Annotated in this window: 47 protein-coding genes, 1 tRNA gene and 1 pseudogene; 27 read left to right on the top strand and 22 right to left on the bottom strand. The window is 60.7% G+C overall.

Annotated features, from left to right (window positions below; translation table 11 throughout):
• Positions 1-358: 358 nt before the first annotated feature.
• Positions 359-434, bottom strand: a tRNA-Val gene (locus NI20_RS0112265).
• Positions 435-695: 261 nt separating this feature from the next.
• Between NI20_RS0112265 and NI20_RS0112270 the strand changes: the two genes are divergently transcribed.
• Together NI20_RS0112270 and NI20_RS0112275 are read left to right on the top strand one after the other, a co-directional pair.
• A complete protein-coding gene (locus tag NI20_RS0112270; RefSeq protein ID WP_033121683.1) occupies positions 696-2,180 on the top strand; it encodes a DUF1846 domain-containing protein in 1,485 nt (494 codons plus the stop codon).
• A gap of 18 nt (positions 2,181-2,198) precedes the next feature.
• Complete coding sequence (locus tag NI20_RS0112275) at positions 2,199-3,128, top strand: PfkB family carbohydrate kinase (RefSeq protein WP_052084684.1); 930 nt, start codon at positions 2,199-2,201, stop codon at positions 3,126-3,128.
• A gap of 48 nt (positions 3,129-3,176) precedes the next feature.
• On the opposite strand, the gene NI20_RS14335 is transcribed toward NI20_RS0112275, so the two are convergent.
• Positions 3,177-4,115: a xanthine dehydrogenase family protein subunit M gene (locus NI20_RS14335; protein ID WP_052084686.1), complete on the bottom strand. Its 939-nt coding sequence runs from the start codon at positions 4,113-4,115 to the stop codon at positions 3,177-3,179.
• A complete protein-coding gene (locus NI20_RS0112285) occupies positions 4,112-5,743 on the bottom strand; it encodes a xanthine dehydrogenase family protein molybdopterin-binding subunit (protein ID WP_033121684.1) in 1,632 nt (543 codons plus the stop codon). The genes NI20_RS14335 and NI20_RS0112285 overlap by 4 nt, the downstream gene beginning before the upstream one ends.
• Before the next feature lie 289 nt (positions 5,744-6,032).
• On the opposite strand from NI20_RS0112285, the gene NI20_RS0112290 reads away from it, so the two are divergent.
• Genes NI20_RS0112290 through NI20_RS0112305 form a run of 4 tightly spaced genes read left to right on the top strand, consistent with a single transcriptional unit; the run spans position 6,033 to position 10,670 of the window.
• Positions 6,033-8,312 carry a xanthine dehydrogenase family protein molybdopterin-binding subunit gene (locus NI20_RS0112290; protein ID WP_033121685.1) on the top strand — a complete coding sequence of 760 codons (2,280 nt, stop codon included), beginning with the start codon at positions 6,033-6,035 and terminating at the stop codon, positions 8,310-8,312.
• Positions 8,312-8,785: a (2Fe-2S)-binding protein gene (locus tag NI20_RS0112295; protein ID WP_033121686.1), complete on the top strand. Its 474-nt coding sequence runs from the start codon at positions 8,312-8,314 to the stop codon at positions 8,783-8,785. The genes NI20_RS0112290 and NI20_RS0112295 overlap by 1 nt, the downstream gene beginning before the upstream one ends.
• A complete protein-coding gene (locus tag NI20_RS0112300) occupies positions 8,782-9,645 on the top strand; it encodes a xanthine dehydrogenase family protein subunit M (RefSeq protein WP_033121687.1) in 864 nt (287 codons plus the stop codon). Before NI20_RS0112295 ends, NI20_RS0112300 begins: the two co-directional genes overlap by 4 nt.
• Positions 9,642-10,670 carry an Ldh family oxidoreductase gene (locus NI20_RS0112305; protein ID WP_033121688.1) on the top strand — a complete coding sequence of 343 codons (1,029 nt, stop codon included), beginning with the start codon at positions 9,642-9,644 and terminating at the stop codon, positions 10,668-10,670. The genes NI20_RS0112300 and NI20_RS0112305 overlap by 4 nt, the downstream gene beginning before the upstream one ends.
• A gap of 112 nt (positions 10,671-10,782) precedes the next feature.
• Here NI20_RS0112305 and NI20_RS0112310 read toward each other — a convergent pair whose 3' ends face one another.
• The 13 genes from NI20_RS0112310 to rsxC form a co-directional block, all read right to left on the bottom strand.
• The gene (locus tag NI20_RS0112310) at positions 10,783-11,847 is read right to left on the bottom strand and encodes a putative glycoside hydrolase (protein WP_033121689.1); all 1,065 of its coding nucleotides are present in this window, start codon (positions 11,845-11,847) and stop codon (positions 10,783-10,785) included.
• Positions 11,848-11,951: 104 nt separating this feature from the next.
• Positions 11,952-12,389 carry a ribose 5-phosphate isomerase B gene (gene rpiB / locus NI20_RS0112315; protein ID WP_033121690.1) on the bottom strand — a complete coding sequence of 146 codons (438 nt, stop codon included), beginning with the start codon at positions 12,387-12,389 and terminating at the stop codon, positions 11,952-11,954.
• Positions 12,390-12,409: 20 nt separating this feature from the next.
• Positions 12,410-13,216, bottom strand: coding sequence for a histidinol-phosphatase HisJ family protein (locus tag NI20_RS0112320; RefSeq protein ID WP_033121691.1), 807 nt, complete (start codon positions 13,214-13,216; stop codon positions 12,410-12,412).
• Between the two features lie 10 nt (positions 13,217-13,226).
• On the bottom strand, positions 13,227-14,366 hold the full coding sequence (dnaJ, locus tag NI20_RS0112325) for a molecular chaperone DnaJ (RefSeq protein WP_033121692.1): 1,140 nt from the start codon (positions 14,364-14,366) through the stop codon (positions 13,227-13,229).
• 71 nt (positions 14,367-14,437) lie between these two features.
• Positions 14,438-16,303: a molecular chaperone DnaK gene (gene dnaK, locus NI20_RS0112330; RefSeq protein WP_033121693.1), complete on the bottom strand. Its 1,866-nt coding sequence runs from the start codon at positions 16,301-16,303 to the stop codon at positions 14,438-14,440.
• 262 nt (positions 16,304-16,565) lie between these two features.
• Positions 16,566-17,174 carry a nucleotide exchange factor GrpE gene (gene grpE / locus NI20_RS0112335; RefSeq protein ID WP_033121694.1) on the bottom strand — a complete coding sequence of 203 codons (609 nt, stop codon included), beginning with the start codon at positions 17,172-17,174 and terminating at the stop codon, positions 16,566-16,568.
• Between the two features lie 3 nt (positions 17,175-17,177).
• Positions 17,178-18,227, bottom strand: a complete 1,050-nt coding sequence (gene hrcA, locus NI20_RS0112340) for a heat-inducible transcriptional repressor HrcA (RefSeq protein WP_033121695.1) — start codon at positions 18,225-18,227, stop codon at positions 17,178-17,180.
• 626 nt (positions 18,228-18,853) lie between these two features.
• Positions 18,854-19,780, bottom strand: coding sequence for an RnfABCDGE type electron transport complex subunit B (locus NI20_RS0112345; protein ID WP_242842997.1), 927 nt, complete (start codon positions 19,778-19,780; stop codon positions 18,854-18,856).
• 15 nt (positions 19,781-19,795) lie between these two features.
• The gene (rsxA, locus tag NI20_RS0112350; RefSeq protein WP_033121696.1) at positions 19,796-20,386 is read right to left on the bottom strand and encodes an electron transport complex subunit RsxA; all 591 of its coding nucleotides are present in this window, start codon (positions 20,384-20,386) and stop codon (positions 19,796-19,798) included.
• A gap of 2 nt (positions 20,387-20,388) precedes the next feature.
• Entirely contained in the window at positions 20,389-21,018 is a 630-nt protein-coding gene (rsxE, locus tag NI20_RS0112355; RefSeq protein WP_033121697.1) for an electron transport complex subunit RsxE, read from the bottom strand.
• A 17-nt stretch (positions 21,019-21,035) separates the two neighbouring features.
• Entirely contained in the window at positions 21,036-21,632 is a 597-nt protein-coding gene (locus NI20_RS0112360; protein ID WP_033121698.1) for an FMN-binding protein, read from the bottom strand.
• Positions 21,629-22,648: an RnfABCDGE type electron transport complex subunit D gene (locus NI20_RS0112365; RefSeq protein ID WP_081958505.1), complete on the bottom strand. Its 1,020-nt coding sequence runs from the start codon at positions 22,646-22,648 to the stop codon at positions 21,629-21,631. The genes NI20_RS0112360 and NI20_RS0112365 overlap by 4 nt, the downstream gene beginning before the upstream one ends.
• Positions 22,649-22,651: 3 nt before the next feature.
• Positions 22,652-24,019, bottom strand: a complete 1,368-nt coding sequence (rsxC, locus tag NI20_RS0112370; protein WP_033121699.1) for an electron transport complex subunit RsxC — start codon at positions 24,017-24,019, stop codon at positions 22,652-22,654.
• A 339-nt stretch (positions 24,020-24,358) separates the two neighbouring features.
• Here rsxC and NI20_RS0112375 point away from each other — a divergent pair, with 339 nt between their 5' ends.
• Entirely contained in the window at positions 24,359-24,988 is a 630-nt protein-coding gene (locus NI20_RS0112375) for a DUF975 family protein (protein WP_052084688.1), read from the top strand.
• Positions 24,973-25,128, top strand: a complete 156-nt coding sequence (locus tag NI20_RS15245; protein ID WP_156108649.1) for a hypothetical protein — start codon at positions 24,973-24,975, stop codon at positions 25,126-25,128. Before NI20_RS0112375 ends, NI20_RS15245 begins: the two co-directional genes overlap by 16 nt.
• Before the next feature lie 55 nt (positions 25,129-25,183).
• On the opposite strand, the gene NI20_RS0112380 is transcribed toward NI20_RS15245, so the two are convergent.
• Entirely contained in the window at positions 25,184-26,221 is a 1,038-nt protein-coding gene (locus tag NI20_RS0112380; protein ID WP_033121700.1) for an S-layer homology domain-containing protein, read from the bottom strand.
• A gap of 187 nt (positions 26,222-26,408) precedes the next feature.
• Between NI20_RS0112380 and recJ the strand changes: the two genes are divergently transcribed.
• From recJ to NI20_RS0112460, 17 genes and pseudogenes are all read left to right on the top strand, one after another.
• Complete coding sequence (recJ, locus tag NI20_RS0112385) at positions 26,409-28,481, top strand: single-stranded-DNA-specific exonuclease RecJ (RefSeq protein ID WP_033121701.1); 2,073 nt, start codon at positions 26,409-26,411, stop codon at positions 28,479-28,481.
• 131 nt (positions 28,482-28,612) lie between these two features.
• Complete coding sequence (locus tag NI20_RS0112390; protein WP_033121726.1) at positions 28,613-30,802, top strand: bifunctional (p)ppGpp synthetase/guanosine-3',5'-bis(diphosphate) 3'-pyrophosphohydrolase; 2,190 nt, start codon at positions 28,613-28,615, stop codon at positions 30,800-30,802.
• Positions 30,803-31,437: 635 nt separating this feature from the next.
• The gene (gene dtd, locus NI20_RS0112395) at positions 31,438-31,902 is read left to right on the top strand and encodes a D-aminoacyl-tRNA deacylase (RefSeq protein WP_033121702.1); all 465 of its coding nucleotides are present in this window, start codon (positions 31,438-31,440) and stop codon (positions 31,900-31,902) included.
• A gap of 19 nt (positions 31,903-31,921) precedes the next feature.
• Positions 31,922-32,533, top strand: a complete 612-nt coding sequence (locus NI20_RS0112400; protein WP_033121703.1) for an MBL fold metallo-hydrolase — start codon at positions 31,922-31,924, stop codon at positions 32,531-32,533.
• 15 nt (positions 32,534-32,548) lie between these two features.
• A complete protein-coding gene (hemZ, locus tag NI20_RS0112405; RefSeq protein WP_033121704.1) occupies positions 32,549-34,018 on the top strand; it encodes a coproporphyrinogen dehydrogenase HemZ in 1,470 nt (489 codons plus the stop codon).
• 2 nt (positions 34,019-34,020) lie between these two features.
• Positions 34,021-34,884, top strand: coding sequence for a purine-nucleoside phosphorylase (locus NI20_RS0112410; RefSeq protein WP_081958507.1), 864 nt, complete (start codon positions 34,021-34,023; stop codon positions 34,882-34,884).
• Positions 34,885-34,924: 40 nt separating this feature from the next.
• Positions 34,925-36,529, top strand: a complete 1,605-nt coding sequence (locus NI20_RS0112415) for a polysaccharide biosynthesis protein (RefSeq protein ID WP_033121705.1) — start codon at positions 34,925-34,927, stop codon at positions 36,527-36,529.
• Positions 36,530-36,585: 56 nt separating this feature from the next.
• Entirely contained in the window at positions 36,586-37,380 is a 795-nt protein-coding gene (mazG, locus tag NI20_RS0112420; protein ID WP_033121706.1) for a nucleoside triphosphate pyrophosphohydrolase, read from the top strand.
• Positions 37,381-37,438: 58 nt separating this feature from the next.
• Positions 37,439-37,732 (top strand): HU family DNA-binding protein, encoded by a 294-nt coding sequence (locus NI20_RS0112425; RefSeq protein WP_255358023.1) that lies wholly within the window; start codon positions 37,439-37,441, stop codon positions 37,730-37,732.
• Positions 37,733-37,839: 107 nt separating this feature from the next.
• A complete protein-coding gene (locus tag NI20_RS0112430; protein ID WP_033121708.1) occupies positions 37,840-38,088 on the top strand; it encodes an RNA-binding S4 domain-containing protein in 249 nt (82 codons plus the stop codon).
• A gap of 86 nt (positions 38,089-38,174) precedes the next feature.
• Positions 38,175-38,456, top strand: a complete 282-nt coding sequence (locus NI20_RS0112435) for a YabP/YqfC family sporulation protein (RefSeq protein ID WP_033121709.1) — start codon at positions 38,175-38,177, stop codon at positions 38,454-38,456.
• Positions 38,457-38,468: 12 nt separating this feature from the next.
• A pseudogene (yabQ, locus tag NI20_RS16060) lies at positions 38,469-38,723 on the top strand (spore cortex biosynthesis protein YabQ); the annotation flags it as partial.
• Positions 38,724-38,952: 229 nt separating this feature from the next.
• Positions 38,953-39,249, top strand: coding sequence for a septum formation initiator family protein (locus NI20_RS15460; protein ID WP_033121710.1), 297 nt, complete (start codon positions 38,953-38,955; stop codon positions 39,247-39,249).
• Between the two features lie 348 nt (positions 39,250-39,597).
• Positions 39,598-40,149, top strand: a complete 552-nt coding sequence (hpf, locus tag NI20_RS0112445; protein ID WP_033121711.1) for a ribosome hibernation-promoting factor, HPF/YfiA family — start codon at positions 39,598-39,600, stop codon at positions 40,147-40,149.
• Positions 40,150-40,254: 105 nt separating this feature from the next.
• Entirely contained in the window at positions 40,255-41,454 is a 1,200-nt protein-coding gene (locus NI20_RS0112450; protein WP_033121712.1) for an iron-containing alcohol dehydrogenase, read from the top strand.
• Between the two features lie 81 nt (positions 41,455-41,535).
• Positions 41,536-42,159 carry a phosphatidylcholine/phosphatidylserine synthase gene (locus NI20_RS0112455; RefSeq protein ID WP_033121713.1) on the top strand — a complete coding sequence of 208 codons (624 nt, stop codon included), beginning with the start codon at positions 41,536-41,538 and terminating at the stop codon, positions 42,157-42,159.
• A 150-nt stretch (positions 42,160-42,309) separates the two neighbouring features.
• Positions 42,310-43,191 (top strand): DMT family transporter, encoded by an 882-nt coding sequence (locus tag NI20_RS0112460; protein ID WP_033121714.1) that lies wholly within the window; start codon positions 42,310-42,312, stop codon positions 43,189-43,191.
• Between the two features lie 350 nt (positions 43,192-43,541).
• On the opposite strand, the gene NI20_RS0112465 is transcribed toward NI20_RS0112460, so the two are convergent.
• The 5 genes from NI20_RS0112465 to NI20_RS0112485 all read right to left on the bottom strand — a co-directional run bounded on the left by NI20_RS0112465 (position 43,542) and on the right by NI20_RS0112485 (position 48,583).
• Positions 43,542-44,273, bottom strand: coding sequence for a M23 family metallopeptidase (locus NI20_RS0112465; protein WP_052084690.1), 732 nt, complete (start codon positions 44,271-44,273; stop codon positions 43,542-43,544).
• Between the two features lie 109 nt (positions 44,274-44,382).
• Positions 44,383-45,897 (bottom strand): 2,3-bisphosphoglycerate-independent phosphoglycerate mutase, encoded by a 1,515-nt coding sequence (gene gpmI, locus NI20_RS0112470; RefSeq protein WP_033121715.1) that lies wholly within the window; start codon positions 45,895-45,897, stop codon positions 44,383-44,385.
• A 12-nt stretch (positions 45,898-45,909) separates the two neighbouring features.
• A complete protein-coding gene (tpiA, locus tag NI20_RS0112475; RefSeq protein ID WP_033121716.1) occupies positions 45,910-46,683 on the bottom strand; it encodes a triose-phosphate isomerase in 774 nt (257 codons plus the stop codon).
• Positions 46,684-46,756: 73 nt separating this feature from the next.
• Positions 46,757-48,025: a phosphoglycerate kinase gene (pgk, locus tag NI20_RS0112480; RefSeq protein WP_033121717.1), complete on the bottom strand. Its 1,269-nt coding sequence runs from the start codon at positions 48,023-48,025 to the stop codon at positions 46,757-46,759.
• A 63-nt stretch (positions 48,026-48,088) separates the two neighbouring features.
• The gene (locus NI20_RS0112485; protein ID WP_033121718.1) at positions 48,089-48,583 is read right to left on the bottom strand and encodes a tRNA (cytidine(34)-2'-O)-methyltransferase; all 495 of its coding nucleotides are present in this window, start codon (positions 48,581-48,583) and stop codon (positions 48,089-48,091) included.
• Positions 48,584-48,801: 218 nt separating this feature from the next.
• On the opposite strand from NI20_RS0112485, the gene NI20_RS0112490 reads away from it, so the two are divergent.
• Together NI20_RS0112490 and NI20_RS0112495 are read left to right on the top strand one after the other, a co-directional pair.
• On the top strand, positions 48,802-49,941 hold the full coding sequence (locus NI20_RS0112490) for a DapH/DapD/GlmU-related protein (RefSeq protein ID WP_033121719.1): 1,140 nt from the start codon (positions 48,802-48,804) through the stop codon (positions 49,939-49,941).
• 37 nt (positions 49,942-49,978) lie between these two features.
• Complete coding sequence (locus tag NI20_RS0112495; RefSeq protein ID WP_033121720.1) at positions 49,979-50,947, top strand: ribose-phosphate pyrophosphokinase; 969 nt, start codon at positions 49,979-49,981, stop codon at positions 50,945-50,947.
• Positions 50,948-51,489: the final 542 nt, after the last annotated feature.

The following is a 51,489-nucleotide window of genomic DNA, read 5'->3' on the forward strand; positions in this document are numbered from 1 at the left end:
CCCGCCCGCCGTTTCCGCTTCCCTATTATCCTGTGCCGCAGGACGCGGGAAAACAGGCCGGACCTGTGCCTTTTTGATGAATCATAGCACAATCAGCTCCCTACCGCAACGGTATGTTTGCGGTAAATATCCATCACCTTTCGCCCGCGTACACGGCAGTTATAGAGTTCGTGTCACCCAATAGATTGAATCGGCAATGAGAAAAAGATGGATTCCGGTTGCAATTCACAGATGGGAGGAATGCATATGGAAGGCTTCATTACAAATGTTCTCAATTTATAAAGGGTACGATAAAGGGTAAATGGCACCTCAAGGCAATAAAAAACCTTGAAGCCATTGAAGCTTCAAGGTTTTTCTCTGGTGCGCGGTACAGGACTCGAACCTGTGACCCCATGCACGTCAAGCATGTGCTCTACCAGCTGAGCTAACCGCGCGAATCGAACAGTGATATACTACTATATCCGCATTCTTTTGTCAACACCTTTTTTCAAAAAGTGCGGATTTTTTCTTCCCCCCGTGAAGAGACTGTTTATAGCATACGCTAAGAGCTCGCTGATGTAAAGAGGGGAAAATAGCAGAAATTCGCCGCCGTTTTTCATCTATTTTTCTGCGGGCACATTTCTTGTCAAGCCGCCGTACGTTCTATATAATAGGCATATATTATGTGTAAATTGAAAATGGGGTGCTTTTTTACGATGGGACAAATCGGTTTTGATAACGACAAATACCTTGCCATGCAGTCCGCGCACATCCGCGAGCGCATCAGCAAGTTCGGCGGCAAGCTGTACCTCGAGTTCGGCGGCAAGCTCTTTGACGATTTTCACGCCTCGCGCGTGCTGCCCGGCTTCCAGCCCGACAGCAAGATCCGCATGCTTCAGCAGTTGCGCGACGACGCGGAGATCGTCATCGCGGTCAACGCGAACGACATTGAAAAGAACAAGGTGCGCGGCGACCTCGGCATCACCTATGATGACGACTGCCTGCGCCTGATTGACGCGTTCCGCTCGCTGGGGCTTTATGTCGGCGGCGTGTGCATCACGCAGTACGCGGGGCAGAACGCAGCGGATGCCTTCATCAAGCGTCTCAACACGCTTGGCGTTCGCAACTACCGCCACTACCCCATCGCGGGCTATCCCTCCGACGTCGCTCACATCGTGAGCGACGAGGGCTTTGGCCGCAACGAGTATATCGAGACGACGCACTCGCTCATCGTCGTCACCGCGCCGGGCCCCGGCAGCGGCAAGATGGCGACGTGCCTCTCCCAGCTCTACCACGAGCACAAACACGGCGTGAGCGCGGGCTACGCCAAGTTTGAGACCTTCCCCATCTGGAACCTGCCACTCAAGCACCCCGTGAACCTCGCCTACGAGGCCGCGACCGCGGACCTTGACGACGTGAACATGATCGACCCGTTCCACCTCGAGGCCTACGGCGAGACGACCGTGAACTATAACCGCGACGTGGAGATCTTCCCCGTCCTGCGCGCGATCTTCGAGCGCATCTCCGGCAAGTGCCCCTACCAGTCCCCCACCGACATGGGCGTCAACATGGCGGGCAACTGCATCATCGACGATGAGGTCTGCCGTCAGGCCTCGCGCATGGAAATTCTGCGCCGCTACTACACCGCGCAGGTCGACGTCGCGCGCGGCATTGCTGACGCCTGCCAGCTCAGAAAGCTCGAGCTCGTCATGCAGCAGGCGGATGTGACGCCCGACCTCTGCCCCGCTGTGGCCGCGGCCAAGCAGAAGGCCGAGGAGACCGGCGCGCCCGCGGGCGCGATGGTGCTGCCCGACGGCCGCGTTGTCACGGGCAAGACCTCTTCCCTTCTCGGCGCTTCAGCGGCGCTGCTCTTAAACTCTCTCAAGGCCATGGCCGGTATCCGCAGCGACATGAACCTCATCTCGAATCAGGTCATTGAGCCGATCTCAGCGCTCAAGATCCAGTCGCTCGGCCACCACAACCCGCGCCTGCACTCTGACGAGGTGCTCATCGCGCTGGCGATCTCGGCGCTGACGAACCCCCTCGCCGACATGGCAAGAGCCCAGCTCGGCACGCTCCGCGGCTGCGATGCGCACTTCTCCGTCATCATCTCGGAGGAGGACATCAAGCTCTACAAACGCCTCGGCATTCACGTCAGCTGCGAGCCGAAGTATGAATCCAAGCGTCTTTATCACAAATAATTCGGAGAAAGCAACATCATGTCTAACGAAAAGAATCTTCCCTACGCCGTCGTCTGCGGCGGCGTGAATATCGACATCGGCGCGCACTCTTTCGCGCCGCTGCGCGCGAAGGACTCGAACCCCGGCAAGGTCGAGCTGAGCCTCGGCGGCGTGGGACGCAACATCGCGCACAACATGCGCCTGCTCGGCGTACCGACGTATCTTCTGACCGCCGTGGGCGGCGATTCGCGCGCAAGCCAGGTCGAAGAGAGCTGTAAAGAACTCGGCATCGACCTTTCGCACGCGCTGCGCGTGCCCGACGGCCGCACCTCGACCTACGTGTTCGTGGGCGACAGCGACGGCGACATGACCGTGGCCGTGGCCGACATGGAGATCTGCGAAAAGTTGACGCCGGACTACTTTGCCTCGCAGAAGGAGCTGCTCGACGGCGCCGCCGCGGTGGTCGTGGACGCGAACCTGCCGCGCGAGTCCATCGCGTACCTTGTCGAGCACTGCGCCGCGCCGCTCTTCGTCGATCCGGTATCCACCGTCAAGGCGGAAAAGCTCCAGGGCTTACTCAGTCACGTCCACACGCTCAAGCCCAACCGCATCGAAGCAGAGCTCCTCTCCGGCGTGAAGATCACGGATGACGCCACGCTCTATCAGGCCGCGCAGGCGCTGCTCGGTCAGGGCGTGCAGCGCGTATTCCTATCGCTCGGCGGCGACGGCGTGTTTGCCGCACAGCAGGGCGAGACGCATTTGGAGCCCATCTGCAAAGCCGAGATGCGCAACGCCACCGGCGCGGGCGACGCGATGATGGCGTCCCTCGTCTGGTCGTTCCTCGCGGGCCGCGACCTTGCCGAAAGCTGCGCCGCCGGTACGGCTGCCGCGGCCATCGCGGTCGAGAGCGAAGAGACCATCAATCCCGCCATGAGCGCCGAGGCCGTTCTGGCCCGCGCCGCGAAGTAAATTTCTACGACAAAAAAGAACCGTCCGATCGGACGGTTCTTTTTTTGCTTATTTTCTCAGATTCAGCAGCATCGCGACGTGGCGATAGAGGCTTCTCTTGACCGCGGGGGTCATGCAGGCCTCCTTGATGGGCATGGCGAGCTTTCTGAGCTCGTCCTCGGCCTGCGCGATGACCTCGTCATCCGTGGCGTCGGAGTCGATCTTCGCCGCCGTCTCGGCCATCACGACCGGATGGGGCGCGAGCGCGCCCGCAGCCAGACGCGCGGGGCGATTGCCGCCGCAGCGGAGCGCAAAGTTGATGATCGGGAAGTCGATCGTCGTGCGCATCGCGTACTTATAAAAGCCGCTGCGCTCGCCCTCTTCCGCCGCGGGGACGAAAAAGCGCGTGACGAGGATGGGCAAATGCTCGTGGCAGGCAAGGCCGTTGGCCACGCTGTGGCGCTCGATGAGGGACTTGAGGTCGGTGCGGTGCGTCTCGCCGTCTTCGATGTACTCGACCTCCGCCTCGTAAGCGATGAGCGCGGTGGCGACGTCGGAATAGTAGATCGCGCGGCAGACCGGCGAGTTCGGGATCTGGTGGCAAATGCTGCCGCCGGTCTTGAAGCAGTACGGAAGGCCGCTGCGCCACAGGTGCGGCTGGTTGAAGTAAATGCAGCGGCGGTCCTGCATGATGTTGCCGCCGACGGTGGCGATGTTTCTGATCTGCGGGGATGCCGTCAGCGACGCCGCCTGCGCGATGGCCGCGTAGCGGCTGTTCAAAAGCGCGCTCTCGGCAAGCTCGGTGAGCGTCATCGCCGCGCCGATGATGAGCTCGCCGTCCTTTTCCTCCAGGACGTGCAGCTCCGGAATTTTCTTCAGGAAGACGAAGTCCTTGTCGTCGCGCACCTCGTTTTTCAGCAGCGGCATGATGTCCGTGCCGCCGCCGATGTATGTTGGGTGCTCGGCGGAGACGACGTCGTGTAAGCTCTCTAAAACCTGTCCGCTCATTTCACATTCCCCCTCTCGGTCGGCAGGATGGCAAATTTGTCGCACAGCGGCAGGCTGTTGATCTCAATGCCGCTTGCCCGGCGCACCGCGTTCACGATGGCCGGCGCCACGGGCACCGTGGCAAGCTCGCCGACGCTCTTCGCGCCGTGCGGGCCGTATGGGTCGTGGCTGTTGACCATGTCGACATACGTGCGCGGCATGTCGCCCATCTGCGGGATGCGATAGTGCAGAAAATCGGTCGACAGCGTGCGGCGCGAGCGCGGGTTGATCTCCATGCGCTCATAGAGCGCGTAGCCCACGCCCTGCGCGATGCCGCCCTCGAGCTGACCGGCGACGGTCAGGCGGTTGATGGGCGTGCCGACGTCCACGACCTCGATGATGTCCATGAGGCGGATGGCGTTGAGTTTCTTGTGGTATTCCGCCTTGACAAAGCAGACGGAGAACGGGTTGGGGCAGGCCGCGGCCTTGTAGGTGCCCGCGCCGATGGGCACGCTGCCCTTGGGGGCGAACAGGATCTTGCGCGCGGCGTCCTCAAAGCTCAGCTCGAGCTCCTCGCCGCCGCTGATATAGTAGCGGTGGTCCTTTTCCTTGACCGTGCAGCCGTCGTAGATGACCTTGAGCTGCTCGACCATCTTCTTTTTCAGATCGTCGCAGGCGAGCTTGACGGCGTTGCCGCAGATAAACGTCTGGCTTGAGCCGAACGTGCCGGTGTTATACGGCGTCAGGCCCGTGTCCGCCGCGGTGATCTGCACGCTGGAGAGTGGGATGCCGAGGCATTCCGCCGCGATCTGGCTCTCCATCGTCTCGCTGCCCTGACCGATATCGGCAGAGCCGACGAGAAGATGCACGGACGCGTCGGCGTTGAGCATGACGACCGCGCCGCTCAGGCCCTCTTTCGAGGACGGACCGGAGCCGTGGCAGCTGAACGAGATGCCCCATGCCTGACGGATGTTTTCGTCGTCGATCAGGGGCTCTTTCTCGTCGATCTCCTTCTGGATCTGCTGGCAGCGGCGCGCGCAGTCCTCAATGCCGTTGCTGCTGACAGGGATGCTCGCGCAGGGGAAGCACTCGCCCACCTGCACGTGGTTCATCAGGCGGAATTCGACAGGGTCCATATCGAGCTTCTGCGCGAGGCGGTCCATCAGAATTTCGCGGCCGAACGTGAGCTGCGTGTTGCCGTAGCCACGGAACGCGCCGCCCGTCACATGGTTCGTGAAGACGCTCAGGCCGATGAACGAGTAGTTCGGCACGTTGTACTGCAATTTACGCGCGGCGGCGGCCACGACCGTCGGCGTGTGCGTGGTGTAGGGGCCGGCGTTCAGGCGGAACGTCGTATCAAAGAGCTGCAGCTTGCCGTTTTTGTCCGCGCCGATGCGCAGATCGACATCAGAGGCGTGGCGCACGACGGAGTAGAAGTCCTCCTCGCGCGAATAGAGCAGCTTCACGGGGCGCTTGATCTTGCGCGAGATGAGCGCCGCGGCGTGCTGGGCGTGCAGCTGCTGGCGCGCGCCGAAGCCTGCGCCGACAAGCGGCTTGATGATGTGCACGTCCACTTCCTTGAGGTCGAAAAGCTCGGCCAGAATGCGGCGCTCCTGGAACACCGTTTGCGAGCAGCTGTAGATCGTCATATGACTCGCACCTCCCAGCGCTCGGCCGCCTTTTATCCCTTTCGCGGAACTTTAAAGCGGCAACAGTATCATTGACACAACGCAACTGTAAGCATCAAAAATCAAAAAATCGTCAAATTTTTTGTAAAATCGATTTGACGCTTAAAATTTTTTTGACACAGCCTGTCGAAATGCGTTTTTCTTGACGCTCCTTTGACGGTTGTGGTTCATTATAGGGTATCAGTAAAGGGTTTTGCCGCCGCATTTTGCGGCTGCATTCGTTCCGATAAACATTCTGGGAGAATCCATTATGAATTATCAATACATCGGTAAGAGCACACCCGTGAACAATTCCCGTGCCAAGGCCAGCGGCCTTCTGCGCTACGCAGGGGACATGAAGCTGCCGAACATGCTGCACATGAAGCTCGTGCTCAGCCCTGTCGCCCACGGGATCGTCAAAGCGATCGACTCCTCCGCCGCACTTGCGATGCCAGGCGTTGCTGCGGTATTGTCGTTTGAAAATACGGTGGACACTAAATACAATCGCGGTCGCGTTCGCATCAGCGAGGATGTCATGGACCAGGAAACGCTCTTCAGCCGTCACGTCCGTTTTGTCGGCGACCGCGTGGCTGCCGTGCTGGCCGATTCGCCGGAGATCGCCGCAGCAGCAGCGGAAGCGATCCAACTCGAAATAGAGGAACTCCCCGCTGTCTTTACCGTGGAAGCCGCCAAGCGCGAAGGTGCGCCGCAGCTGCACGAGGACGGCAACACGGTCACACTGCCCGAATGCGGCTTCGGCGGCAGATATGCCGATGTGCAGGGCGAAGAGTTCATCCACCGCTCACAGACGCAGCGTGTCTCGCATATCGCCATGGAAACGCACTGCGCCGTGGCAGACTATAACCCCGGCACCGACCGCATGACCGTCTGGTCTCCCACACAGTCGACATTTGGCGTGCGCTCGTGTGTTGCAGCGCTGCTTGGAATGCCGATGAGCCATGTGCGCGCCATCAAAACGCCGATGGGCGGCTCGTTCGGCTGCAAGCAGGAGATAATCCTGGAACCGCTGGCCGCCGTCGGCGCAAAAATGACGGGACGCCCCGTCAAGCTTCAGCTCGACCGGCGCGAGACCATCCTCTGCACTGTGCTGCGCCATCCCATCAAAAGTGAAATTCGCGCCAAATTCGACAAAGGCCATATTCTCAAAGCGCTCGACCTGACCGCTGAGCTCGACGCGGGCGGTTATCAGGGTGTTTCGCCGGATTACATGGGATCCATGTTCAAAAAGCTCTCCTGGGTCTACGGCGTGGAGGATGTAGCGTACCATGCGACCTCCACCTGTACGAACACGCCCATGTCCGGCAGCTACCGTGGTTGGGGCGGCCCCGAGACCGCGTTCATCATGGAAAACATGATGAACGCCGCCGCGCAGAAATTCCGCTGTGACCCGCTCGAGTTGCGGCTCAAAAATATCCTGCCGCCCGACGCAATCAGCAAGATTGGCAATTTCCCGCTCGGCGATGTCCGCCTTGAGGACGTGCTGCGCCTTGGCAGTGAACGTTTCCGCTGGTCCGAGCGCCGCGCCGCCGCGCAGGCGCAGGATCGAAGCAGCCGCTATCTCAAGGGCGTCGGCCTCGCCGTGTCCACCCATACCTCAGGCTACTATCCTCGCCGTCTTGACTGGTGCACCGTCACGGCCAAGTTTGAAGAGGACGGCTCGGCGAGCTTCAACTGCAACATCCACGACCATGGCTGCGGCACGGTTGCCGCGCTGAAGAATATTGCCGCAGAAGAACTCTCCATCCCCCCTGACAGCATTGATTTCCCTGAGGGCGACACGGCATACAATGCGCTCGATAATGGCTGCTACACCAGCCGCACAATTTATGTCACCGGCCGTGCCGTGTTGGAAACGGCGCAGAAGCTCAAATCTCTGCTGCTGGAAAATGCCGCACGTCTCATGGTATGCAGTGCCGGAGACCTCGCCTGTCAAAACGGTGAGATCTTTGTCACCGCTGATCCCTCTCGCCGGAAAACCTACCGTGATGTTATCTGCTATGCCGCCGACCAGTGCGGCGGCAGCGGCGCAATTTTCGTTTCCCACACTTACCAGCCCTCGTCCAACCCCGGCCCTGCCGCTGCTCACTTTGCCGAGGTCGAGGTCGACACGCTCACTGGGCTCTGCCGCCTGACAACCTACACCGCCGCGCATGATGTAGGAAAGGCCATCAATCCCGAACTCTGCCGCGGGCAGGTCGGCAGCGCCTTGCAGCAGGGCATGGGGCTTGTCTTTTGCGAGCATGTCAAAATCGACCCGAAGACCGGCCAGCCGCTCAACGCCACCCTGCAGCGCTATCACGTGGCACGCGCGTGCGACTTCCCGCACATTGAGACAGTGCTTGTCGAAAACGGCAGCCCCGAAGGGCCTTACGGCGCCAAGTCCATCGGCGAATCCTGCTTTGTGCCGGTCGCGCCGGCGCTACTTGCCGCCGTCAATGACGCACTGCAAACCGATCTGACCACCCTGCCGCTGACGCCGGAGAAGCTCATCCGCGCCGTGCAGGAAAAACGCAAGGAGGCGTCGCTGTGATGGAAATTCGTTTTTACTTAAACGGGAAAGAAACCGTTGTGAACGCCCCGCCGGAGCGCCTGCTTGTCGACGTGCTGCGCGAAGACCTGCACCTGACCGGCACAAAGCGCGGCTGCGGCGAGGGTGAGTGCGGCACCTGCACGGTGCTGCTCAATGATAAAGCCGTCCACTCCTGCATGACGATGATCGCGCAGGTGAACGGACACCGCGTCATCACGTCCGAGGGCGTCGAATCCGACCCGCGCATCGCACCTATTGTCCCCGCTTTCGTGAACAACATGGCCATTCAGTGCGGCTACTGCACGCCCGGCATGGTGATGAGCGCCGCGGGCCTGCTGCTCAACAATCCCGATCCCACCGAAGACGAGATCCGCACCGCGATCTCCGGCAATATCTGCCGGTGCAGCTGCTATGAACAGATCCTGCGCGCCATCCAGCAGGCCGCGCACGACATGAAGGAGGCGGCCAAATGAACTTCTTTCAGCCAACAAACCGCGACGAGCTCGCCTCTGCCCTCGCTTCCCTCTCCGGCGGCTCCATTGTCGCCGGGTGCACGGACTTTTTGGCTCAGCGCAACGGCAAGGTCTGGCACGCGGACGCTATTTTGAGCCTGACGGAGATGCAGGAGCTCAAGCAAATTGAATTGGCCGGCGATTCTCTCGCCGTCGGCGCGGTGTGCGTGCATTCGCAGGTCGCACAGTCCCCCGTTGTGCGGCAGTATTTTCCTGCACTCGCCATGGCGTGCAGCCAGGTCGGCTGCGCGCAGATCCGCAACCGCGGCACGCTCGGCGGCAGCATCGGCACCTCTTCCCCCGCGGGCGACGTCTACCCGCCCCTGCTCGCGCTCTGCGGCGCGGCCGAGGTGATGAACAGCCGCGGCGCGGTGCGCACCATCCCCGCACGCGAGCTCATGCTCGGCAAGGGCAAGACCGCGCTCGCGAGCGACGAGGCCATTCTGCGCTTCCTCCTCCCCCTGCCCGCCGAACATGAGATCAGCGCGTTCGGCAAGATCGGTGAACGGCACCAGGTCACGATCTCCAAGATCAACCTCGCCGTCAGCGCGGTTGTCGAAAACGGCTGCATCCAGAGCGCGCGCGCTGCACTCGGCGCGGTCGCGCCGCACGCCTACCTTTCAGAAGACGCCGCGGCGTTCCTTGGGGGAAAGCCGCTCACGGCGGAGACCGGCGCCGCGCTCGGCGACCTGCTCTCTTCCGAGGTCGAGCGCGTCATCGCGGGGCGCGGCTCCATGCCCTACAAGCGTGAGGCCGTCCGTGGCCTTGCACAGGACCTGTTCGCCCGTCTGATCGCGCTGGCGCAGGAGCGCGGCCTATGAAAAAAGAGATCCGCATCGACGAGCTCCGCGTCATGATGCTCGACGCGCTCACGCTGCGCGGCATCGGCAGCGAGGACGCCGATTTCATCGTCGATGATTTTCTGGATGCCGAGCTGGAGGGTCACAAGACCCACGGCGTCTCCAAATTCCTGACCCTCGACATCGGTCTTTCAGGCCGCGAGAGCGGCATTGAAATTGTAAGACAAACCGGCGGCCACGCCAAGATCGACGGCCACCGCGAGCTCGGCCACATCGCCGCGCGGCAGGCTGCCGCGTTCAGCGTAGAGCTCGCCAAGGAATATGGCGTCGGCCTTGTCGCGCTGACCAACGTCAGCCGCTATGCCCGCCTTGTCCCCTATTCCCGCCTGATCGCCGAGCGCGGCTGCATCGGCATCATCACGAACAACGGTGGTCCCGCGCACGTGGTTCCGTTTGGCGGCAGCGCGCCGATGTTCGGCACAAATCCGCTCTCCTTCGGCTTCCCGCAGGGCGAAAAGCCCCCCCTCCTCTTTGACTTTGCCACCGCGCAGGGTGTGTGGGGCGAGCTGCGGCAGGCCATTGTCGAGGAGCGTTCCCTCCCCGAGAGGACTTTTCTCGATGCTGCCGGCGCTTTCACCACCGATCCACAGCGCGTGCAGGGCGTGCTCCCCTTTGGCGGAGCGCGCGGCGCGGCACTGTGCATGGCGCTCGAAATTCTGACCGGCGCGTTCGTCGGCGCAAAGATGGGCGGCGAGATCCGCGATGAATACGACCTCGGCTACCTGTTCTGCGCCCTGTCGCCGGAAATGTTTTCTTCCGCAGACGATTTCATCGCGCAGACATCGGCGCTGGCCGAGGCTGTACGCACCAGCGCACCCGCCGCAGGAAATGCACAGGTCTTCGTCCCCGGCGAACGTTCCGCCCAGCGCCGCAGCGAGCAGCTTGCGCGCGGCACGGTCGAGCTCGAAGCCGATGTTTATAACCGCATCCGCGCGATGAGCCTTTCGCGCGAGGGCGGCTACGAAAATTCCCGCAGTATGAACTGAGATACCTCTCTTTTCATAAAGAAAAACAGCATGAGGCAGCGGGCACTGCTTCGTGCTGTTTTTTACGCAAAAAACGGGCCGCTGAGGTATCAGCGGCCCGCCCTTCGCCTTTTCACTTTTCGATCAGATAGCTGCCGCTGTCCGTCGCCTCCGTCACGATGGGGATGAACTCGACGTCGTAGGCCTTCATCGCCTCGGTGACGCTCTCGAGCTGGTCTGCCGTGACCTTGACGTACACGCGGTCGAACTTTTCCGTGAGCTCGCTCATCACGATGCCGGACTTCTCTTCGCTGCCTGCAAGCGCGATGTCCGCGTCCACGCTGACGGAGAGCTTGCCCTTGTAGCCCGCCCGCTCAAGCGCGGTGTGGATATCGTCGGCGAGCAGCGCAAGCGCCTCCTGCTGCGTCATGGTGCGCTCGTCCGTCTTGATGCGGCTCATGCGCCCCTCGCGCGGGTAGTGGAAATCGTCGAGCAGCAGCTCGTCAAAGCCCATCTGTGCGCATTCCGTGACGATATCGGTCACATACTGCCGCGCGGCCTGCTTTTCGGGCGCGAGCCAGTGGGTGCTGTTCGTATCGTACCAGACGAATCCCGTCAGCTGGCACACGGCGGCGTCCGTCATGTGCTCGTAGGCGTACAGGCTGTCGTGCAGCGTGCTGATGCGGCCGATCGTATAGTAGTCCGAGTCGACAAGGCCCTGAATGGCCGCATCCGATGCGCTGCCGCCAGCCACCGCGCCGCAGTCGATCGCGCCCTGCACCTTAGAGCCGTAATGGATCTTGCCGCTCGCGTCCTTGAGTTCGACCGCCACGGCGTTCACGTCCTTATCAAGGCCATCGAGCGCTGCCTGCCAATCGCTGCCGAGCGCGTCCGCACCCAGCTCGACCGCGTAGGTATCCTTGATGACGGGCTTTTGCACCGTGATCTCAAGGTCGTCCTGCTTCTTATCGTCGCCGCTGTCGCCGCCATTTGCGCTATCGTCCTGTGGGGTCTTCTTTATCCAGGGGAACTCAAAGCGGACCGAGCCGTCCGCATCGTATACCATATAGCGCTGCGCAAACAAAAAGCCGCACGCCAGCAGCAAAATGACCACCAGCACCACGGCCAGCACACCTCTGCCGCGCCTGCGCCCGCGATAACCGGTATAGCCCTTCGTTCCGCTCGATCTTCTTGCCATTGTCTGCATCCGCCTCCTTTTTCTCGTGCAACAGTTTACCTTTTGAGAGCAAAAAAATCAACAAAAACCTTTCGGTTTTTGTTGATTTTCCGCTTTTGTATGCTTTAGCCATCGATAGCGTCCATCAGCGCGACGCGGCGGGCGTGGCGGCCGCCCTCAAACGCGGTGGAGAGGAACGTCTCAACCATGGCCGCGGCCAGCTTCGGGCCTGTGAAGCCCGCACCGATGGCCATCATGTTGGCGTTGTTGTGCTGGCGGCACAGCTGCGCTTCGAGCGTATCGGCGCAGTGCGCGCAGCGGATGCCCTTGACCTTGTTCGCCGCAATGGAGATGCCGATGCCCGTCGTGCACACGACGATGCCGTACTCGCATTCCCCGCTTGCGACGGCACGCGCGGCGGCCTCGCCGAAAATGGGATAGTCGCAGCTCTCGGTGGAATAGGTGCCGCAGTCCTTGACCTCGTGGCCCAGGCCCTCCAGCTGCTTTTTGATGTCTTCCTTCATGGCGTATCCGCCGTGGTCACAGCCCAATGCGATCTTCATAGTGTTTCTCCTTTTGTCAGTCAGATTTTGTGAAAGACCGGTTTTTTCTTTTCAAACGTGCACACATAGTCGAGGCCGCAGTTCTTGAGTAATTCCTGCGTCTCGCGGGCGCGCATGCCGACGAATTCCGGCGTGTGCGCGTCGGTGCCGATGGTGATGATCTCGCCGCTGAGCTCGTGATAGAGCCTCAGCCATTTGGCGTCCGGCAGCGGCGTGTTGCCGCGGTTGACGTTGCACTCGATGCCGCAGCCGTTTTCAATGAGCGCGCGGAACACCTGCGCCACCTCGTCCTCGAAGCCGTCGAAACTCATGTGCATACCGTGGTTTTCGTTCATGTAGCGAAGCGGCAGCGTCAGGTGGCCGAGCACGGAGAACTTCCCCCACTTGGCCGTCTCCAGAACGAGCGTTAAATAGTCCGCGATCTGCTCGCGCGCCTCCTGCTCCGTGGCCTCGGGCATGAAGTAGAGGTCGTTCCAATCGTACTTTTCCGACAGCTGATGCTGCGAGCCGATGACAAAGTCGAGCTCCGGCAAACGCGAGAGCAGCTCGTCTGCGTAGGCAAAGTCGCGCATCGCCTCGCCGAGCTCGATACCGCGGCGGACGATGATCTTCCCGTCCGCCGCCTGGTCGGCGCGCGCAAAGGTCTCTTCACGATTCGAAAAATCGTGCTCCCAGTGCGCCGTCTCCCTCGGGCGGAACAGGTCTACATGGTCGGTCAGGCACATTTCCTGCAAACCCTGCGCGATGCCCGCGCGCACCATGTCTTCCACCGGCGTTTTCGAGTCGAACGAAAGCGAACAGTGGGTGTGATAATCGGATAAATACATCTTCTATTCGTTACAGCTTGAACTTTCCGAAAAAGCTCTTGTGTTCCTCATAATTCTTCTCGCCGAGCGACTCGCTGAACTTCTTGAGCGCTTCCTTCTGCTCGCGGTTCAGGTTGCGCGGCGTCTCGATATACACGGTGACGTACTGGTCGCCGCGGCCGCGGCCGTTGAGGCCGGGGATGCCCTTGCCCTTCAGGCGGAACGTCGTGCCGCTCTGCGTCCCCTCGGGGATGGTGTACTTCACCTTGCCGTCGATCGTCGGGATCTCAAGCTCCGCGCCGAGCACCGCCTGCGTGAACGTGATGGGCGCTTCGCACAGGACGCTCGTGCCCTCGCGGCGGAAGATCTCGTGCGGACGCACGGACACAACGATCAGAAGGTCGCCCGCGGGGCCGCCGTTCTTGCCCGCGTTGCCCTGCGCGCGCAGCGAAATGGTCTGCCCGTTGTCGATGCCCGCAGGAATGCTGACCTTGATGGTCTTGCGGTGGCGGATCATGCCCTTGCCGCCGCACTTGGGGCAGGGCTGATGAATGATCTTACCCTTGCCGCCGCAGCGCTGGCAGGGGGCCGACGTCGACATATAGCCCAGCGGCGTCTGGCGGCGCTGCTGGATCACGCCGCTGCCGCGGCAGTCAGGACATACCTCGGCGGTCGTGCCCTTGGCGCAGCCCGAGCCGCGGCAGTCAGGACACTGCTCGATGCGGTCGATGCTAACTTCCTTCTCGCAGCCGAAGGCCGCCTCTTCAAAGCTGATGTTCACGCTCGTGCGCAGGCTTTCGCCGCGCTGGGGCGCGTTGGGGTTCGCGCGCGCGCCGCCGAAGCCCCCGCCGAAGAAACTGCCGAAGATATCGCCGAGGTCGCCGAAGTCGAACCCGCCCGCGCCGTAGGCGCCGCCACCGGCGCCTGCGCCGTAATTCGGGTCAACGCCCGCAAAGCCGAACTGGTCGTAGCGCGCCTTCTTGTCTGGGTCGCTCAAAACCTCGTTCGCCTCGTTGATCTCCTTGAACTTCTCCTCGGCTTCCTTGTCGCCGGGATTCATGTCGGGGTGATACTTGCGCGCGAGCTTTTTGTATGCTTTTTTGATCTCTTCTTCCGAAGCGCCCTTGGAAACGCCGAGCACCTCGTAATAGTCTCTTTTATTTTCAGCCATAGACTACGCTCCTAAAAACGCCGCAATCGGGGGCAGTATAAACTGTCCCCGCTGCGTCGATCGGTTTCAAATTACTTCTTGTTGTTCTCGTCGTCATCCACGACCTTGTAGTCAGCATCATAATACTGCTGACCGTTCGGGCCGGTCTGCGCGCCGCCGTTCTGGCCGCCCATGTCGGGGCCAGCCTGTGCGCCGCCCTGCGGGTTCGCCTGCTGATAGAGCTTCTCGCTCATCTGATAGAACATCTGCGTGAGCTCTTCGGTCGCGCTCTTGATGGCGTCGGTATCGTCGCCCTTGAGGACTTCCTTCAGCTTGTCGATACCACTCTGAACCTTGGCCTTCTCGTCCGCGGGGATCTTGTCGCCCACTTCGCCGAGGGTCTTCTCGCTCTGGTAGACCATCTGGTCGGCCTGGTTGCGGACTTCGACCTTTTCCTTGATCTTGGCGTCCTCAGCGGCGTACTGCTCGGCGTCCTTGACGGCCTTTTCGATATCCTCCTTGCTCATGTTGGAGGAAGAGGTGATGGTGATGTGCTGCTCGGTGCCGGTGCCGAGGTCCTTCGCGCTGACGTTCACGATGCCGTTGGCGTCGATATCGAATGTGACCTCGATCTGAGGCACGCCGCGGCGGGCCGGAGCGATGCCATCGAGGTGGAAGCGGCCGAGGCTCTTGTTGGCAGCGGCCATCTCACGCTCGCCCTGCAGAACGTTGACTTCAACGCTCGTCTGGTTGTCGGCGGCGGTGGAGAAGATCTGGCTCTTCTTCACGGGGATGGTGGTGTTGCGGTCGATGAGCTTGGTGCAAACGCCGCCCATGGTCTCAATGCCCAGGGACAGCGGGGTGACGTCGAGCAGCAGCAGGCCCTTGACATCGCCGGTCAGAACGCCCGCCTGAAGAGCAGCGCCCATGGCGACGCACTCATCGGGGTTGATGCCCTTGAAGCCTTCCTTGCCGGTGAGCTTCTTGACCATTTCCTGCACGGCGGGGATACGGCTGGAGCCGCCGACCATCAGGACCTTGTGGATGTCGTTGCCGGTGAGGCCCGCATCGCTGAGCGCCTGACGGACAGGGCCGGCAGTGGCTTCGACCAGGTGCGCGGTCAGTTCGTTGAACTTAGCGCGCGTGAGGGTCAGGTCGAGGTGCTTCGGGCCGGTGGCGTCGGCCGTGATATACGGGAGGTTGATGTTGGTGGAGGTCACGCCGGAGAGCTCGATCTTGGCCTTCTCGGCAGCTTCCTTCAAGCGCTGCATGGCGACCTTGTCGCTCGAAAGATCAACGTTGTCGGTGCGCTTGAACTCGCTGACCATCCACTTTATAATGCACTCATCGAAGTCGTCGCCGCCGAGGCGGTTGTTGCCCGCGGTGGCCAAGACTTCAATGACGCCGTCGTCGATATCGAGGATGGAGACATCGAACGTACCGCCGCCGAGGTCGTAGACCATGACCTTCTGGCTCTGCTCCTTGTCGACGCCGTAGGCGAGGGCCGCGGCCGTCGGCTCGTTGATGATACGCTTGACCTCGAGGCCGGCGATCTTACCGGCATCCTTGGTCGCCTGACGCTGCGCATCGGTGAAGTAAGCGGGAACGGTGATGACGGCTTCGCTCACGGGGCCGCCGAGGTAAGCCTCAGCGTCGCTCTTGAGCTTCTGCAGGATCATCGCGCTGATCTCCTGCGGGGTGTACTTCTTGCCATCGACTTCGACTTTATAATCAGAACCCATCTCACGCTTGATCGAAGAGATCGTGCGGTCGGGGTTGGTGATGGCCTGACGCTTTGCGACCTGGCCGACCATACGCTCGCCGGTCTTACTGAACGCGACGACGGACGGGGTGGTGCGGTTGCCTTCGGCGTTGGGGATGACGACGGCTTCGCCGCCTTCCATCACGGCCACACAAGAGTTGGTAGTACCAAGGTCAATACCGATAACTTTAGACATAATGTTGTCCTCCTAAGATCTATCTTAATTTTTTTGTTAACCACTTTATATGTTCATTTTGCGTCCGCAGACGCGAAACAAATCCAAATCGTTTTTTCTGACGACAGAAGGTGAATTGCCGCAAAGCGGCAAGAGAAGCCGCCCTGGGGCGTGCGCGTCAGAAAAAACACATCTCAGCCCTGAAACGTGCGAGCGCAGCGAGTGCGCTGCACAGGGCTGCAAGCCCTTTCAAAAATGTGTGCCACACATTTTTGAGGAACTTTTAGTTGGCAACCTTGACGATGGCGAATCTTAAAACCTTATCGCCCAGCGTGAAGCCCTGCTGAAGCACCTCGACCACGGTGTTTTCCCCGTAGTTTTCGTCTTCCACATGCATCACGGCGTTGTGCTTTTCAGGGTCAAAGGGCTTTCCGGCGGCGTCCATCGTTTCAACGCCCAGCTTTTTGAGGCTCTCTTTGAACTGGTTGAACACCATCTCAAGGCCCTTGCGGTGGGGCGACTCCTCGTCGCCATACTGGGCAAGGCCGCGCTCGAGGTTATCGTAAACGCCCAGCAGCGCCTTGATCGTGTCGATCTTCGCGTCGGCATAAAGGCTTTCCTTTTCCTTCGCGGTGCGCTTGCGGTAGTTGTCGTATTCGGCGGCAAGGCGCAGGTATTTGTCCTGCTCGTCGGCAAGCGACTTGGCAAGGCCTTCCATCTTCTCCATCTGCTCGCGCGTGACAGTGAAGGTCTCGGGCTCCGCGCTCTTTTCGGCGGTCTCGTCAGCCTTGGCAGTTTCTGCGGTTTTGGCCGCCTCGTCTGCTGTCGGCTGCTGCGCCGTGTTCTTTTCCGGCGTGCTCTCCGCTGCGTTCTGCTTGTCTTTCTTACCCATTTCTTACTCCTTATCTTCTTCCTTGGGCGGAAGCTCGTTCTTGCCGAACATCCGCGTCAGGCTGTCTGCAAAATAACTCAGCCGCGCCGTCACGGTGGCGTAGTCCATTCTGGTGGGACCCACCACACCGACGAGGCCGCGCATCCCGTCGCCGATATCGTAGCTGGCGACGACCACGCTTGTTTCCTTGAGCGCCTCGTTCACGTTTTCCGGCCCGATCAGGATCTTGAGCGGTGCGCCGTCATCCGGCACGGGAAGCTCTTCCTTGTTATCCACAAGGAATGTCACGAGATCGTGCGCCTTGTCGACATCGCGGTACTCAGGCATTTTCAAGATCTGGCTCGCGCCCGCGGTCTCCACATTGCGCTGCGCGCTCTGCTCGAGCACACCGATCGCATATTCGACCGCTTTGGACACCACTAAAAACAGCTCGGGCGAAAGCTGCTCGGAAAGACTCATCAGCCTTGCACTCATCTCATCGGCGCTCCGGCCGGTGAAGTGCGTGTTCAAAAGCTCCTTGACGTCCGCGAGCCGCTGGCTGTCGAACGGGAGGTCCGAGCGCTGGAGCTGGCTCTTCACGCGGTTATCCTCGCCCATCACCACGACGATGAAGCTCATTTCATCGACCGCGATGAGCTCGAAGCGCTTGACGCTCGCCTCGCGCCGTCCGCCCGTCACGCTGTACACGGGGTAATTGACGATGCTCGACACCATCTGCCCCGCCTTGGCGATCACGCTGTCCGTGCCGCTGAGCTTGGACTTGAGCTGCTCGTTGATCTCCTCCGCTTCTGTTTCGGAGACCTCGCGCTTTTCCATCAGCTCGTTGACGTACAAGCGGTAACCTTTCGGCGACGGCACGCGTCCGGCGGACGTGTGCGGCTGCTCAAGGTAGCCCATTTCGACCAGGTCTGCAAGCTCGTTGCGGATGGTCGCGGAGCTCACCGAACCGCCCATCTCCTCGGCCAGCGCCTTGGAGCCGACCGGCTCAGCCGCGGCGATGTAATCCTCGACAACGCGCTTGAGAATCTGCTTTTTGCGCTCGGTCAAGTCCATACACCGCGCTCCTTTCGTAGCTTTAGCACTCCTTTCCATCGAGTGCTAAACGCAGTGTACCACCGACATTTCCCATTGTCAATAGGAGGCAGTGTAAACAGTTTGTGAACTACGCAAAAGTCAGGCCAAGGCCTGCCTTTTGAAGCGTTTTCACTCCGCTCTGTGCCTCGCCTACGGCTCGACACTCGCTGCGCGAGAAGAGTTGATCGCCGCGCGCAGGTCGCGGCGATCAACAATCCTAATTCTTCCGCGCCCGCGGGCGCGGAATTCTGCGAAACCTTTGTAAAAAAAGCATCGCAGATTTTTACCCGCGAGGGGTACGCGGCATCCGTAAAGCAGCAAAGCTGCTAACGGCTGCCCAGGCCACCGCGCACAGTGGTAAATAGATTCTAATCGTTTTTTCTGACGACAGAAGGTGAATTGCCGCAAAGCGGCAAGAGAAGCCGCCCTAGGGCGTGCGCGTCAGAAAAAACACCGCTCAGCCCGCAAGTGTGGAATTTGCCCGCCAAGGCGGGCAAATTATGCGCGCAGCGGGCTGCACTCCCCTCGCGAAAAAGTGACACCGTCACTTTTTCGAAATTATAAAAAAGAGGAACGCTTTCGCGTTCCTCTTTTTTTAAGAACCTTTATTCGGCCTTGGGCGCTTCGGCGGCTTTCGCGGCTTCAGCAGCCTTAGCTTCGGCGGCTGCCTTGGCGGCAGCGGCCTTGCGCTCGGCGGCAGCCTTCTGCGCGGCCTTGAACTTCTCCTTCTCCTCGGGGGTCGGGATGGGCTCGATGGCGTTGCGCGGGCAGGCCTTGGCGCACATGGTGCAGTTTCTGCACTTGGTGTAGTCGATGACGGCCACGTTGTTGACGACGTGGATGGCGTCGAACTTACAGGTGCGCTCGCACATACCGCAGGCGATGCAGGAGTTGGCGCACACCTTCGTAACGGCGGGGCCCTTCTCCTTGTTCGAGCAGTTGACGAAGACCTTCTGCTTGTAGGGCACCTCGACGATCAGCTTGCGCGGGCAGGCCTCGCGGCAGGCGCCGCAGTTGGTGCACTTCTCCTTGTCGACCTCGGCGACGCCCTGCTCATTGATATGGATGGCGTCGAACTGGCAGGCGGCAACGCAGGTGCCAAAGCCCATGCAGCCAAAGGAGCATGCGGTCGGGCCGCCGGCGACCTTCGTCGCGGCGACGCAGTCGTGAAGACCGACATACTCGAAATTCTTCACAGAAGCCTCGCCGCCGTTGCACAGCACGTGCGCGACCTGCTTTTCGCCGCTGGGGGCTTCCATGCCCATGATCTCAGCAATCTTGGCAGCGCCTTCTGCGCCAGCGGGCGCGCAGGCGGTGACGGGAGCCTTACCGGCAAGAATTGCCTCGGCGCAGCCCGCGCAGCCGGGGTAGCCGCAGCCGCCGCAGTTTGCGCCGGCGAGGCAGGCCTGAATCTTGGGCAGGCGCTCATCGACCTTGACCTCAAAGGCCTTGGCCGCAACGGACAGGATCAGGCCGAACACGACGGCGATCACGCCCAGCACGAGGACAGCGTAAATAACGTTTGTAATCATAATTTCGTCCCCTCCTTACATGGGCCACACCTGCAGGCCGGAGAAGCCCATGAATGCAAGGGCGATCAGGCCTGCGGTGATCAGCGCGATGGGGAAGCCTTCAAATGCCTTGGGATAGTCGGCAAATTCCAGGCGCTCGCGCACCGTGGAGAACAGGTAGATCGCCAGCAGGAAGCCAAGGCCGCCGGTGATGCCGTACACCACGGATTCGATGAAGTTGTAGTCGTTCTGCACGTTGAGCAGCACCACGCCGAGAACGGCGCAGTTGGTGGTGATCAGCGGCAGGTACACGCCGAGGGCCGTGTAGAGCGTCGGCATGGACTTTTTGAGGAACATCTCGATAAACTGCACGAGGCTCGCCACCACGAGAATGAAGGCGACGGTCTGCATGTAGTCAAGGCCGAGCTTGACGAGGATGATGTTCACGCCGTAGCAGAACGCCGAGGCAAGGCCCATGACGAAAGTAACGGCAAGGCCCATACCGATGGCAGTGTCGCTCTTTTTCGACACGCCGAGGAACGGGCAGATACCCAAGAACTGCGAGAAGATGAAGTTATTCGTCAGGATCGCGCCGAGGGAAATAGCAAGTAACTTAGTCACACTCATTTTTATTTACCCTCCGTTTCTTTCTTTTCCGCGTTCTTCTTCTCGCTTCTGGCAAGCGCCCACTGCATGATGGCGATCAGCGTGCCGAGGCAGAGGAAGCCGCCGACGGGCAGCGTGAGCATACCGGCGGGAACATAGGAAGAAGGCATGATCTGCACGCCGAGCAGCGTGCCCGCGCCGAGCAGCTCGCGGAACGCGCTCAGGATCAGCAGCACCACCGTGTAGCCGATGCCCTGGCAGATGCCGTCCACCGCGGAGGCGGCGACGGAGTTCTTGCTGGCAAAGGCCTCGGCGCGGCCGAGGATGATGCAGTTGACGACGATCAGCGGGATGAACACGCCAAGGCTATTGGCGATGGCGGGAACAAACGCCTGTAAGCATAGGTCAACGATCGTGACGAAGCCCGCGATGACGACGATGTAGCACGCGATACGCACTTCGTTGGGGATGATCTTGCGCAGAAGGGAAATAAAGATGTTGGAAAGCGTCAGAATGACGAGAACGGAGAGGCCCATACCAAGGCCGTTCGACACACTCGTGGTGATGGCCATGGTGGAGCACATACCGAGCACTTGCACCAGAACGGGGTTTTGGTAGATCAGACCGTCTTTGAGCTGTTTGTTAAAATTCATAGATCGTTTCCCCTTTCTCAGTTCATGGCCTCGGCGGCAGCCAGAGCGGCGTTGACGCCCTTGGTCACGCCCTTGGTGGAGACCGTCGCGCCGGTGACGGCGTCGATGTTCTGCTTGACGACGAGCGTGCCCGCGCCGGACTTGCCGACGAACTGATCGAGTGCGCCGGTGCCTGCGGAGGTCGCTTCATTGTCGATGACCTTGGAGCCGATGCCCTTGGTCTCGGAGTTGTTGACGATGGAAACGCCCGTGACAGTGAGGTCGGTGTCGACGCCGACGATCATCACGATGTTGCCCTGAGAGCCGCTCGCGGTGACCTTGAAGGCATAGCCGATGGTGTCGCCGCCGGACTGCACCTCATAGACCTCGCTCAGCTTGCCGCCCTGTTCGTTGGCAGCGTCGATCATGGCCTGCGGGATCTCCTCCATCGGGGGGAATTCGCAGTCGGCCGCGGAGACGACCTTGGCGAGCGCCTCTTCGGTCTTCTGCTTGTTGATGGCCGCGATCTTGTCCGCGGTCAGCATGTTGGTCAGGCCCAGCAGCAGCGCGACGACCAGCGAGATCGCCGTCAGCGTACCGGCTACCTTGAAAATGAATTTACCTTCGATCTTCATTTCTTTGCCGCCTCCTTCGCTGCTTTCTTATCTACGCCGAAGCGAGTGGGCTTGGTGTACTTGTCAATGATCCAGGTGCAGCAGTTCATCACAAGGATGGAGTAGCAAACGCCCTCGGGATAGGAGCCAAAGTAGCGGATGAACACCGTGATGAGACCGCAGCCGATGCCGAAGATCAGCTGGCCCTTCTTCGTGACGGGCGAGGTGACATAGTCAGTGGCCATGAAGAACGCGCCGAGGAACAGGCCGCCGCCGAGCACGTTGTAGAGCATCCAGCTCATCGCATCGTTGCCCTGGGGGAAGAGGAACGTGAGGACTGCCACCGTGCCGATGTAGGCAACGGGGATCTGCCAGGAGATGACCTTGCGGAAAATTAAGTACAATCCGCCGATGAGCAGCATCATCGCGGAGATCTCACCGAGAGAGCCGCCGATGTTGCCGATGAACATATCGGACAGGCTGTACTGTGCCGTCACCTCGGCAAACTCGCCGCCCTTCATCATCGCAAGCGGAGTGGCCGCGGTCACGACGTCAGCGCCGCCGAAGAGCGGTGCCTTGCCGGAGGCCGGGTCGATCCAGGAGGTCATCTGGCTCGTGTAGCACGCGACGAGCGCGGCACGGCCGGCCAGCGCGGGGTTCAGGAAGTTCTTGCCAAGGCCGCCGTAGAGCTGCTTGACAACAAAAATTGCGAAGAAGTTGCCGACGATCAGCATCCAGTAGGGAAGCGTCACGGGGCAGACGAACGCGAGCAGGACACCGGTGACGGCGGCGGACAGGTCGCCGAGCGTCTGCGTCTTGTGCATCAGCTTACGGTAGAGCCACTCGAAAAACATCGCGGAAACCACGCTCATGAGCACGGAGATCAGCGCGCGGAAGCCGAAACGGATGACGCTCATGATGAGCGCGGGGCACAGCGCAATGATCACGTCGAGCATGATCGAGCGCGTGTCTTCATTGTTGCGGATATGGGGGTTGGAGGAAGCGATGAGCTTCAGACCCTTATAATCATTCAGCATCTCTTAAGCCTCCTTCTTTGCTTCTTCAGCAGCCTTGGCAGCCTCAGCCGCGGCCTTGGCCTTGGCGGCGGCTTCCTTGACCTTCTGCTTGCCGACCTTGAACGAATGCGTCAGGTGCAGGCGGCCCGGGCAGATGTAAGAGCACGCGCCGCACTCGATGCAGTCCATGACGTGGGCCGCCTCGAGATCCTCGATGCGGTTCTTCTGCACATATAAATAGAGGTACAGAGGCTCGAGGTGCATGGGGCACGCCTCAACGCAGCGGCCGCAGCGGATGCAGGTCGGGTCCTCGGAGACCTTGTTCTCATTCGCGGCGAACGCCAGCACCGCGCCCGTGCCCTTGGCCACGGGGAAGTCGGCGGAGGCCTGCGCCATACCCATCATCGGGCCGCCGGCGATGAGCTTGAACGTCTCGTCCTTCAAGCCGCCGCAGGCGTCGAACAGGAGCGAAACGGGCGTGCCGATCGGGCACTCGAGGTTCTTCGGCTCCACAACGCCGCTGCCGGACACGGTGACGACCTTGCGCACCACGGGCATGCCGTCCTTGATGGCATGGTAGATGGCGATGGTGGTGTTGATGTTGAACACGGCGCAGCCGATGTTCGCGGGAAGACCGCCGGGGGGCACCTGCTTGCCGGTGATCGCCTGGCAGAGCTGCTTTTCGCCGCCCTGCGGGTAGCGGCAGCGCAGCGATTCGACCACGACGGGAGCCTTCTGCTCGGCGATGACCTTGTTGAGGGCCTCGATGCCGTTTTTCTTGTTGTCCTCCACGCCGATGACGACCTTGCTCACGCCGAACATCTTGGCGAGGTAGCAGCAGCCGCCGATGATCTCAGCGGGGCGCTCAAGCATCGCGCGATGGTCGCCGGTGATGTAGGGCTCGCACTCCGCGCCGTTGATGATGACGGTATCGACCTTGCCGATGCCGCTGGAGATCTTCGTGTGCGTGGGGAACGTTGCGCCGCCCATACCGACGATACCGGCCTGCTTGACCATTTCGACCATTTCCTCCACGCTCAGCGCGTCGGGGTCGGCCGGAGCATGGACTTCCTCGCTCAAGTCGTCCTTGAAGTCATTGTCGATGACAACGGACATGACCTTGCCGCCCATGGAATAGGGACGGGGCTCCACCGCAGCGACCGTACCGGATACGCTTGCGTGAATGGGAGCGCCGAGACCTTTGAATTCGCCGATCTTCTGTCCAAGCTTGACATAGTCGCCCTTGGAGACCGTCGGGGTGCAGGGTGCGCCGAAGTGCATCGACATGGGGATCACCACCTGAGCAGGGGCTTGTAACTGCTCGATGGCCTTTTCATTGGTAGCAGCCTTCATATCATTGGGATGAACGCCGCCAAAGAAAGCTTGTGCCATAGTCTTCACCTCATCTTTATACTGCCAGAGCAGCGGAAACACTGCTCCATAATCGGATAGATTATATCCCCTTTCTTTTCTCTTGTCCAGAAAATATTCTTCATGACCATCATTTTCCTACATAATTTATCAGATTTCGCCGTCATTTTCTCGCAAAAACAGCATTTTGCCAAACAATTTGACTTTCGGCGGCCCGCGGAGGGAATAACCCATTTTCCCGCTTCTTGACGTGTCCCGGACGCGATGCTATAGTTATGTATTACTATTTTTATGAATTTCGTGCATTTTCCGCACTTTGCCGTCCGTTTTTCCCCGTTCCGGCAAGAAAGGAGCTTTTTTATGCCCATGCAGCTCGATACCGGCGCGATCAAGGCAGAATCGCGCTCACTGCTGCGCACCGGTGAGGTCAATCCCTTCCGGATGACGCTTTTCTATCTTCTCATCACCCTTGTGCTCGATATGATCAACTCGGGCGTGAGCTATATGATCGACTCTGCCGGCGGCTTCACAGTGCTCTCGTTCAGCTTTGTGAGCATCCTCGTCGGCCTCGTCGCGCTCGTTCTGAACGCGGGGTATTACTGCTACTGCTTCGGCATCTTACGCCGTGAGGAAATGCCGTATGAGAGCCTTTTTGACGCGTTCCCCTTTGCCGGGAAGGTCATCCTGCTCTCCATCGTCGAGGGCGTTTTCATCTTCCTGTGGTCGATGCTTTTCGTCATCCCCGGCATCATCGCGGCCTACCGCTACTCGTTCGCCATGCTCAACTTGTGCGAAAATCCCGAGCTCGGCGTGATGGAGGCATTGAATCTGAGCAAGCGGCAGACAAATGGCTATAAGATGCAGCTTTTCCTGCTCCAGCTCAGCTTCATCGGCTATCAGATCGCCGCGGTGCTTATCGCGCTGCTCTACGAATACGTCATCATCAGCTACCTGCCGACTCGCTCTCCGGTGCGGTGCTCGGTGCTCTGATCTACGGCGTGCTCTCGGCGGTCGTGGACGTCTACCTGACGCCGTATCTGAACCTTTCGACCTGCCGCTTCTACCAGCTCGCCACCGCGCCGCAGGTAAACGAGCCGCCGCACTTCGACTCCTGGAACGACAACTTCTGAACGCAGCAAAAAAGAGGGATATCTCGCATGAGATATCCCTCTGTCATTTTTTGTTTTACTTCAGCACGTACACCGTCTTGATGCCGAGGAGCTTGCAGAGCTCGGTCTTTTCAGCGATGTCCGCCTCGCTCTCGTACCAGACGACGGTCGTGGAGCCGTCCTTTTCCTTACAGAGAAGGTACGAGCTGTCGAAGCGGTTCGAGCGCGATTTCTGCACGGCGCTGTCGTTCAAATACGCGCTCAGCTCGTCCTGCGTCAGCTCGCGCAGCGCGCCCACCTTGCCGCCTTTCACGCTCTGCGCCGCGGGGACGGCGTTGATGACCACGCTGCCGCCCTTGCCGGCCTTGACCGCCGCGTCGTAGACCTGCTCTACCGCCGCGCGCGGGGACAGCGGCACCGCACCGCTCGTGCCCGTCAGGCTCTCCGCCGGCACCGCGCCGGAGGGCGCCGCGCTCACGCTCGTCACGCTGACTTTGGCCTTGAGGCCGTTGTAGGCGCGCAGCAGCACCGCCGCGGCCTGCTCGCGCGTCGTGTCGTTTTTCGGCGCGAACGTCGTTAAGTTCATACCCACCACAAGGCCCATGCGCCAGGCGAGCGTGATATAGCCGGGATTCGTCGAAACATCGGTGAACGGGCACTCATCCTGCACCGTGCCGGAAAGCGTGCTGTACCCCAGTGCGCGGACGGTCATCGCGGCCATCTCCTCACGCGTGATGGGGTCGTTCGGTCGGCAGGTCGTGCTGTGGCCGGAGAACACGTCGTGCGCGCTCGCGGTCTCAATGGCGCTATAATACCACTTTTTCGCATCCTGATTGTCGGTATAGCTGCCCTTTTCGGGCGTTACGGTCTTCCAGCCCATCAGGCGGCAGAGCGCCGCGGCATAGGCCGCGCGCGTCATCTTCTGTCCGAGGCCGAACTTGCCGTTTCCGATGCCCTGCAATAAGTTGTACTGCTTGCACTGCGCGATGCTTTGGCTCGCCCAGTTCTTGTCCGGCACGTCGGAATAGCCGGATTTGTTGGCGGCAAGCGCGAACGTCGTGGTCATCACGAGCGCAAGAAGAAGCGCCGTCAGGCGCGTTGCGATCTGTTTCATTGGTATTTTCCCCCTTTTGGGTGATCTTTCTGCCGTATTGTAGCACAAAGTCGCGTGGATAGTCAAATTTTCTCTTTACCTTTGCGGTGGTCTTTGTTAAAATAATAGATTGTATTAATATGATGAGGCAGTATTGCCTGAGATAGTATGTCCAAAAGTTCTCAAAAGAAAGAAGGTGAGCCGAAACATGAAGTACGAGCACTGGCAGATCCCCGCCGCGCCGGAGGATGCCATCAAGACGCTGATGGACGCGGGATACCCCTATCTTGTCTCGTCGGTGCTGGCCGCGCGCGGCGTCACCACGAGCGAGCAGGCCGCCGAAGCGCTCGAGCGCGAGAAGACGCTCGCTCACTCCCCGTTTTTGATGAAGGACATGGACAAGGCCGTCGCGCGCATCTCGAAGGCGCTTGAAAACGGCGAAAAGCTGGCGGTCTTCGGCGACTACGACGTGGACGGTATCACCTCGACCTGCCTTCTGACCGATTATCTCCGCTCGCGCGGGGCGGATGTGACGATGCACATTCCCCGCCGCATCGAGGAGGGCTACGGCCTCGGCTGTGACGCCATCCGCGCACTCTCCGAGTCCGGCGTGACGCTGATCGTTACGGTCGACTGCGGCATCACGGGCGTGGACGAGACGGCCTACGCCGCGACGCTCGGCGTCGATCTTGTCATCACCGACCACCACGAGTGCAAGGAGCAGCTCCCCGCCGCCGTGGCCGTCGTTGACCCCCACCGGCCCGACTGTCCGTACCCTTTTAAGCATTTAGCGGGCGTGGGCGTCGCGCTCAAGCTCGTTTTGGCCCTTGGCGAGGGGCGCGAGGATGCGTTGTTTGCGCGCTACTGCACGCTTGCCGCCATCGGCACGATCGCCGACGTCATGCGCATGGAGGGCGAGAACCGCACCATCGTGCAGTGCGGGCTTGAGAGCATCGACCGCAGCGACTTTACGGGGCTGCACGCGCTGCTGCGCGAGGCGGGGCTCACGTCGCGCCCCATCTCGTCGATCCAGATCGGCTTTGTGCTCGCCCCGCGCATCAACGCCGCGGGCCGCATGGGCCGCGCCGAGCTGGCCGCGGAATTATTGCTCACCGACGATCCCGTCCGCGCGGAAAAGCTCGCGCGCGAGCTGTGCGAGCTCAACCGCGAGCGCCAGAGCGTGGAGCAGGACATTTTTCGCCGCGCCATCGAGCAGATGGAGGACCTCCCCGAGAGCGAGCGCAGCGCGCTCGTGTTGTCGAGCGAGGACTGGCACCAGGGCGTCGTAGGCATCGTGGCGTCGCGGCTTTCCGAAAAATTCTCCTGCCCGAGCTTTATGATCCACCTCTCCGGCGGGTCGGGTAAGGGCTCGTGCCGCAGCTACGGCGGCTTTAACCTCTTCAATGCGCTCGAAGCGTGCTCCGACCTTCTTGTGAGCTTCGGCGGACACGAGCTCGCCGCGGGCTTCACGATCGAAGAGCGCAACATCCCCGCGTTCCGCACGCGGATGAACCAGTATGTGCGCGCCCACACGGGCGAGCATCCGCCGGTGTCGATGCTCGACGTCGACGTCGACTTGCAGCACCCCTCGCTCATCACGCTTGAGGAGGTCGAGGCACTTTCGCTCCTCGAGCCCTACGGCGCAGGCAACAACCGCCCCGTCTTCTGCCTGCGCGGCGCAACGCTCGAGAGCGTGCAGGGCGTGGGCCAGAACCGGCACTTAAAGCTGAAACTACAGAAAAGCCGCGTGAATTTCGACGGCATTTTCTTCTCCGTCACCGCCGACGAGTGCGGCGTGTGCGCGGGTATGCGTGTGGACGCGGCGTTCTATCTGCAGGTGAACGAGTTCCGCTCCCAGCGCTCCATCCAGCTCCAGCTCATCGACCTGCGCCCCTCGCTCGACCCCAGCGGGCGCGAGAATGAGGCGCTTTCCCTCTGCCGCGAGCTGATTAGCGGCGGCACGCTCTCCCCGCGCGACGCGGCGCGGGCGCTCCCCTCGCGCGACCAGTTCGTGCGCGCGTGGCGCGTTCTGGAGCGTGAGGTCGGACCTGACGGCGTCAGCGAGCCCATGCTGCCGCTGCTGCGGCATTTGAGCTCGGAAATGGTCGGCGCGGAGACGTTTCTGCGCACGGCGATGTGTTTGCAGGTCTTTGCCGAGCGCGGGCTTCTTTCGATCGAGCGCGAGGGCACGACCCTCACGCTCCGCCTGACGGCGGACGGAAAAAAGGTCGAGCTTGACAAGAGTCCCTATCTTTCCGCCCTGCACGGCTTTCTTTCGTAATTAAAGGAGACGATTCGGATATGACAGCACAGGATAAAGCGTTAAAAGAGAATACCGCTTCGGCTCCCCTCCAGATCGTCGCGCCCGGCACCTGCGTGGAGACCGGCGAGCAGGCGGCGCTCGTGCTCGGTATGTACGACCACCTTGTCGAGACGATCCACCAGTACAACCCGAGCGCAGACTTTGCCCAGATCGACAAGGCCTTCCGCTATGCCGACACGCACCACAACGGTCAGCTCAGAAAGGACGGCTCGCCGTTTATCACGCACCCGCTCGCCGTCGCGCAGATCATTGCAGAGGAGCTGCGGCTTGACAGCGAGTCCATCGAGGCCGCCCTCATGCACGACTGCATTGAGGACACCTCCGCCACGTATGCCGAGATCGCCAAGGAGTTCTCCCCCGCGGTCGCGGATCTGGTCGAGGGCGTCTCCAAGCTGACGCGCGTGCAGTACGCCAGCAAGGAAGAAGAGCAGATGGAGAACCTGCGCAAGATGCTCATGGCGATGGCCAAGGACATCCGCGTCATTCTCATCAAGCTGGCCGACCGCACGCACAACATGCGCACCATGGAGTACCAGACGGCGGAAAAGCAGCGGCAGAAGTCGCTCGAAACGATGGAAATTTACGCGCCCATCGCCCACCGTCTCGGTATGCAGCGCATCAAGTGGGAGCTTGAGGATTTATCGCTCAAGTATCTCGACCCCGTCGGCTACGACGAGATCACCTGCTCGCTCGCGGCCAAGGAGGCCGAGCACGAGGCCTTTATGGACCGCGTGCAGGCGCAGATCGAGGCGCGCTTGAAAGAGCAGCATGTCCCGTATCTCAAGGTCTACGGCCGCATGAAGCATCCCTACAGCATCTACCGCAAGATGTACGCACAGAACAAGACGATGGACGAGGTGCTCGACCTCTTCGCGTTCCGCGTCATCGTCGACACCGTGGCCGACTGCTACAACGTGCTCGGCATCATCCACGACCTTTACCGTCCCATTCTGGGCCGTTTCAAGGACTATATCGGCACGCCCAAGCCGAACATGTACCAGTCGCTCCACACCACCGTTATCGGCGCAGACGGCATCCCGTTCGAGGTGCAGATCCGCACCGAGGAGATGCACGAGATCGCCGAATACGGCGTCGCCGCGCACTGGAAGTACAAACAGGGCATTTCCGGCAACGCAGGCGAGCACAACTACGAATGGGTGCGCCGTTTGCTTGAAAATCAGGAGAACACCGACGCCGAGGAATTCGTCCACACGCTCAAGGTCGACATGTTCGCCGACGAGGTCTTCGTCTTCTCTCCGCGCGGTGACGTGACGAACCTCCCCGCCGGCGCGACGCCCATCGACTTTGCCTACTCCATCCACTCGGCCATCGGCAACCGCATGACGGGCGCGAAGGTCAACGGGCGCATCGCCCCGCTCGACTATCAGCTCAAAAACGGCGACATCGTCGAAATTCTGACTTCGAAAAACGCGCACGGCCCCAGCCGCGACTGGCTCAAGATTGCCAAATCGAGCGAGGCACGCAGCAAAATTCGCCAGTGGTTCAAAAAGGAGCGCCGCGAGGAAAACATCATCAACGGCCGCATCTCGTTTGAAGCAGAGCTCAAGCACCTCGGCATCCCGATGAGCGACGTGCTCGGCACGGACATCGAGGCCGCGCTTCTCAAGAAGACGTCGTTCGGCTCGATGGATGAGATGTACGCCGCCATCGGCTACGGCGGATTTTCCGCGCAGAAGGCCGTCAACCGCATCCACGACGAGATCGTCAAGCTCGAAAAGCAGCGAAAGGAGGAGCGCGCCGCCACCGTGCCGGTGGACAACTCCGGCGCGACGCGTCCCGCCGTCCCCAAGCGCACGAAGAGCGAGCAGGGCATCGTGGTCGAGGGGCTGTCGAACTGCCTGGTCAAATTCTCCAAGTGCTGCACGCCTGTCCCCGGCGACGAGATCGTCGGCTTCATCACGCGCGGCTACGGTGTGTCCGTCCACCGCTGCGACTGCCCCAACGCCGCCATTGAGCGCAGAAAGCCCGAGGAGCGCGGCCGCTGGATCAAAGTGAGCTGGGGCACGGACGTCAAGGAGTCGTATCAGACCGCGCTCGACATTTACGCCAAGGACCGCCTCGACCTCGTGCTCGACGTCTCCGCCGCGCTCTCGTCCTCGCAGACGCGCGTGGCGTCCATCAACGCGACGACGACCGCCGACGGCTTTGCGGTCATTCACCTCAGTATTTTTATTTCCGACGCGCAGCATCTCGCGGCGGTCATGCGTCGGCTGCATCAAATCAGCGGAGTGATGAAAGTGGATCGCCCCGCGGGTTAAATTCCGCGCATCGCGCGGAGAGAAATGCCGCCTGCGGGCGGCAGAACCACACCCCCCATTTTCTTTCCCGAGAAAGAAAACGGGCGGTGTGACCGTCCAAAAGAAAGGCATTTGATTGGCAGCCCCAAGCTCGAACAACCTTTATGCCTCCGGAATGCAACTGCCTGCGTGCGGCGGAGCCGCGTTAGCATTGCAAGACGATTTGCCTCTGCTTCTACTACCCGCTGCCGCTCTGCTGATCTTGCGCAAGTGCAGCCTAATCGCCGTCTACCGATAATACGATATCGCGGCGAGCGTCAGCAATGCCGCTTTGGCAGGCAAACACAAGATTGCACCAATCCGAAGTAGACGGAGATTGCTAAAGGGTAACGAATCGCAGGCAAAGCGGCAGCGAAGATAGAAGCACACCAAGTCGTTTAGATTCATCACTTGGCAGGCACCCGATTCCGCAGGCTGAGCACTTCTTCAAGCTACAAACTCACAATGTCGGGGGTCGAGGGGGACTCCCCCCGTCCTTCTCTGGGGGATACAAAGGGGGTATTCTCTTCGAGAAGAGAATACCCCCTTTGACCCGCGCTCCCCACGGCAGTGGGGACCAAAACGCCGCCCCTTTGGGGCATAGAAAGGAATCTATCATGCGAGCAGTATTGACTAAGGTTAAACACGCCTCCGTTACGATCGACGGAGAGCTCAAGGGCAAGATCGGCAGGGGCTTTTTGATCCTGCTGGGCGTTGCGCCTGACGACACGGAAGAAAAATGCCGCAAGATGGCGGACAAGCTCTGCTCGCTGCGCATTTTTGACGACGAGAACGACAAGATCAACCTCTCCCTCGACGATGTCGGCGGCGAGCTTCTGGTCGTTTCGCAGTTCACGCTCTACGGCAACTGCCGCAAGGGCCGCCGTCCCGAATTTTTAAGCGCCGCGCGGCCAGAGATCGCCATCCCGATGTATGAAAAGTTCGTAGAGATCTGCCGCGAAAAGGGCTACCATGTCGAAACCGGCGAATTCGGCGCCTACATGGAGGTCGAATCGCTCAACGACGGGCCGTTCACGCTGATCGTGGACTCCGCCGACTTAGACGCACCGAAAAAGCAGTAAAGAAAGGGGTTATTTCTTCATGAAAGTCATCACCACTGTCGTCGGCTCCCTGCAGACGAATTGCTACCTGCTCATCGACGAGGAAACGGAGTCCGCCGCGCTCATCGACCCGGGCGACGAGGCGGAAAAACTGCTCGCGCTCGTCAAAAGCGAGGGCGTCACGCTCAAATACATTCTCCTGACCCACGGACATCGCGACCACACGCTTGCCGTGCCTGCGCTCAAAAAGGCGCTGCCGGACGTGCCCGTCTACATCGGCGAGGCCGACGCCCACTCCACCGGCATCTACCACTACCCGATGGCCGACCTCGTCCCCGATCTCAAATACTATGGCGAGGGCGATACGCTGCCGCTCGGCTCGCTGACGATCAAGGTTCTCGCCACGCCTGGCCACACGCTCGGCGGTGTGACGCTGCTGGTCGGCGACACGATGTTCCCCGGCGACACGCTGTTTGCAGGCTCGATGGGCCGCACCGACCTCCCCGGCGGCAACGACGCGCAGATGCTCGCCTCGCTGCGCCGTCTCGCCCAGATCGAAGGCGACTACACTGTTTACCCCGGCCACATGAATTCCACAACGCTCGCGCGCGAAAAGGCGATGAACCCGTATCTGCGCCATGCGCTGCGATAAAGGACAAGAAGCCACATGAAACTTGAGCTCATTGGGCATGATGAAAAATACGCGCTGGAGCAGAGCTTACTCACGCTCTTCCCCGGCGAAAAGCCCGTTTACGGCACGGTCGACAAAACCGCCGACACGCGCTGGGCGCGCGTGACGCTCACCGAAGAGGATGAGCGCGTGCAGGTGACGACGGAGCTGGGCATGGACGGCAAGTCCGCCGCCCACAGCTACGACTATCCCCTCTCCGGCACGGAGTATGAAAAGGAGGGGCAGCGCCGTCACGCCGTCGGCATCAGCTTTTTCGGCGCGGCGAAGGACCTGCTCGGCATCTCCCCCGCGTGGGGGAGCCTGACCGGCGTGCGGCCCAGCAAGGTCGCGCTCTCGCTGATCCGCGAGGGCGGCAAAAAACGTGCGGAAAAGGAATTGCAGGAGCTCTACTGCGTCACGCCCGCGCGCGCCCGCCTCGCCATTGAGGCGGCGGACGCCGGTATCCGCGCTGCGGCAGAGCTGGAGCCGAATGATATCTCGCTCTATGTCGGCATCCCGTTCTGCCCGACGCGGTGCGCGTATTGCAGCTTTGTGGCGCAGAGCGTCGAAAAGTCGTTCTCGCTCGTCGAGCCGTATCTGGAGGCGCTTTTCGACGAGATCACCGCGGCGGGACAGCTCGTGCGCGATTTGGGGCTGAACGTCAAGTCGTTCTACATGGGCGGCGGCACGCCGACCACGCTGACCGCCGATCAGATGGACCGTCTGCTCTCAAAATTGGAGCAGAATTTTGACTTCGGTAATCTCGCCGAGTTGACGATCGAGGCGGGCCGCCCTGACACGATCGACGAAGAAAAGCTGCGCGTGCTGCGCGCGCACAACACCACGCGCGTTTCCATCAACCCCCAGACGATGGAGGACAACGTCCTCGCGGCCATCGGCCGCCGCCACACGGCGGACGACATCCGCCGCGCGATGGAGCAGGTGCGCGCCGCCAACTTCCCGCACGTCAACATGGACCTCATCGCAGGTCTGCCCGAGAACACGCCCGAGGGCTTTGCAAGGAGTCTCGACGAGGTCATCTCGATGGGCGCGGACAACATCACGGTGCACACGCTGTCGCTCAAAAAGGGCAGCCGCATCATGCTCGAAGGCAGCCGCATCCCCGGCGCGGACGAGGTCGCGCAAATGCTGGACTATGCCGACCCCACGCTGCGTAAACATGGTTTTGCCCCCTATTACCTCTACCGCCAGAAGTACATGTCCGGCAGCTTTGAAAATGTCGGCTGGACGAAGCCCGGCGGCACGGGGCTCTACAACATCTACATCATGGAAGAGCTGCACTCCATCCTCTCGCTCGGCGCGGGCGGCTCGACCAAGATGGTCGGCGGCGGGCAGATCCGCCGCGCGTTCAACGCCAAATACCCGCGCGAATACATCGACCGGCCCGAAAAGCGCCGCGCGAACCTGATGGACTTCGCCCGCTTTTACGCCGAACAAGGAGAATAACGATGAATAAGAGTGATTTCTTTACCGCCGACGCGGTCAAGCCGCACTTCACCTATGATGATTACTGCGAGAGCGCGGATATGATCGCCGCCCACCTCGGCGATTTCCGTCCCGAGGTACTGCTGCTGCTCGGCAGCGGTCTCGGCTTTCTCGGAGACCGCGTCGAGGCGCGCACCTGCGTGAGCTATGCGGACATCCCGCACTTCCGCGCGTCCACCGCGCCGGGACACGAGGGCCGCTTTGTTTTCGGCGAGCTGCGCGGCAAGCGCGTGGCGGTCATGCAGGGCCGCATGCACTGCTACGAGGGCTACACGATGGAGGACGCCGCCTATGCCTGCCGCGTCATCCGCTTGCTTGGCGCAAAGACGATGATCGTGACGAACGCCGCGGGCGCGGTGAACACCGAGTATTCCGCGGGCGATCTGATGCTCATCTCCGACCATATCAAGCTCTTCGACTTCGGCCCGCTCTGGGGGCCGAATATCGACGAGTTCGGCACGCGCTTCCCCGATATGTCCAATGTCTACTCTCCCCGCCTGCGCGAGCTTGCCAAGGAGGTCGCCAGGGAGCAGGAGCTCACGCTGCGCGAGGGCGTTTACATGTACTTCCCCGGCCCGCAGTTTGAAACCCCCGCCGAGGTGCGCGCCGCGCGCATTCTGGGCGCGGACGCCGTGGGCATGTCCACCGTGCCGGAGGCCATCGCCGCCGCGCACTGCGGCTATGAAATTCTCGGTGTGACGCTCTGCGCCAACATGGCCGCGGGCGTTCTCCCCCAGCCGCTCTCGGGCGAGGAGGTCAACGAAATGGCAGAGCAGTACGCCCCGCATTTCTCCTCTCTTATTCTCGGCTGCCTCGAGCGGCTGTAACACAGTTTATTTCAGCGAAAAGGAAAAGGTCGAAATTTTAATGGCTACGGAAAAGAAACAGTCCTTTTTCGGCGGCGCGGCGGTGCTGGCCGCCGGCGTCGTCATCGTGAAGATCATCGGCGCGCTCTTCAAGATCCCGCTCGCGAACATTCTGGGCGAGACGGGCAACGCCGACTTCAACAACGCCTACAACATCTATGCTGTGCTTCTGACCATCTCGACCGCGGGACTTCCCGTGGCGCTCTCGAAGATGATCTCGGAGGCGAAGACGCTCGGGCGCGAGCGTCAGGCGCGGCGTGTGCTCAAGGTGTCGTTCGCCGCGTTTTTAACGCTCGGTGTCCTCTCGTTTGTCATCATGTGGTTCGGCAACGAGAAGTGCGCGGCGCTTCTCAATAACCCGAACGCCGCCTACGGTATCAAGGCGCTTGCCCCGGGCGTTGTGTGCGTCGGCTGCCTTGCCGCATTCCGCGGCTTTGCGCAGGGCAGCTTCCGTATGACGCCGACCGCCGTCTCGCAGATCATCGAGGCGGTCAGCAAGCTCTTCATCGGCCTTGGCCTTTCGATGTGCATCGTGAGCCTTGGGTACGAGGATTACATCGCCGCGGCCGCGGCCATCGTCGGCGTGACGGTCGGCTCGGTGCTCGCGCTCGTCTACATGCTCATCGACTACTTGCGCCACTGCCCGCGCACCCCGGGCACAGACACGCCGGATGCCTCCGGCGCGATCTTGAAGCGCCTGCTCTCGATTGCCATCCCCATCACGCTGTCGGCCTCGATGGTGTCGATCATCACGCTGATCGACACGTCGCTTGTGCAGGGTCAGCTCCAAAACGCGCTGGGCTACACCCTCAAGGAGACGCGCCACCTCTACGGCACGTATTCCTCGGGCATGAACCTCTACAACCTGCCGTCGTCGATGATGACGGCGCTGACCATCTCCGTCATCCCGACGGTATCAGCTTCCCTTGCGCGCAATGACCGCGTGCATACCTCGCGCGTCATCAACTCGTCGCTGCGCGTCACGGGGCTCATGGCCTTCCCGATGGGTCTTGGCCTCTGGGCGCTGGCTGAGCCCATTATGAAGCTCTGCTACCCGCGCTATGACAGCGAGCTCGGCGGCTCGCTTTTAGCCGTGCTCGGCATCGCGAGCATGTTCGTCTGCCTGATGCTCATTTCAAACTCCATCCTGCAGTCCTACGGCCGCGTGCATGTGCCCGTTTTCACGATGCTCATCGGTGGCGTTGTGAAGATCATCTTCAACTACAACCTCACCGCCGTGCCGTCCATCAACATCCACGCCGCTCCCTTCGGCACGCTCGTGTGCTTTGTGATCGTATCGTCGCTCAACCTCTTTTTCGTCTACCGCACGATGGAGGATAAGCCGAATTACTTCAAGGTCTTTGCCAAGCCCCTCGTCGCGTCGCTCGTGATGGCCGTGTGCGCCAGATTCTCCTATCGCTTCTTCGCCGCCCATATCGCGCTTGGCGGCGCGACCACGACGCAGATCGTGAACGTCGGCCTTGCGGTCATGCTGGCGGTCATCGTGTACGTCGCGCTTGTCCTCGCACTGCGGATCGTCACGCGCGACGACCTCGCGCTGCTGCCCAAGGGCGAAAAGCTCGCCCGCATCCTGCACGTGCGCTGAAAACCCCTGAAAAATCAGGGAAATTGCGCAAAACACCTTGCAATGAGAGGGAATATATGATAAATTATCCTGAGAAAGCTGTCTACACATATGACGACCTTGTTGACATCCTGCGCATTCTGCGCGCGCCGGGCGGATGCCCGTGGGACCGCGAGCAGACGCACGAGTCGAACCGCCGCAACTTTTTAGAGGAAGCCTACGAGGCCGCCGAGGCCTTCGACCTCGACGATCCCGAGCTGATGAAAGAAGAACTCGGCGACGTGCTGATGCAGGTGCTCTTCAACATCCACATGGAAGAGGAAGCCGGCCGCTTCACGACCGACGATGTGACCGACCACGTGGTGCGAAAGCTCATCTTCCGCCACCCGCACGTGTTTTCAAACGCAAAGGCGGACGACAGCGAGCAGGTGCTCGTCAACTGGGACAAGCTCAAGCGGCAGGAAAAGGGCCAGCGCACCACCGCCGACGCGATGGATTCCGTCGCCCGTTCACTCCCCGCCCTCTGGCGGGCGGACAAGCTGCAGAGCAAGGCGGCGAAGGCGGGCTTTGAATTCCCCGATGTCTCCGGCGCGCTCGACAAGCTCGACGAGGAGACGCAGGAGCTGCGCTCCGCCGTCCAAAGCGGCACAAATTTTGAAGAAGAGCTCGGCGATGTGCTGTTTGCCGCCGTCAAGGTCGGCCGCTTCTGCGGCGTCGACCCCGAAGCGGCGCTCACGAAGACCTGCGAAAAATTCATCGCGCGCTTCCGCAAGGTGGAAGAGGCGGTGAATGCGCGCGGCGAGGACATGTCCGCTCTCCCGCTCGATGAGCTGATGGCGCTGTGGAACGACGCCAAGGAACAACTCAGATGACCAAAAGCGGCAACGCTTTTTGCTCATATACACCCCGGAGGCCCCGTCTCCGGACACTATTCAGGAGGATCAAACGATGAACAAGACTGAACTCATTGCTGCCGTGGCGGAAAAAGCCAGCATTTCCAAGAAGGAGTCCGAGGTTGTGATCAACGCTGCCCTCGACACCATTATCGACTCCCTGAAGAACGACGAGAAGGTCCAGCTCGTCGGCTTCGGCTCTTTCGAGACCAAGCACCGCGCTGAGCGCACCGGCCGCAACCCCAAGACCAAGGAGAGCATCACCATCGCCGCTTCCAAGGTCCCGACCTTCAAGGCTGGTAAGGCGTTCAAGGACGCTGTCGCGGAGTAATTCCCCAGTCAAGCTCTTTCATCATCAAAACGGCGGCGCGATGCGCCGCCGTTTGAGTTGGTGGAGCCCCTTTGATCCCGCACTTTTCCGAAAAGGAGACGAATTCCATGCGTCTTGACAAATATCTCAAGGTCTCGCGCCTTATCAAGCGCCGCACCGTGGCCAACGAAGCCTGCGACGGCGGCCGCGTGACCGTCAACGGCAAGGTCGCCCGCGCGTCGTACGACGTGAAGGTCGGCGACGTGATCGCGCTGCACTTCGGCGAGCGCGTGCTCGCGGTCGAGGTGCTCGATGTATCCGAGACCGCCGGCAAGAGCGAGGCCACGCTCCTCTACCGCGAAGTGAACGCACAGTAAACCGTACTATTTTGGGTGCGCCCTTCATACGTTATCGTATGGAGGGCGCTTTCTTTGCGCCCAAAGCGAAAGGACGGGTTCTGACTATGACTTACGACACTTCCCCCGCTTCTCCCCAGCGCATCGAATTATCCGGCCGCGAGAGCCTGACGGTCTCCGGCGTAGAGGATGTCGACCGCTTCGATGAGACCGAGATCGTGATGAACACGTCGCTCGGCGTGCTCGTTGTCACGGGCGACAGCCTGCACATCGGCAAGCTGAGCCTCGACGGCGGCGAGCTGCATGTCGACGGGCGCATTGACGCCATCGCCTTTGAGGATGCGCCGTCAAGCCGCGGCGGCCTGCTCTCGCGCCTGTTCGGGGGTTGAGGCACCGTGGGCGTGTCGCTCTCCGAGCAGGCGCGGTGCTTTCTCGCCTCGCTCCTGCTCGGCTTCATCCTTTCTCTTCTCTATGACCTGCTGCGCGCCGTGCGGCTGCGGCGAGCGACGAAGCGGCGCTTTACGAGCGCGCTCGATCTCCTCTACTGCGCGGCGTTCGCGCTGCTGACGTTTCTCTTCGCGCTGCGCATCGGCGGGGGCGAGCTGCGGCTCTATATGCTTTGCTCGGCGCTTTTGGGCGCGGTGAGCTACTTCACGCTCTGCGCACGGCTTTTCCGTCCGCTATGGGCCTTCTGGGCGGAGGTGCTGTTCTCCTTTGCGCGATTAGCGGCGGCGCCGCTGCGGTGGCTCCAAAAAGTTTATGGTAAACTTGCCAAACTTTGCAAAAGATACTTTCTTTTTTCCAGAAACCGGCTTATAATAAAGTCGTATGAGCGCCGCGCCCGTTATTCGCTGCGCCGCGCAAGGAAAAAGGAGGCTCATCGGCATGGCAGAGCAGGCCAAAAAAGGCAAAAAGCGCACCAGCTTTCTCACGATGCTCGTCATCGCAATTCTGATCGCACTGGTAGGGGTGCAGCTCATTCATCTGCGGAGCCAGATCGACGACGCGCGCAGCCAGCTCACCGCGCTGCAGAGCGATCTTGACACCGCCAAGCAGGAGAACGACGCGCTCGCCTCGGCACTCGAAAAGGCCGACGACCCTGAGTTTTTGCAGGAGCTTGCCCGCGATCAGCTCGGCTACGTAACGCCGGGAGAAAAGACATTCTATGACGTCAGCAACTAAAAAGAGAACATTATTGAAGCGCCCGTTGAGGGCGCTTTTTTCTTGCGTGAAATAAAAAGGAGCCGCCGGCCAAGATGGCCCGCGGCTCAAATGGGTGGGATATTGGAAAGCTTCCGATGCTTATGATACCGCCCGTCCGCCAAAACGTCAATGGGAGCTTTTGCCGCATTCTGCCGCCTTTTGTCAATTCGCGTCGTATGCCTTATATTTTGTCAATATGTACAAGAATGCTCAATTCATATATCGTTCATTTGAAATTTTCGTTCATTTGTGCTATGATATAGAAAAGGAAACAGAAGAGCCCTTCGCCCTCTCTTTCCTTCCTCACCAACGAAAGGAGCCAACACTATGAAATTCACCTACACCTGCAAAAAAGTCTCCCTGAACGATTCCGTCAAGGCCTATGCCGAGAAAAAGGTCGGCAAGCTCGAGAAGTTTTTCAAGGAGGAGCCCGAGGCTTCTGTCACCTTCTCCGTCGAGAAGAAGAACCGCTGTGTCGCCGAGATCATGCTCCGTGGCGCCAACGGCACGCTGTTCCGCGCGGTATGTGAGGACCCGGACGGCGACATGCGCGGCGCGATCGACGAGGCCACGGCCCAGATCGAGCGCAAGATCCGCAAGAACAAGACCCGCCTTGCCAAGAACCTGCGCGCCGAGGCTGTGCTGCCGGAGCTGCCCGAGGAGTTCGAAGCCCACGAGGAGGGCACGTTCGACATCGTGCGCACCAAGCGCTTCACCGTCAAGCCCATGAGCGTGGAGGAAGCCATTTTGCAGATGAACCTGCTGGGCCACAGCTTCTTCGTCTTCCGCAACACCGATTTCGGCGATGCGATCTGCGTCGTTTACCGCCGCAACAACGGCGGCTACGGCATCATCGAGACCGAGGACGACGAGGAGTAAGCCGTTCAGAAAGCATATAGAAGGGCTGAGCGAATGCTCAGCTCTTTTTTTGCGCGTTTTTCCGTGGTATACTGAGTCTGTATTTTTCGGAAGAGGAGAAGTCTTATGAATGCCATGTTCTGCCGCGCGTTCCAGTGCTGTTTTGCCGTCGGCGCGCGCTTTCTCCCCTGGCGCACGCCGGAGGTCTTTTCGGGTGAGGGGAGTTTGCTGCGCGCCGCAGACATTCTGCGCGAAAACGGCCTACGACGCCCGTTCGTCATCGCGAGCCGCCGCCAGTGCGCGGACGAGCACTTCCGCGCCTTGCAGGAAAAACTTGACGAGCAGGACATCCTGCTCTTCATCTTCTCCTCGGTCGAGCCGAATCCGTCGGTCGAGACGGTCGAAAAGATCGCCGCGCAGTACAAGATTGATAGCTGCGACTGCTTTCTCGTCATCGGCGGCGGCTCGCCGATGGACGCAGCCAAGGCCGCCGCGGCGCGCCTCGCGCGGCCGGGCAAGCCGCTTTCGCAGCTTGCGGGACTCTTAAAGGTCCGGCGCCGCATTCCGCCGCTCATCGCCGTGCCCACGACGGCGGGCACGGGGTCGGAGACGACCATCGCCGCCGTTGTCACCGGCAGTGACCACCACAAGTATGCGATCTCCGACCTCTGCCTCATTCCGCGCTACGCGATCTTAGACCCCGCGCTGACCGTCGGGCTGCCTCCACACATCACGGCGGAGACCGGCATGGACGCGCTGACGCACGCGGTCGAGGCGTACCTGAGCCGCTTTTACAACACGAAGCAGACGCGCCTGCTCGCGGAACATGCCGTCGTCGCCATCTTCACGCATTTGGAGCGCGCGTACCGCGACGGCACGTCGCTCCCCGACCGCGCGGCGATGCTGCAGGCCTCGTTCGACGCAGGCGCGGCGTTCACGCGCGCAAGCGTCGGCAATGTGCACGCCATCGCCCACACGCTCGGCGGGCTCTACGGCGTATCCCATGGCCTTGCGAATGCCGTGCTTCTCCCTCTCGTGCTCGAAGACTACGGCAAAGCGGCCTGTCCGTGCCTTGCCCGTCTTGCTGCACTTGTCGGCCTCAAGGGCGAGAGCGAAGAATCTCTCGCCAAGGCGTTTATTGCCGAAATCCGCGCGATGAATACCCGCATGGGCATCCCCGACCGCTTCAACTGCATCCGCAAAGAGGACATTCCCCTCATGGCCACCTGGGCCGCGCAGGAGGCAAACCCCGTCTACCCCGTGCCGGTCATCTACGACGAAGCGCGCTTTGCGCGCGTCATCGAGCGTTCACACCACAGCCAATAACCTTGTCAGCATTTTAGCGATACTTCCCCGCCGCCGTCTGGTATAATGGTGCTGCAATCCAAAAGGATCGGACGGTTTTTTATGATCGGAGTTTACGACTACACCGTGATCGCAACCTATCTCTCGCTGCTGCTGGGGCTTGGCGGCCTCTATTCCGCCGCGCAAAACGAGCCTCTCGACGCCATGCTGTGCCTGATGCTCGCAGGGCTGCTCGATGCCTTCGACGGGCGCATCGCCCGCACGAAAAAGGACCGCACCGAACAGGAAAAGCGCTTCGGTATCCAGATCGACTCGCTCAACGACCTCGTGTGCTTCGGCGTGCTGCCCGCCGCCATCGGCTGGAGCATGGACTGCGATAGACTCTGGTTCCTTGCGACGATGTCGTTTTTCGCGCTCTGCGCGCTCATCCGCCTCGCCTACTTCAACGTGACGGAAGAGGAGCGGCAGGGCCGCACAAGCGAAAACCGCGCCTACTACCTCGGCGTGCCGGTCACGGCGAGCGCCGTGCTCGCGCCGCTTTTCTACCTGCTCTCGCTGCGCTTTGCCCTGAACTGCGCGGTCGTTTACGCGCTGGGGCTGTTCCTGCTTGGCGTACTGTACATCACGCCGCTCCACGTCAAAAAGCCGCAGCTGCGCGGCGTGGCGTTTCTGTCCGTGTTCGGGCTTGGCGAATTTGCTGTTTTGCTCCGCGTATTGACGCGTTAGCGCTCCCATCTCTCTCCTCCGGGCCGTCCGAAAGGTTTTCTTTTGGGCGGCCCCTCTCTTTTTACTTTCCCGATTGACGGCGGGAAGTCCGCGTGCTATGATAGTCGGCAACTACCATTTGCATGTTCTGTCAGATCGCGAGGAATTTTTATGAAAAAGGCCGACCCCCGTCTCATGCTCATTATGTCGATGACCGTCTTCGGCACGCTGGGGCCTTTTGTGCGCAATATTCCCGTCTCGTCCGGCGAGCTGGCGCTGTACCGCGCCGTGCTGGCCGCGCTGCTGATCGGCGTGTATCTTCTCGTGAGTCGACAGAAGATTCCCTTCGCGCGCATCAAAAAGGAGGTGCCGCTGCTGCTTCTCTCCGGTGCGGCGATGGGCGTCAACTGGATCCTTTTATTTGAGGCCTACCGCTATACGAGCGTTTCCGTCGCCACGCTGAGCTATTACTTTGCGCCCGTCATCGTCACGCTCGTCTGCCCCATCCTCTTCCATGAAAAGCTCACGGGAAAGAAATTTCTCTGCTTTGTCATGTCCACGCTCGGCCTTGTGCTCATCACCGGCATCGGCGACACGCGCGGGTCAAATGACCTCAAGGGCATTCTCTTCGGCCTCGGCGCGGCGGTGTTTTACGCGACAGTGATCCTGCTCAACAAGTCCATCCATCAGGTCGAGGGTATCCACCGCACGTTTTTGCAGTTTTTGTCCGCCATCGTCGTGCTCATCCCCTACGTGCTCTCGACGAGCGGCATCACACTCGGCAGCCTGAACGCCGTCGGCTGGGTCAATCTTCTCATCGTCGGCCTTGTCCACACGGGTGTCACATATTGCCTGTACTTCTCGTCGCTCAAGGAGCTGCCCGGACAGGAGGCCGCGATTTTAAGCTACATCGACCCCCTCGTCGCCGTCCTCGTCTCCGTCACCCTGCTCGGCGAGAGCATGACCGCAATGCAAGTCATCGGCGGCGCCCTGATTTTAGGCTTCACCCTGCTCAACGAGCTCTCCCCCGTGCCCAAGGTAAAAAAGAAGTAAATCTCTCAAATCACGCCAAACGCATCGCAGATTTTGCCGCTCGCAAATATTAAAAGCATCGCAGATTTTCGCACCGCGCACGGCGCGAAATAAATTTGAATCGTAAATTCCGACGTCACCGTCGTGGCATTACGATTCCCGCGCCCTTTCGGGCGCGCCAATCGTGCCACTTCCTCGAAACCGGCTCGCTTTATCCGCCACTGGCGGCGCTTCGCCAATTTCCATGTGCGTCGGAATTTACTCTTTGCGCGGAGCGCGTGTCGCAGCCGCCCTACAGGCGGCAAGGCACGAAGCGCAGCGAATCTCTCTAAAATGAGAGGGATGAGAGTTTTACTCTCATCCCTCTCATTTTAATTTAGAAATTCCTTCGGGTCGCATGGTACCCCATCTTTGCTGACCGAAAAGTGCAGATGCGCCGGCATCGAGAACTCGGCGATCGAGCTGCTGCCCACCGCGCCGATGACCTCGCCCGCGGAGACGTACTGTCCCTCGCCGACGCCCGGCGAGCTGCGGAGATTGGCGTACGTCGTCTCGTACCCGTCGTCGTGCGCGATGGTCACGAGCGTGCCCATCATGTCGTCGTCGCGCACCGCCGTCACAACGCCGCTGCACGCGGCGATCACCTGTGTGCCGACCTCGGCGGCGATGTCGATGCCGTCGTGCGTGCGCCAGTCGCCAAGCGTCTCGTTATACGTGAGCTCGTCGACCGAAAACGCCGCGACCTCCTCCCCCACGAGCGGCGCGACCACGAGCCGCGGGGCGACGGGCTGCGCGTCCGTCTCGCTCTCCATCGCGGGGACGGTGTCCTCCACGCCCGTGGCCTCATCCATCACGGTGAGGTCCTCGGGCGGCTCCTCCACCGGCTCTGCCGGCTTTGCCGCCTCCGGCATCTGCGGCGTCTCGTCCTGCACGGGAAGCTCTACCTGTGAGGAGACGTTCTCCGCGTCCTTGTCCGTCGTATTTTTCGGCAGCAGCGTCCAATAGCCCGCGACGGCCAGCGCCGTCACACCGAGGAACAGGGCTATGTATAAGCCCGTCCCGCCGAAGAAGTGCCGCTTTGCGCGGCCGTTCGATCCTGCCATGTTTCATCCTTTCCGCCGCTTTGCGGCTCGTACGAAAATTGCGAGCAAAAAAGCTCTGACGGTAGTGTGTACCGTCAGAGCTTTTTCTAAACATGGCAGATTCGATTTTTTAGCGGACGATCAGCGTCTTGCCGTCCATTTCCGCGGGCTGCTCAAGGCCCATCACGTCGAGGATCGTCGGCGCGATGTCGGCGAGCCGACCCTCGCGCAGCTCCGTGCCCGCGCCGCAGAGGATGAAGGGCACCACATTCGTCGTGTGCGCGGTCATCGGGCTCTTGCCGTCGCTTTGCAGCATCTGCTCGGCGTTGCCGTGGTCGGCGGTGATCATCGCGATGCCGCCCATCTTGAGCGTCGCCTCCACGACCTGACCGACGCACTCGTCAACGGTCTCGACGGCCTTGACAGCCGCGTCGAAGACGCCCGTGTGGCCGACCATGTCGCAGTTGGCAAAGTTCAGGATGATGACGTCGTACTTGCCGGACTCGATGCGCTCGACGCACTTGCTCGCGACCTCGTAGGCGCTCATCTCGGGCTGGAGGTCGTAGGTCGCGACCTTCGGGGACGCGACGAGTACGCGGTCCTCGCCGGGATACGGGTCCTCGACGCCGCCGTTGAAGAAGAACGTGACATGTGCGTACTTCTCGGTCTCGGCGATGCGCAGCTGGGTCATGCCCATCTTGCTCAGGTACTCGCCAAGGCCGTTTTTCACGCTGATGCGCGGGAAGGCGACGAGCACGTTCGGCATGGTCGCGTCATACTCGGTGTTGCAGACGTAGGTGAGCGGGAAGAACTCGCGCTTGAAGCCGTCGAACGCGGGGTCGACGAACGCGCGCGTGATCTCGCGGGCGCGGTCGGGGCGGTAGTTGAAGAAGATGACCGAATCGTTGTCGGAGATCATGCCGTCCTTGTCGCAGACGATGGGCTCGACGAATTCGTCCGTCACGCCGTTTTTATAGCTCTCCTCGATGGCGTGAATGGGGTCGGGATCCTGCACGCCCTCGCCGTAGACGAGCGCGTCATAGGCGTTCTCTAAGCGGTCCCAGCGCTTGTCGCGATCCATCGCGTAATAGCGGCCCATGACGGTCGCGATCTTGCCGACGCCGAGCTCACGGCACTTTTCCATGGTCTTTGCGACAAAGTCGCGGCCGGAGGTCGGGGGCGTGTCGCGCCCGTCGAGGAAGGCGTGGATATACACGCGCTTTAAGCCCTTGATGTGCGCCATCTTTAAGAGCGCGTAGAGGTGGTCGAGCGTGGAGTGCACGCCGCCGGTGGAGTGCAGACCGTAAAGGTGCAGCGCAGAGCCCTTTTCAATGCAGTCGTCCATCGCCTTGTTGTAGGCGGGATTTTCAAAGAACGTACCGTCCTCGATCGAGCGGGTGATGCGCGGCAGGTCCTGGAACACGACGCGGCCGCCGCCGATGTTGGTATGGCCGACCTCGCTGTTGCCCATCTGGCCCGCGGGCAGGCCCACGTCAAGACCGGAGGCCTGGAGCGTCGTGTGGGCATACTCGGCAAAAAGGCCGTCGAGCACGGGGGTGTTGGCCGCGCGCACCGCGTTGCCGACGGTATCGTTGGACAGGCCGAAGCCGTCCATGATGATCAGCGTGGTGGGAGTCTTATTCATCGATTTTCCTCCTTACTCCTGGTTGGCAGCGTGGACGATCTCCATCAGTGCCTTGGGGTCGAGCGAAGCGCCGCCGATCAGGCCGCCGTCGATGTCCTCGTGCGAGAGCAGCTCGTGGGCGTTCGAGCCCTTCATCGAGCCGCCGTACTGAATGGTCACGCTGCGGGCGATGCGCGCGCCGTACTGCGCGCGGATGAGCGAGCGGATATAGGTGCAGACCTCGGCCGCCTGCTCGCCCGTGGCGGTCTTGCCGGTGCCGATGGCCCAGATGGGCTCATAGGCGATGACGCAGCGGCGCATCTGCTCGGCGCTCACGCCCGCGAGGGCGGACTTGACCTGCAGCGCGATGAGCTCCATCGTCACGCCCATCTCGCGCTGGGCAAGGCTCTCGCCCACGCAGATGATGGGGTTCAGCCCCGCCTCGAGCGCGGCGAGGACCTTTTTGTTGACGATCTCGTCCGTCTCGCCGAAGAGCGCGCGGCGCTCGCTGTGGCCGACGATGACATAGCGCACGCCGAGGTCGGCGAGCATGTCGGCGGAAATCTCGCCGGTGTAGGCGCCGCTCTTTTCAAAGTAGACGTTCTCCGCGCCGACGGCGATGCGGCTGTCCTTGAACGCGCGCACGGCGGCAGAAAGGTCGACCGTGGGCACGCACACGACGATGTCGCACCATTTGGTTTTGGGAAGGATGGCCTTGAACTGTTCGGCAAAGGCCTTGGTCTCGCTGGGGGTCTTGTTCATTTTCCAGTTGCCTGCGATGATGGTTTTACGGTATCTGCGATTCATATTGGGTCTTTTCTCCTGTTACTGTCTAAATCTAAGATCTATGCGAATATATGAAAATCAATAGAGATTTTTCTCACTTGTCTAAAAGGCACGCAACGCCCGGTAATTCCTTGCCTTCCAGGAACTCGAGCGACGCGCCGCCGCCGGTGGAGATGTGCGTGATCTTGTCGGCAAAGCCGAGCTGCTCGGCTGCCGCCGCGCTGTCGCCGCCGCCGATGATCGTGACCGCGCCGCTCTCGGCGAGCGCCTTGGCCATGGCCTTCGTGCCGGTCGCAAAGGTTGGGAACTCAAAAACGCCCATGGGGCCGTTCCACACGATCGTGCCCGCGCCCTTGGTCGCCGCGCAGAAGAGCTCGACGGTCTTGGGGCCGATGTCCATGCCCATCATATCCGCGGGGATGTGCATCGCGTCGACGACGTGGGGCTCTGCGTCGGCAGCAAACTCCGTCGCCGCGACGGTATCGACCGGCAGCAGGAGCTTGACGCCCTTCTGCTTGGCCTTTTCGATCATCTCGAGCGCGTAGGCGCACTTGTCTTCCTCGAGCAGGGACTTGCCGATCTCGCCGCCCTGCGCCTTGGCGAACGTGTAGGCCATGCCGCCGCCGATGATGACGGTGTCGGCCTTGTCTAAAAGGTTGTTGATGACGGCGATCTTGTCGCTGACCTTTGCGCCGCCGAGCACGGCGACGAACGGGCGCTTGGGATCGTCGAGTGCCTTGCCCATGACCTCAAGCTCCTTGGCAACGAGCAGGCCCGACACGGCGGGAAGATAGGCGGCCACGCCCGCGGTGGACGCGTGCGCGCGGTGCACCGTGCCGAACGCGTCGGAGACGTACAGCTCCGCCATCGAGGCAAGGGCCTTGGCAAGCTCGGGGTCGTTCTTGGTCTCGCCCGCTTCAAAACGGGTGTTTTCAAGCAGCATGATCTCGCCGCCCTTGAGCGCCGCGGCCTTGGCCTTGGCGTCCTCACCGACGACGTCGTGCGCGAAGATGACATCCTTGCCTAAAAGCTCGGACAGGCGCTTGGCGACGGGCGCAAGCGTCAGCTTGTCGAGGGACTTTTTCCACTTCTCCTCGGTCAGCGTCGCGGGGTCCTTGCCCTTTTCGGTCTGCTTTTTCACCCACTTGTCAAACTTGGCCTCGGGCTTGCCGAGGTGGGAGCAGGCGATGACCGCCGCGCCGTGGTCGAGCAGATACCGGATGGTCGGCAGCGCGGCCACGATGCGCTTATCCGAGGTGATCTCGCCGGTCTCCTTGTCCTGGGGCACGTTGAAATCGCAGCGCAGCAGCACCTTCTTGCCGCTCACGTCCACATCGAGAACAGTCTTCTTGTTATAATTCATGTTGTTTCCTCCTCATAATATACACATACGATTTGGTTACGCAGTTAAAACGAATTTGGGATCTTACGTTTTTTCGAGCATTTCCCCCTCGTGCTTGAGACCGGGAAAGCCCGTCTGCCGCAGCGCTTCATACGTCAGGATCGCCACGGAGTTTGATAGATTCAGGCTGCGCGCCTCCTTCCGCATCGGAAGGCGGATGCAGCGCTCATAGTGCGCCACGCGGAAAGGCTCCGGCAGGCCCGCGGTCTCCTTTCCGAAAAAGAGCCAGCAGCCGTCCTTGAATTCCGCCTGGCAGTAGTCCTGAGGAGCCTTGGTCGTGGCGAGCCAGCAGTCGCATTCCGCCTCGGGATGCTTTGCAAAAAGGTCGGCTAAATTTTCGTACACGCTGATATCCACAAGGTACCAGTAGTCCAGCCCCGCGCGCTTGACGGCGCGGTCGGAAATGTCGAACCCGAGGGGCTTGATGAGATGCAGATGCGCCCCCGTCGCCGCGCAGGTGCGCGCGATATTGCCGCAGTTTTGCGGGATCTCCGGCTCGACGAGCACGATATTCAGCATGACAGCACCTCCCCCACGCGAAAGTTTTATCATTGTACCGCAAAAATATTGCGAATTCAACCTAAAATGCAGTCTTTTGAAACGAAATTTTGAAAATGCAAAAGTAAAGCCGCCAAATCAAAAAATTTTTGTTTTTTTTGTGAGAAACGGTGGATTTTTCGGGCATCTTTGCTATAATGACGTTAATAGAGAGTAGAATTGAAAGGAGATGAGCTCCGATGGATCAGAAGTTGGCAGTTCTCTTTATGCCGGACGATATGACCCTGACAAAAGAACAAACACCGCTAATGCTGAGGCCCATTTTGTTCTGCCCCATTCTCACGTGGATGGTCGAAGAACTGATGGGGCGGGGCATTGAGCGGTTTTTTATTGTGTCTGACAAACGGGTGCACGACATGATGCGCCCCTACGTCCCCGAAAACGCCGATGTTGTCTACGTCGACGGTGCCAGACACGGGGAAGAGCTTTTAACGCTCCTCAAGGATGAAAAGGGCAGCGTGCTCATCGTCAACGGCGCGGTGCTGCCCGTGGGCGTGTTCTCCGGCGGCGCGGTCTACTCCGCGGACGCGAAGGAGTGCTGCAAGGTGCTCAAGGAGCACGGCGCTTTCGCCGCCTTCCCCAAGGGGGCGGCGATCACGAAGGGCTTTCTGCCCGTCGGCGACGACGAGGAGCTCAGGTCCGCACAGGACATGTGCCGCCGCAAGATCGCCGACAAGCACTTCGCCGCGGGCGTTTCCATCATGGACGTGAACAACACTTACATTGACCCGCGCGTCAAGATCGGCAGCGGCACGGTCATCCTGCCGGGAACGATCCTGCGCGGCCGGACCGTCATCGGCAAGAACTGCACCATCGGCCCGAACGCCATGATCCGCGACTGCACGGTCGGCGACGAGACCGAGGTGAACGCCTCGCAGCTCAATGAAAGCACGGTCGGCGCGCACACGACCGTCGGCCCCTTTGCCTACGTCCGTCCGAACTCGAAGATCGGCGACCATGTCAAAGTTGGCGACTTTGTCGAGATCAAAAACAGCGTCATCGGCAACGGCACGAAGATCTCGCACCTCACCTACGTCGGCGACAGCGATTGCGGCGAGCGCATCAACTTCGGCTGCGGCACGGTCACGACGAATTACGACGGCTTTAAAAAGTTCCGCTGCACGATCGGCGACGACGCCTTCATCGGCTGCAACACGAATCTCATCGCCCCTGTCACGGTCGGAAACGGCAGCTACATCGCCGCCGGCTCCACCATCACCGACGAGGTGCCCGCCGATTCCCTCGCCATCGCGCGCGAGCGTCAGGTCAACAAGCCCGGCTGGGCGGAACAGTGGCGCGCGGCGCACGAGAAAAAGTAACTTCAGAAAATTTTTATAAACAGAGGAGTACATCAACATGATCTCTCACGGTAAGGACATCAAGATTTTCACCGGCAACGCAAACCCCAAACTGGCAGCGGACATCTGCAAGATCATCGGCACCAAGCTCGGCGAGAGCGAGGTCAAGAGCTTCGCAGACGGCGAGGCCTCCGTCTCCCTGTACGAGACCGTGCGCGGCAGCGACGTGTTCCTCGTTCAGTCCACCTGCAAGCCCGTCAACGACAGTTTGATGGAGCTTCTGATCATGGTCGACGCCTGCCGCCGCGCTTCCGCCGGCCGCATCACCGCCGTCATGCCCTACTTCGGCTATGCCCGTCAGGACCGCAAGGCCAAGAGCCACGACCCCATCTCCGCCAAGCTCGTGGCCAACATGCTCGTCGCCGCAGGCGTTGACCGCGTGCTGACGATGGACCTGCACGCCAACCAAATCCAGGGCTTCTTCGATATCCCCGTGGATAACCTCTTCGGCAACCCCATCTTCGTCGACTACTACGCCAAGAAGTTCGGTTCCGTGTGCGAGGACATGGTCGTCGTCTCCCCCGACGTCGGCTCCGTCGCCCGCGCCCGCACCTTCGCCCAGAAGCTGCACATGAACCTCGCCATCGTCGATAAGCGCCGCCAGAAGGCCAACCAGTGCGAGGTCATGAACGTCATCGGCGATGTCGAGGGCAAGGAGTGCATCCTCTTCGACGACATGGTCGACACCGCCGGTTCCCTCTGCAACGCGGCCAAGGCCATCGTTGAGGTCGGCGGCGCGAAGAAGGTCTACGCCTGCGCGTCCCACGGCGTCCTCTCCGGCCCCGCGCTCGAGCGCCTGGCCGCGAGCAGCATCGAAGAGCTCGCCCTGCTCGACACCATCCCCGCCCCTGCCGGCGAAGAGGAGCTCGCCAAGTCCCGCATCAAGTACCTGACCGTCGCGCCGATGTTCGCCGAAGCGATCGAGCGCACGTATCAGGAAATTTCTATCGCGAAACTGTTTAACTAAAACTCCTTTAGGAATTAGTTAAATAACTTTGCTGGTATGACCCGCTGCGTGGGGGCGTAAGTCCTTTGCGCCGCGCAAAGAAGCGAGTAAAGGGGGCCATTCTCTCGCGTGAGAGAATGGCCCCCTTTGACCCCCAAGAGAACGCGAGGGGCTCTGCCCCTCGACCCCGCACATTGGCAGTCTCGATCTTGAAGAGCTGCACGCGCTGCGCAATGTAAGTGCGGTGTACATGGCTTCGCCATGAATCCCTACGTTTCGTGACAACTCTCAACCGCGCCTTACTATCGTGAGGCGCGAGTGACGTTTGCTCGGCGGCAGACTGCGTGCGAAATAGCGGCAATGCTGCGCTCGCCGCATTGTAGGGACTGGCGGTAGACGGGAATTAAGCTGTACTCCTACAAGATGAGCAGAGCGGCAGCGGATGATAGAAGCAGAGGCAAATCGTCTAGCAACTCCAAACGCGGCAACGCCGCGCTATGGGCAGTGCAATCGGCAAGCATTGCAGCTCTTCGAGCTGCTCGCTTGCAATGGGAAACGCCTTT

It is taken from the genome of Oscillibacter sp. ER4 (assembly GCF_000765235.1).
In the GTDB taxonomy this organism is placed as follows: Bacteria; Bacillota; Clostridia; order Oscillospirales; family Oscillospiraceae; genus Hominicoprocola; species Hominicoprocola fusiformis.

Excerpts from the sequence above, each read along its gene's own strand:
- NI20_RS0112270 (WP_033121683.1), top strand. The coding sequence starts at position 696 with ATGGGACAAATCGGTTTTGATAACGACAAATACCTTGCCATGCAGTCC.
- NI20_RS0112275 (WP_052084684.1), top strand. The coding sequence starts at position 2,199 with ATGTCTAACGAAAAGAATCTTCCCTACGCCGTCGTCTGCGGCGGCGTG.
- NI20_RS14335 (WP_052084686.1), bottom strand. The coding sequence starts at position 4,115 with ATGAGCGGACAGGTTTTAGAGAGCTTACACGACGTCGTCTCCGCCGAG.
- NI20_RS0112285 (WP_033121684.1), bottom strand. The coding sequence starts at position 5,743 with ATGACGATCTACAGCTGCTCGCAAACGGTGTTCCAGGAGCGCCGCATT.
- NI20_RS0112290 (WP_033121685.1), top strand. The coding sequence starts at position 6,033 with ATGAATTATCAATACATCGGTAAGAGCACACCCGTGAACAATTCCCGT.
- NI20_RS0112295 (WP_033121686.1), top strand. The coding sequence starts at position 8,312 with ATGGAAATTCGTTTTTACTTAAACGGGAAAGAAACCGTTGTGAACGCC.
- NI20_RS0112300 (WP_033121687.1), top strand. The coding sequence starts at position 8,782 with ATGAACTTCTTTCAGCCAACAAACCGCGACGAGCTCGCCTCTGCCCTC.
- NI20_RS0112305 (WP_033121688.1), top strand. The coding sequence starts at position 9,642 with ATGAAAAAAGAGATCCGCATCGACGAGCTCCGCGTCATGATGCTCGAC.
- NI20_RS0112310 (WP_033121689.1), bottom strand. The coding sequence starts at position 11,847 with ATGGCAAGAAGATCGAGCGGAACGAAGGGCTATACCGGTTATCGCGGG.
- rpiB (WP_033121690.1), bottom strand. The coding sequence starts at position 12,389 with ATGAAGATCGCATTGGGCTGTGACCACGGCGGATACGCCATGAAGGAA.
- NI20_RS0112320 (WP_033121691.1), bottom strand. The coding sequence starts at position 13,216 with ATGTATTTATCCGATTATCACACCCACTGTTCGCTTTCGTTCGACTCG.
- dnaJ (WP_033121692.1), bottom strand. The coding sequence starts at position 14,366 with ATGGCTGAAAATAAAAGAGACTATTACGAGGTGCTCGGCGTTTCCAAG.
- dnaK (WP_033121693.1), bottom strand. The coding sequence starts at position 16,303 with ATGTCTAAAGTTATCGGTATTGACCTTGGTACTACCAACTCTTGTGTG.
- grpE (WP_033121694.1), bottom strand. The coding sequence starts at position 17,174 with ATGGGTAAGAAAGACAAGCAGAACGCAGCGGAGAGCACGCCGGAAAAG.
- hrcA (WP_033121695.1), bottom strand. The coding sequence starts at position 18,227 with ATGGACTTGACCGAGCGCAAAAAGCAGATTCTCAAGCGCGTTGTCGAG.
- NI20_RS0112345 (WP_242842997.1), bottom strand. The coding sequence starts at position 19,780 with ATGATTACAAACGTTATTTACGCTGTCCTCGTGCTGGGCGTGATCGCC.
- rsxA (WP_033121696.1), bottom strand. The coding sequence starts at position 20,386 with ATGAGTGTGACTAAGTTACTTGCTATTTCCCTCGGCGCGATCCTGACG.
- rsxE (WP_033121697.1), bottom strand. The coding sequence starts at position 21,018 with ATGAATTTTAACAAACAGCTCAAAGACGGTCTGATCTACCAAAACCCC.
- NI20_RS0112360 (WP_033121698.1), bottom strand. The coding sequence starts at position 21,632 with ATGAAGATCGAAGGTAAATTCATTTTCAAGGTAGCCGGTACGCTGACG.
- NI20_RS0112365 (WP_081958505.1), bottom strand. The coding sequence starts at position 22,648 with ATGCTGAATGATTATAAGGGTCTGAAGCTCATCGCTTCCTCCAACCCC.
- rsxC (WP_033121699.1), bottom strand. The coding sequence starts at position 24,019 with ATGGCACAAGCTTTCTTTGGCGGCGTTCATCCCAATGATATGAAGGCT.
- NI20_RS0112375 (WP_052084688.1), top strand. The coding sequence starts at position 24,359 with ATGCCCATGCAGCTCGATACCGGCGCGATCAAGGCAGAATCGCGCTCA.
- NI20_RS0112380 (WP_033121700.1), bottom strand. The coding sequence starts at position 26,221 with ATGAAACAGATCGCAACGCGCCTGACGGCGCTTCTTCTTGCGCTCGTG.
- recJ (WP_033121701.1), top strand. The coding sequence starts at position 26,409 with ATGAAGTACGAGCACTGGCAGATCCCCGCCGCGCCGGAGGATGCCATC.
- NI20_RS0112390 (WP_033121726.1), top strand. The coding sequence starts at position 28,613 with ATGTACGACCACCTTGTCGAGACGATCCACCAGTACAACCCGAGCGCA.
- dtd (WP_033121702.1), top strand. The coding sequence starts at position 31,438 with ATGCGAGCAGTATTGACTAAGGTTAAACACGCCTCCGTTACGATCGAC.
- NI20_RS0112400 (WP_033121703.1), top strand. The coding sequence starts at position 31,922 with ATGAAAGTCATCACCACTGTCGTCGGCTCCCTGCAGACGAATTGCTAC.
- hemZ (WP_033121704.1), top strand. The coding sequence starts at position 32,549 with ATGAAACTTGAGCTCATTGGGCATGATGAAAAATACGCGCTGGAGCAG.
- NI20_RS0112410 (WP_081958507.1), top strand. The coding sequence starts at position 34,021 with ATGAATAAGAGTGATTTCTTTACCGCCGACGCGGTCAAGCCGCACTTC.
- NI20_RS0112415 (WP_033121705.1), top strand. The coding sequence starts at position 34,925 with ATGGCTACGGAAAAGAAACAGTCCTTTTTCGGCGGCGCGGCGGTGCTG.
- mazG (WP_033121706.1), top strand. The coding sequence starts at position 36,586 with ATGATAAATTATCCTGAGAAAGCTGTCTACACATATGACGACCTTGTT.
- NI20_RS0112430 (WP_033121708.1), top strand. The coding sequence starts at position 37,840 with ATGCGTCTTGACAAATATCTCAAGGTCTCGCGCCTTATCAAGCGCCGC.
- NI20_RS0112435 (WP_033121709.1), top strand. The coding sequence starts at position 38,175 with ATGACTTACGACACTTCCCCCGCTTCTCCCCAGCGCATCGAATTATCC.
- NI20_RS15460 (WP_033121710.1), top strand. The coding sequence starts at position 38,953 with ATGGCAGAGCAGGCCAAAAAAGGCAAAAAGCGCACCAGCTTTCTCACG.
- hpf (WP_033121711.1), top strand. The coding sequence starts at position 39,598 with ATGAAATTCACCTACACCTGCAAAAAAGTCTCCCTGAACGATTCCGTC.
- NI20_RS0112450 (WP_033121712.1), top strand. The coding sequence starts at position 40,255 with ATGAATGCCATGTTCTGCCGCGCGTTCCAGTGCTGTTTTGCCGTCGGC.
- NI20_RS0112455 (WP_033121713.1), top strand. The coding sequence starts at position 41,536 with ATGATCGGAGTTTACGACTACACCGTGATCGCAACCTATCTCTCGCTG.
- NI20_RS0112460 (WP_033121714.1), top strand. The coding sequence starts at position 42,310 with ATGAAAAAGGCCGACCCCCGTCTCATGCTCATTATGTCGATGACCGTC.
- NI20_RS0112465 (WP_052084690.1), bottom strand. The coding sequence starts at position 44,273 with ATGGCAGGATCGAACGGCCGCGCAAAGCGGCACTTCTTCGGCGGGACG.
- gpmI (WP_033121715.1), bottom strand. The coding sequence starts at position 45,897 with ATGAATAAGACTCCCACCACGCTGATCATCATGGACGGCTTCGGCCTG.
- tpiA (WP_033121716.1), bottom strand. The coding sequence starts at position 46,683 with ATGAATCGCAGATACCGTAAAACCATCATCGCAGGCAACTGGAAAATG.
- pgk (WP_033121717.1), bottom strand. The coding sequence starts at position 48,025 with ATGAATTATAACAAGAAGACTGTTCTCGATGTGGACGTGAGCGGCAAG.
- NI20_RS0112485 (WP_033121718.1), bottom strand. The coding sequence starts at position 48,583 with ATGCTGAATATCGTGCTCGTCGAGCCGGAGATCCCGCAAAACTGCGGC.
- NI20_RS0112490 (WP_033121719.1), top strand. The coding sequence starts at position 48,802 with ATGGATCAGAAGTTGGCAGTTCTCTTTATGCCGGACGATATGACCCTG.
- NI20_RS0112495 (WP_033121720.1), top strand. The coding sequence starts at position 49,979 with ATGATCTCTCACGGTAAGGACATCAAGATTTTCACCGGCAACGCAAAC.